Below are 56,224 nucleotides of genomic sequence, written 5' to 3'. Positions count from 1 at the left end.
AGCACATATATGATTCGCTCGCGTTGATCGCTTCGCTGATCGGCGCCTGACGCGGAGGCGAGCAGCGTGCCAGCCGATCGGGCCAGCTTGAGCTGGCGCAAGTCCAGCCGCAGCGGTAACAACGGTGCCTGCGTCGAGGTGGCGTTCGTGGGCGAAGATGTGGCGGCTCGGGACTCCAAGGACCCGGACGGTCCCGTTCTGATCTTCGACCGTCCGTGCTGGGCGACGTTCATCTACCGCCTGAGCTGCCGATCAAGATCGTTTCCGTCACGCTAACGTGTGACCTGTGTTCAGGGTGAGTGGCGAGGCTCCGGAGTCGTTCTTCTCCGGCGCGGGCAGGGCGGCGGCGCCCACCCGGCGGCTACGCGTCGCGAGCCGCCGTCCGGCGGGCGCTCCGCCGGTGGACATGGCCGAGGCCGAGGAGTTCCTGCGGCTGTTCCACGCGGAGAACCGCGACTCCGGCTCCCTCCAGTATCGCATCGACCGCATGCGCTACGAGGTCGAGACGGTCGGCACGTACCGCCACACCGAGGCCGAGCTGGCCTTCGGCGCGCGCGTCGCGTGGCGCAACAGCGCCCGCTGCATCGGCAGGCTGTACTGGAAGAGCCTGAAGGTGCGGGACCTGCGCGACGTGCACACCGTCGCCGACGTCGCCGGGCACTGCGTGCAGCACCTGCGCCAGGCCACCAACGGCGGCAAGATCCGTCCCGTGATCAGCATCTTCCCGCCGGACACGCCGAGCCGCCCGGCCCCGCGCATCTGGAACGAGCAGCTGATCCGCTACGCCGGCTACGAGCGCCGGGACGGCAGCGTCCTCGGCGATCCGCGCTACCGCGGCTTCACCGCGGCCGTGCGCAGCTTCGGCTGGCACCCGCCGCGCGAGCCCGGCGCCTTCGACGTCCTGCCGCTGGTCGTGGAGACGGCGGAGGAAGGCGCGCACATGTTCGCGCTGCCGCGCGACGCGATCAGCGAGGTGGCGCTGAGGCATCCGGACCTGCGGTGGTTCGGCGCGCTCGGGCTGCGCTGGCACGCGGTCCCGGTGATCAGCAACATGCGGCTGTCGATCGGCGGCGTCTCCTACCCCGCGGCGCCGTTCAACGGCTGGTACATGGGCACCGAGATCGGGGCCCGCAACCTCGCCGACCCCGGTCGCTACGACCTGCTGCCGGTGGTCGCCGAACGCCTCGGCCTGGACACCTCCCGGCCGGACACGCTGTGGAAGGACCGGGCGCTGGTGGAGCTGACCAGGGCCGTGCAGCACTCGTTCCACGAGGCCGGGGTGACGGTCACCGACCACCACACCGAGTCCGAGCGCTTCCTCACCCACGTGCGGCGGGAGGAGGCCGCCGGACGGAAGTGCCCGGCGGACTGGAGCTGGATCGTGCCGCCGATGTCGGGCGGGCAGACCCCGGTCTTCCACCGCTACTACGACACCGAGCCCCAGCTCCCGGACTTCTTCGCCGACGAGGAAGCCACCCGCCGCGCACTGCACGGCGGCCCACCGCACTTCTCCTGAACGGCGAGGAAAACGGCGCCGTTTCCCACGCTTGCGCGAATTCCCGCAAGCGTGGGAGAAACGGCACGACCGCGCCGGACACGTGCCGCCGTTGCGGCAGCACGGTGCCCGGCCTCGGCCGAAGGCACTCACCCCACGTCCGTCCACTCAGGACGCTTGATGCCGTGCAGGTTCCGGTAGGCCGCGCGCGGCGGTGACGACCACCCGCTCAGCAGCTCCCCGTCCGGCCGGTACACCTCCACACCCAGCGGCCTGCACACCTCCAGCGGGTCGCGCGCGTCCGGGCCCCACAGCGGCACCGACAGGTCGCCGCCGGGGCAGGTCGACAGCGCGCACAGCAGGTCGATCTCGGCGAAGAACTCGAAGAAGTCGCCCGCCCGCGCCGGGCACGCCTTCATGAAGTAGCGGTCCTCGTCGTTGAGCCCGGTGCACTGGAAGACGTTGAGCACGTCGTGCACGTCGAACTCGGTCAGCCCGTGCGGCAGGACCGCGCGCACCAGGTTCGAATGGCAGTGGAAGTCGAAGTCCTCGCCGGTTAGCATCCGGTTGACGTAGGGGTCGCAGCGGGTTCCGAGCAGGTCGTGCACCCGCCCGCCCTGATCGTCCTCCCCGTAGCCGGCCAGCGAGTCGTCGGTCACGGTCAGCAGCGGTCGCAGGAACGGCAGCGTGGACCAGATGCGGTCGTGGGTGCTGATGTGCGCGCGCTGGAGCTGCCGGGTGCGGGAGGCCCACATCCGCTCGCGCGGGTCGGCGGCGTTCCACACGTTGAGGTCGCCGACCTGCGGGCCGGTGACCGTCACGATCCGGCACAGGTGGCCGGCGGGCACGTGCCACGCGCGCCCGGACCTGATCGGGATCTCGAAGGACTCGACCAGTTCGTGCGCGCCCGCGCGCACCGCCACCCGGTCGTAGAACGCGGTGTCGACATCCAGCGGGCCACCGGCGGTGGCCTGGTACGCGGCTGCCCGATCGTTCAACTCGATCACTCCGTTCGCCGTGTCCTGGGCCGATCGGCTCGGCCCGGGGCGAACGTACCGCGATTTCCGCCGGAACCGCCCCGACCCCGGAGCGTGCTGGAATGATCACGTTTGGAATGCGATCGGCCGCGCGGGACTGGACGGCACCACCACGGTGCGGAGCACAATCCCTGCCGGTGACACGACCCGGGGAGCTGAAACGGCGCGCATGAGGTGGGAACTGACCTCCAGGCTCGGCTTGTTGTTCCTGATCGGTCTGCTGCTGGCCGGATGTTCCAGCGGCGGCGCGAGCGGCAGGCCCGAACTGGTCGCGCCCGACCGGCTGACCGTCGGCGTGGACCTCAGCTACCCGCCGTACAACTACTTCGACTCCGGTCGCCCGTCGGGTTTCGACGTCGACTTCGACCGCGCGCTGGCGCAGCGGATGGGGCTGCGCCCGGAGTTCGTCGACACCAGCTTCGAGCAGCTCATCGCCGGGCTGAAGGCGCAGCGCTACGACGTGGCGATCTCGGCGCTCTACATCACTCCGGAACGGGCGAAGGAAATCGACTTCGTCCCGTACTTCACCACCGGGAACTCCCTCGTGGTGCGCACGGATTCGCCCCTGCGCCCCGCGGGGCCCGCTGAGCTGTGCGGTCAGCGCGTCGGCGTGATCAAGGGCGGCCAGATCGTCACCCAGCTCCGCGAGCAGGCCAGCGCCGCGTGCGTCCGCGAGGGCAGGCCGGGCATCGACGTGCGGGAGTTCGCCAGCGATCCGGTCGCGACGCAGGCACTGATCGCCGGACAGCTCGACGTGCAGGCCACCGACGCGGCGGTCGCCAAGGCGGCGGTCGACCACTCCGGCCGCGGACTGGTGATCACCAGTTCCGGGCTGCTGTACCCGACTTCGGTGGGTATCGGGCTGGCGCGCAGCAACCCCGCGCTGAAGGAGCAGGTGACGAAGGCATTCGAGGAGCTGAAGGCGTCCGGCGAGTACGACCGCCTGCTCCAGCGCTACAACCTGCGCCCCGTCGATCCGGAACTGGTCCGCGCGAACCTGGGCACGCCCGGGGAAGACGACGGTTTCGGCTTCGACTGGGCCTACACCGTCGGCCTGTTCGGCAACATCGAACTGTGGAACGCCGCGTTGATGGTGGCCGTGCTCGCGGTGCTGGCGTGGAGCATCGCGACGGTGCTCGGCATGGGACTGGCGCTGCTCAAGCGGTCCGAGTTGCGGGTGCTGAGCGTTCCCGCCTCCGCCTACGTCTGGTTCTTCCGCAGTCTGCCGCTGCTGGTGCTGCTGATCTTCATCTACAACCTCCCGCAGGTCATCCCCGAACTGCGGCCGGTGCTGGGCAGCCCGTTCGTGGTCGGCCTGGTGGCACTGGTGCTCAGCGAGACCGCATACATCGCCGAGATCCACCGCGGCGGGCTGAAGTCGGTCGCGGTGGGGCAGGGCGAGGCGGCCCGCGCGCTGGGCATCCCCTACGGCGGGGTGCAGCGGCTGGTGGTGATCCCGCAGGCGTTCCGGGTCGCGCTTCCCTCGCTGGGCAACCAGTTCATCACCATCCTCAAGCTGACCTCGCTGGTCAGCTCGATCTCGCTGGCCGAGATCCTGCTGGTCGGCCAGCGGCTCTACACCCAGAACTTCAAGGTGCTGGAGACGCTGCTGGCGGTCTCGATCTTCTACGTGGTGCTGGTGACGCTGTTCGACCAGGTCCGCGCGTTCGTCGAGCGGCGGCTCGACGTGCGCCGCCGCGTCCGCGGCGACCGGTCGCCCGTCGTGCAGGGCGCCGACATGGACGTGATCGGCGCGCCGCGCATCGCCCGGCGGCGCGTGCCGCACTCGGGCCGGGAGGTCGTGAAGCTGCGCGGGGTGCGCAAGCACTTCGGCGACCGGCGCGGCATCGACGGCATCGACGTGACCGTGCACCAAGGAGAAGTCGTCGCGGTCATCGGCCCGTCGGGCGCGGGCAAGTCGACGCTGGCGCGGGTGGTCAACCACCTGGAGGTGCCCGACGAGGGCACCGTGGAGGTCAACGGGCGGGCCATCGGCAGGCGGGCCGACGGGCGCCCGGCGGGCAGCCGCGAGCTCGCCGAGCAGCGGCGCGACGTCGGCATGGTCTTCCAGCGCTTCAACCTCTTTCCACACAAGACGGTGCTGGAGAACGTGATGCTGGCGCCGGCGTACCTGCGCGTCGGCGCGCCGGACGAGATCCGGGCCAACGCGCTGGAACTGCTGCGCAAGGTCGGGCTTTCCGAGCACCTGCAACGGTATCCGCACGAGCTCTCCGGCGGGCAGCAGCAGCGCGTCGCCATCGCACGAGCGCTGGCGATGCGGCCCAGCGTGCTGCTGTTCGACGAGCCGACCTCCGCGCTGGACCCCGAACTCGTCGGCGAGGTGCTGTCGGTGATGTCGGACCTGGCGCAAGAAGGCCGGACCATGCTGGTGGTCACCCACGAACTCCGGTTCGTGCGCGACATCGCCGACTGGGTCGTGTTCGTCGACCACGGCCGGATCCTGCGGCAGGGCAGGCCGGAGGAGATCCTGCGCGGGGCGGGGGAGCAGCGCATCGAGCGCTTCTTCGCCAGCGTCAACCCGTGAGGGCATCGCAGGAGCGGGTGTGCGCGGCGGTGCCGGTTGCGGGGGCGGGCCAAGCGGCTTCGCCGCTTCAAGATCAAAGCCCATGCGGAGCGGGGTCCGCTTACCCGGTTGGCGCATTGACGGGGCGCGCGACACGGCCATAGCGTCAGCAATCGTTTTCTCCAGGCGTTGGGGGCGCGATGGTGACGGAGTCCGGTCCGGGGTTGAGCCGCCGCGGTTTCCTGCGCGGCGTCGGGGCGGCCGCCGTCACCGGGCCCGCGCTCGTCGGCTGCGCGCCGCGACGGAATCCCCGCGAGATCAGCCTGTGGAACTTCTACGGGCCGGGCGGGCAGACCAAGAGCCAGAGCGACTGGTTCGTCCAGCTCGCCGAGGACTGGAACGCCACCCACGACGTCAAGGTCCGGCTGCGCTACGTGCCGAACAAGGACTACAAGGCCGGTCCCACGTTGCAGACGTCGTTCAGCGCCGGTGCCGGTCCCGACGTCTTCCTGCTCAGCCCCGGCGACTTCCTGCGCTACTACAACGGGGGAGCGCTGGCCGACATCACCCCGCACCTGCCGCCCGGCGCACGCGAGGACTTCCTGCCGGAGGTGCTGGAAACGCGGCTGGTCGACGGGCGCGTCTACGGGTTGCCGATGGAGATCGAGCCGCTGGCGCTGTACTACGGCGAGCGCGCGTTCGAGCAAGCCGGGCTCTCCGAAGGAGATCTGCCGCGCACCTGGGACGACCTGCTGGGCCTCGCCGAACGGCTCACCACCCCGGAGCGCTTCGGCATGCTCTTCGAGACCAATCCCGGCTACTACCAGAACTTCACCTGGTACCAGTGCATGTGGATGTCCGGTGGAGAGGTGTTCACCCCGGATCAGCGCCGCGCGGCGTTCAACGGCGCGGGAGTGCACGACGCCCTGCGGTTCTGGCAGGACGCGGTGCGCGCGGGCTCGGCGCCGCGCCGCGTGCAGGGCGAAGGCGGCAACGACACCATCTCCAACATCGCCGACGGCTTCTGCGCGATGCAGCAGACCGGGATCTGGGGCATCGCCGAGATCGCCGAGCAGGCACCGGACTTCCGCTACGGCGTCGTCCCGATGCCCGCCCCGCCCGGCGGTGCCTACACCACGGTCCTGGGCAGCTGGGCGCTGGTGGCCAACGCCAAGGGCGCCAACCCCGAGGCCGCCGCTGAGTTCGTCGCCTGGGCGCTCGGCAGCTTCGAACCCTCGTGCATCGACCGGATGCGCCGCTGGAACACCGAGGCCAAGTCGAACCTGCCGCCCCGCTACTCGGTGCGCCGCGCGGCCGAGGAGCGCGGCGCCTTCGGCGACGGGCCGATGCGGGTTTTCGCCGACCAGGTGATGGCCGAGGCGCGGCCGGAACCCCGCTACCCGCCCGAGGTCTACCGCGCGATCTCCGACGCACTGCAGTCCTGCCAGCTCGACGGCGGCGACCCCGCCGAAGCCGCGGCCGGTGCGGCCGAGCAGATCGACACCTTCCTGTCGACCTACGACGGAGCGGCGATCCATTGACGTCCCCTACACGCCCGAAGGCCGTAGGTCCCGACCCTCGCGGGTTGGGTTTCCTGCTTCGCCGACAGTTGCCGTTCCGGCTTTCGCCGGGCGGGTCTTACACCGTCTCCACAGGCTGCAACCGCCAGTCCGGCGGCCAAGATGTTGCGCGCTGCGTTGACGTCGCGGTCATGGTCCGCGCCGCAGGTGCAGACCCACGACCGCACGCGAAGCGACATCGCGTCAGCGACCTGGCCGCACACCGAGCATGTCTTCGACGAAGGCAGCCACCGATCGACCGCGATCACCTCACGGCCGTACCACGCGGCTTCGTACTCCAGCATCGAGCGGAACTGCGACCACGAAGCATCGGAGATCGCACGCGCCGGCTTGCCGTTGCCGAGCATGCCCGACACGTTGAGATCCTCGATCACGACCGTTTGGTTCTCACGGACGAGTCGAGTGGTGAGCTTGTGCAGGTGGTCTCGCCGCCGGTCGGCGATCCGTGCGTGGATGCGGGCGACCTTGAGGCTTGCCTTCTCCCGGTTGTTGCTGCCCTTGGCTTTGCGGTGGAGGTCCCGTTGAGCCTTTGCCAGGCGCTTCCGGTCGCGGCGTTCGTGCCGAGGGTTGGCGATCTTCTCCCCGGTCGACAAGGTGGCCAGGGACTCGATCCCCGCATCGACGCCGAGAGCGTTGTCGGTGGCGGGCAGGTGCTCGACGCTGGTTTCGACCAGGATGGACACGAACCAACGGCCAGCGGCGTCTCGCGACACCGTGACCGTCGAAGGCTCCGCACCCTCTGGCAGGGGCCGCGACAACACGATGTTCAGCGGCTCGACCATCTTGGCCAGCGACAATCGACCATCACGCCACCGGAAGGCCGACCGGGAGTACTCGGCCGACGCCCTGGACTTCTTGCGGCACTTGAAACGCGGGTACCTCGCTCGTTTGGCGATGAACGACGCGAACGCGCTCTGCAGATGCCGCAGCGCCTGCTGCAACGGCACCGACGACACCTCGTTGAGAAACGTCAGGTCGTCGGTCTTCTTCCACGCGGTGAGCATCGCCGAGGCGGCGGCGTAGTTCACCCGCCGCTGCTCGCGATCCCATGCCTCGCTGCGCGCTTGGAAGGGCTTTCGGGAGAGGTTTCCTCCCCACGGCCGGAGCTGGGATCTCCGCTGATTGGAGCCCAATGAGCGCAACGCTGACCGAGCCGACCGCGACCAGATCCCCGGCCCGCCGCACCGGCCGCCGCCGGGACGACTCGGCCGCCGCCTTCGCCTTCCTGGCCCCGGACGGCGTGGGCCTGCTGCTGTTCGTCGCGGTGCCGACCGCGCTGGCGCTGGTGGTCGGGCTGTTCGACGTCGACGGGTTCGGCAACGTGAGCTGGGCCGGACTGGACAACTTCCGTCTGATGGCCGGAGACGGGCTGCTCTGGCGCAGCTTCGGCATCACGGCCACCTACGCGGTGCTGTTCGTGCCGCTGACCTTCTTCGCCGCGCTCGGGCTGGCGCTGTTGGTCAAGGACCGGTTCCCGGGCGTCGGCGCGGTGCGCGCCGCGCTGTTCCTGCCCAACGCGTGCAGCCTGGTCGTCATCGGCCTGATGTGGCAGTTCATGCTCACCGACAAGACCGGCGTGGTCAGCAGGATGTTCGCCGCGGTCGGCCTGGACGGGATCTCCTGGCTGGGCGACCCTGGCCTGGCGCTGTTCACGCTGGTGCTGATCAGCGTGTGGTTCCTGATGGGCTACCAGATGCTGATCTTCCTGGGCGGTCTGCAGGACATCCCGCGCGAGTACTACGACGCGGCCACTGTGGACGGTGCGGGCGCGTGGCAGCGGTTCCGCCACGTGACCTGGCCGATGCTGCGGCCGACGAGCTTCTTCGTGCTGGTCACCGCGACCATCAACGCCGTGACCGGGTTGCAGGCGTTCGACCTGGTCTTCGTGACCACCTCGGGCGGACCCGCCAACTCGACCTCGACCATCGTCTTCTACGCCTACCAACAGGCGTTCCAGTTCGGCCGCTTCGGCTACGCCGCGGCGATCTGCGCCCTGCTGGTGCTGGTGCTCGGCGCGGTGACCGCGGGCCTGTTCGCGCTGACGCGGGGAGGGCGATTCGATGCGTGAGAACCGGACAACGGGCCCCGAGTCCACCGATGCGGTCCGGCAGCGCCGGAATCCCGGCCCGGCGCGGGAGAACCGGGTCACCGGCCGCGCGGTGGCGGCCTACGTCATCGCGTTCGCCACCGTCGCGCCGCTGCTCTGGCTGCTGCTGGCCGCGTTCCGCCCGGAGTCCGAGCTGTACTCGGCGGGATGGCCGAGCGAGCTGACGCTCGACAACGTCGTCTACGTGCTGACCGAGGTGCCGTTCCTGCGCTACCTGGCCAACAGCGCGTTCATCTCGGTCACGGTCACCGCCATCGCGCTGTTCCTGCACTCGATGGCCGCCTACGCGCTGGCCCGGATGGCCTTCCGGGGCCGGGGGTTCGCCTTCGCCTCGGTCGTCGCGACCCTGCTGATCTCGCTGCCGGTGATCCTGGTGCCGCTGTTCATCGTGGTGCGCGGCCTGGGGATGGTCGACTCCTACGCCGGGCTGATCGTGCCAGGGCTGTTCAACGCCTTCGGGATCTTCCTGCTCCGGCAGTTCTACCTCGGCGTGCCGCGCGAGCTGGAGGAGGCTGCCCACCTCGACGGCTGCGGGCACTGGCGGATCTACTGGCACGTGATCCTGCCGCTGAGCCGCCCGATGCTGGCCGCGCTGGCGGTGCTGTTCTTCCTGGCCAACTGGAACTCGTTCCTGTGGCCGCTGGCGGTGGCCCAGGACGAGTCGCTGCGGGTCGTGCAGGTCGGCATCGCCTCCCTGCAGGGCCAGTACGCGTCCAAGCAGCACTACGTCATCGCCGCGGCGATGCTGGCCGCGCTGCCGACGGTGCTGGTGTTCCTGGTCGGCCAGCGCTGGCTGGTCGCGTCGCTGAAGACCACCGGCCTCAAGTGACCTGCGCGGAACCGGCACGTGGTGTCGGTGGGCGGTCGTAGTCTCCGCGGTGAGATGCGTGCGTCCAGACTGATTTCACTGGTGTTGCTGCTCCAGGCCCGGGGGACCATGACCGCGGCCGAGCTGGCGCGGGAGCTGGAGGTCTCCGAGCGCACCGTCACCCGCGACGTGCTGGCGCTGTCGGAGGCAGGGGTGCCGGTCTACAGCGAGCGCGGGCGCGGCGGCGGGTACCGGCTGGTCGGCGGGTACCGCTCACGGCTCACCGGGCTGCACCGCGCCGAGGCCGAGGCGCTGTTCCTGGCGGGCGTGCCCGGGCCTGCGGGCGAGATGGGTCTGTCCGAGGCGGTCGCGGCCGCGCGCCTGAAGGCCTCGGCCGCGCTCGCGCCGCCCTTCCGCGACGCGCCCGCCCGGGTGAGGCAGCGCTTCCACCTCGACGCGCCCCGCTGGTTCCGCGAGCCGGAAACCCCGCCGCGGCTGGCGGAAGTCGCCAGGGCGGTGTGGTCCGACCGCGTGATCGCGGCGTGGTACCGGCGCGGCGAGCAGGAGGTCCGGCGCGACCTCGAGCCGTACGGGCTGGTCCTCAAGGCGGGTGTCTGGTACCTGGCGGCGCGCAGCGGGCAGCGCTTCCTGGTGTACCGGGTCGACCGCTTCGACCGCGTCGAGGTCGGCGACGCCGCCTTCGACCGCGACACCGCCTTCGACCTGCCCGGGTTCTGGGCCGACCGGTCGGCGGAGTTCGCGCGCTCCCTGCTGCGGACGCGCATCACCGTCCGCGTCAGCCCCGACGGCCTGCGCAAGCTCAACGCCACCGGCGACCGCGTCGGGGTGGCCGAGGCGGTCGACGGCGCCGGCGAGCCCGACGGGCAGGGCTGGCTCACCCTCGCCCTGCCCGTCGAGTCCCTGGACATCGCCTACCACCAGGTGCTCGAGCTCGGCCCGGAGGCCGAGGTCGTCGAACCCGCCGCGCTGCGCGAGCGGATGACCGAGAGCGCCTCCCGGCTCACCGCCCTCTACCGGTAGCCGGCCGGATCGGCTACCGCGCCACGTCCGCTACCGGTAGCCGGTGACGTCGGCGGGTTTTCCCGCCCACTCGACTTCCAGGCAGTAGCGCCAGGCGTCCGGCTGCGTGCCGTCGAGGTCGGTGAAGCCGTAGACCTTCGCCAGTCCGCCGCTGGAGAGCGACTGCCCGTTCCAGCGCGCCACGTCGGGGTCGGCGGCCATCGCCGCGATGGCGCGGCCGACGTAGCGGGGTGTCTCGGAGATGGCGAAGTGCGGCGACCGGGCGGTGGCGTCGCGCCAGTTCTCCTCGGTGACGCCGTAGGCGTCGAGCATCATCTCCGACCGCAGCCAGCCCGGCGAGATCGAGACCGCCGTGCAGCCGTGGGGCGCCAGCTCCTCGGCCTGGGCGCGGGCCAGCCGGTGCGCGGAGAACTTGGCGAGGTCGAAGAACGCCCCGCCTTCGCTGCGGTAGTACTTCTCGTTGACCTCGGCGGTGCCGTCGGTCACCTCGAAGACGATGCCGCCGCGCGTGCGGATCATCAGCGGCAGCGCGAAGTGGCTGGTGATCATGTGCGCGTCGATGCCCAGCCGCAGCCTGCGCAGCCCCTTGTCCAGCGACTGCTCCCAGATCGGCTTGTGCCAGTCCATCAGGTGCTCGCCGCCGATGTCGTTGACCAGCACGTCCAGCCGCCCCCGCTCGGCGTCGACCCGCTCGGCGAGGCCGCGGACCTGTTCCGGCTCCAGGTGGTCGACCCGGGCCGCGATGCCCTCACCCCCGGCCCGCGACACCAGCTCGGCGGTCTCCTCGATGGTCTCCGGCCGGTCGTACTCCGAGCGGCCCTCCCGGGTGCTGCGACCGGTGCAGTACACCGTCGCGCCCGCCGCGCCGAGCTCCACGGCGATCCCGCGGCCCGCTCCGCGGGTCGCCCCCGCCACCAGCGCGACCTTGCCGCGCAGCGGGGCGTTCACCGGTATCCCGCGTCGTCGGCGGGCTTGCCCGCGTAGGTGACCTCTACGGCGTAGCGCCAGCTGTCCGGCTGCGTGCCGTCGAGGTCGGTGAAGCCGTAGACCTTCGCCAGCCCGCCGCTGGAGAGCGACTGCCCGTTCCAGCGCGCGACATCCGGATCCGACGCCAGCGCGGCGACCGCACGGCCGACGAAGCGCGGGGACTCCGAGATGCAGAAGTGCGGTTCGACGGCCGTCGCGTCGCGCCAGTTCTCCTCGGCGACCCCGAAGAGCTCCAGCATCAGCTCCGAACGCAGCCAGCCCGGTGTGAGCGACACCGCCGTGCAGCCGTGCGCCTTGAGCTCCTGGCCCTGCACCCACGCCATCCGGTGCGCGGTGAACTTGGCGACGTCGAAGAACGCGCCGGTCTCGGCGCGGTAGTGCTCGCCGTCGACCTCGGCGGTGCCGTCGGTGATCTCGACCGACAGCCCGCCCGGACGCCGGTGCAGCAGCCCCAGCGCGTGAAAGCTGGTGATCATGTGCGCCTCGATGCTCACCCGCAGCCGCCGGATCCCGTTGTCCAGCGAGCGTTCCCACAGCGGCCCGCCGAAGTCCGTGAGGTTCTCGCCGCCGAGGTTGTTGACCAGGACGTCCAGCTTGCCGCAGTCGGCGTCGATCCGCTCGACGAGCGCACGCACCTGGTCGGGCTCGCGGTGGTCGGCCTCCACCGCGACGCCCCGTCCGCCCGCGGCCGTCACCATCTCCGCGGTGTCCTCAATGGTCTCCGGGCGGTCGTAGTCCGAGCGCCGCTCCCGCGTGCTCCGTCCGGTGCAGTACACGGTGGCTCCCGCCGCGCCGAGCTCCACGGCGATCCCCCGTCCCGCGCCGCGGGTCGCTCCCGCCACCAGCGCGACCCTGCCGTGCAGTGGTGCGTTCATCGGTCGGTTCCCCTTCGTTCGTCGTGCTGTTCACCAGTGGAACCGATGCTCGCGGCCAAATCAGACACCTCCGGTCGTGTTTTCGCCGAATCTCGCGAACCCGACCTCGCGGTGCCTGGTCCCCAGCCGTCACCCGCGGGGTACGGTGTTCGGTGGTGATCACGCTCCGGCGTGCGAACCGGACAAGGGGAGGACCGAGCTCGGCTCTGTGCGCGCCGCGACACACCTGGTAGGGCACGCGGCGTGGCTGCTGGACTCAAAGGCATCGGGATGCCTACCGTCCGCACGGGGTTGACAACGCCCGGGCGTCGAGAGTCCGGCTGTCGAATCAGCACCAGAGCACAGAGCCACGATCAGGAAGGCGGATCCGATGACGCCCCCGCACAACTACCTCGCGGTGATCAAGGTCGTCGGCATCGGTGGTGGCGGCGTCAACGCCGTGAACCGCATGATCGAGGTCGGGCTCAAGGGTGTCGAGTTCATCGCGGTGAACACCGACGCGCAGGCCCTGCTGATGTCCGACGCCGACGTCAAGCTCGACATCGGCCGGGAGCTCACCCGCGGGCTGGGGGCGGGCGCGGCGCCGGAGGTCGGCCACAAGGCGGCGGAGGACCACAAGGAGGAGATCGAGGAGGTCCTCAAGGGCGCCGACATGGTCTTCGTGACCGCGGGCGAGGGCGGCGGCACGGGCACCGGTGGCGCACCGGTGATCGCCTCGGTCGCGCGCAAGCTCGGCGCGCTGACCATCGGCGTGGTCACCCGGCCGTTCTCCTTCGAGGGCAAGCGGCGCGCCAACCAGGCCGAGCAGGGCATCAAGGAGCTGCGCGACTGCTGCGACACCCTGATCGTCATCCCCAACGACCGGCTCCTGCAGCTCGGCGACATCGGCGTGAGCCTGATGGACGCCTTCCGCTCGGCGGACGAGGTCCTGCTCTCCGGTGTCCAGGGCATCACCGACCTGATCACCACCCCCGGTCTGATCAACCTCGACTTCGCCGACGTCAAGAGCGTCATGTCCGGGGCGGGCAGCGCCTTGATGGGCATCGGCTCGGCGCGCGGGGAGGGCAGAGCCGTGCAGGCCGCGCAAAAGGCGATCAACTCGCCGCTGCTGGAGGCGTCCATGGAGGGCGCGCACGGCGTGCTGCTGGCCATAGCGGGCGGTTCGGACCTGGGCCTGTTCGAGATCAACGAGTCCGCCTCGCTGGTGCAGGAGTCCGCGCACCCCGAGGCCAACATCATCTTCGGTACGGTGATCGACGACTCGCTGGGCGACGAGGTCCGGGTGACCGTGATCGCCGCGGGCTTCGACGCCGGCACCCCGACGCACAAGAAGCTCGAACCGACCAAGGTCGGCTCCCGCGACGCGGTCGCCTCCGGCGAGGCGGGCCGCGTCACCGAGGGCCAGGTCGTCGGCAGCAAGCCGGAGCCCGAGCCCGCGCCGCCGCAGCAGGCCCCGGCGCCCGAGCCCGTCGCGCAGCAGCCCGCGCCCCCGCAGCCTCCGGCCCAGCCGGAACCGCAGCCGCAGCCCGAGCCGCCGCAGCAGCAGGCGCCCGCACCGGCGCAGCACCAGGAGCCCGAGCGGCCCCAGCCGCAGCCGGAACAGCGCGAATCCACCGACCAGCGCGGCGGTTTCGCGCAGCGCTCCGCGGTCCTCGGCAGCGACGGAGCCGGGCCGAGCGTGTCGGTGCCCACCCGTACCGGCGGCAGCGGATACCCGTCCCACGGGGGCATGAGCGGCTCGCTGCCGAACCGGGCGGTGCCGGTCACCGACGACAACGACGACGACGTCGACATCCCGCCGTTCATGCGCCGCTGAACGGCCCGCGCGGTCCGCGTCGTGGGGATGCGGTCCCGCCGCCGCGATGAGCGAGAATCGACACCGGAGAGCTTCGGCCTCCGGTGTCGTTTTCGTTCGGGCGGGCGAGCCGGCCCGTGGGAGGGATGGAGAGCCAGTGCGGATTCGTCGCGTGATCACCACGCGGGAAGGCGGTGCGTCCCGGCCGCCGTTCGACTCGTTCAACCTCGGCGGCCGGGTCGGTGACGACCCTGCGGCGGTGGCGGCCAACCAGCGCAAGCTCGCCGAGGGAATCGGCCTGGCCGAGGACCGGCTGGTGTGGATGGAGCAGATCCACGGCCGCAACGCCGCCGTCGTCGACGGCCCGGTTCCGGAGCCGGTCGAGGCGACCGACGCGCTGGTGACCGCCGAGCCGGGGCTCGCGCTGGTCGCGCTGACCGCCGACTGCGTGCCGGTGCTGCTGGGCGACCCGGAGAGCGGCGTGGTGTCGGCCGTGCACGCCGGCCGGGTCGGTGCACGCGTCGGGGTCGTGGTGTCCGCGCTGAAGGCCATGCAGGAGGCCGGAGCCCGGCTCGACCGCATCGAGGCGCTGCTCGGTCCGGCGGCCTGCGGCGAGTGCTACGAGGTGCCGCCGGAGATGCAGGCCGACGTGGAGCTGCACCTGCCCGGCAGCGCCTGCAAGACCCGCAAGGGCACCACCGGACTCGACATCCGCGCCGGGCTGTGGGAGCAGCTCGCGGCCGCCGGGATCGCCGGCATCGGCGTCGACCCGCGCTGCACGATGGAGTCCCGCGAGCTCTACAGCCACCGCCGCGACGGCGGCCGGACCGGCCGCTTCGCCGCGGTCGTGTGGGCGGAGCCGGAGGACCAGCGGTGAGCGAGGAGAGCAGGCAGGAGCGCAAGGCCGAGATCGCCGAGTCGCTGCGGGAGGTGCGCGAGCGCGTCGACGCCGCCTGCCGCGCCGCGGGCAGGCAGCCGGAAGAGGTCGAGTTGCTGGCGGTCACCAAGACATTCCCGGCGACCGACGCGGCGCTGCTGGCCGACTTGGGGCTGACCGAACTGGCCGAGAACCGCGAGCAGGAGGCGCGCGGCAAGGTGGCCGAGTTCTCCGAGCTGCGCCCGGACACCGCGGTGCGCTGGCACATGATCGGGCAGTTGCAACGCAACAAGGCCCGCTCGGTGGTCCGCTGGGCCGACGTCGTGGAGTCGGTCGACAGCGTGCGGCTCGCGGAGGCGCTGCGGCGGGCGACGGCCAGCGCGCTCGACGCGGGGGAGCGCGGCGAACCGCTCGACGTGCTGATCCAGGTCGGCCTAGACGATGCCGCCGGGCGCGGCGGATGTCCGCCCGGCGACGTTTCCGCACTCGCCGCCGAGATCACCCGCCACAGTGATCTTCGGTTGCGGGGAGTGATGGCCGTGGCACCCCTTGGCGGAGACCCGGATGTGGCCTTCGCTACACTTTCAGGGATTGCCCGGCGCCTGCAGGAGGACTACCCCGAAGCTGTTGAAATGTCGGCTGGAATGAGCGGCGACCTCGAGAGTGCGGTGGCGCACGGCTCGACACGCGTGCGTGTCGGAACTGCGCTGCTGGGAGGTCGCCGGTTAATCTCGCCGTAGCCGTATCGGGGGGTCGAGGGTCGGCCGCTCGCGCTCGGCTGCTGTGGAGTCGCAGAGGAAGGGCATGCCGATGAGCGCTTTGCACAAGCTGAAGGCTTACTTCGGCATGGTCCCCGCCGACGAGATCGACGAGGTCTACGACGACGAGGTGGTCTACCGCGACCGCTACGCGGACCCCGACACCTCCTACGACGCACCACCCGACCGGGTGGGTGGCCGCCGGCGCGTTGCCGGCGGCGTCCGGGGCGGCTACCAGCAGGAGGCCGAGGAGGACGGCGGCGACTACGGCGAGGAGTTCCGCGAGCCGGCGCGTTCGCGCAGGCAGTGGTCCCCGTCGGAGCCGCCCGTCCGGGCGCCGCTGGGGTCCGACGCGCACCGGGAGCAGGTTTCCCGCCTGCGGGCCGTAACCGATACCGGCAGCCATTTCAACTTGAGCAAGATCACAACCCTGCATCCGCGCAGTTACAGCGAGGCCCGCACCATCGGCGAGCAGTATCGCGACGGCACACCGGTGATCATGAACCTGACGGAAATGGACGAAGCGGACGCCAAGCGGCTGGTGGACTTCGCCGCCGGGCTGGCGTTCGCCCTCCGCGGTTCGATCGAGAAGGTCACCAATCGAGTGTTCTTGCTCTCACCGCCCAACGTGGACGTGGCGGCCGAGGACAAGCGCCGCCTCGCCGAGGGCGCCTTTTTCAACTACGGGTGAGTGGTGGCACAGTTGAAGCGTGGAACCGGCGCTGATCGTCCTTTATTACGTTCTCTTCTTCTTCTGGCTGCTGCTCACGGCACGTATCGTGATCGAGCTCGTTCGGGTGTTCGCGCGCGACTGGCGCCCCGCAGGGGGGGTTGCAATCGCGTTGGAGAGCATCTACACAGTGACCGACCCGCCGATCCGACTTCTGCGTCGGGTGATCCCGACGGTCCGGATCGGCGGCGTCGGACTGGACCTATCGATTATGGTGCTGCTGCTGGTTGTGTTCATACTGATGCAACTGGTGAAGTCCGGGTGACGGGGAACCCGGACGACCCGCAGCCGAGGAGTGCGTGAGGTGATCTTGTGGGCTTGACCCCCGCCGACGTTCATAACGTCGCGTTCAGCAAACCTCCGATCGGCAAGCGGGGCTACAACGAGGACGAGGTTGACGCTTTCCTCGACCTGGTTGAAGCCGAGCTTGCCCGCCTGGTCGAGGAGAACAACGACCTGCGCAGCCAGGTCGAGCAGCTGGAGTCGCAGCTGCAGACCGCGCAGGTCGACCTGGACGACGCCCGCAGCCAGGCGGCGCAGGTCTCCGCGGCACCGGCCCCCGTGGTGGAGGAGCCCCGTCGGCTGGCGCCGGTCCCGGCACCGACCGCTGCTGAGCAGACGTCGCCGGGTGGCGATCATCACGTGCAGGCCGCCAAGGTGCTCGGCCTCGCGCAGGAGATGGCCGACCGCCTGACCGGGGAGGCCAAGGCCGAGGCCGACGGCATGCTGTCGGAGGCCCGGACCAAGTCCGAGCAGCTGCTCTCCGACGCGCGCGCCAAGAGCGACAGCATGGTCAACGAGTCGCGCACCCGCGCGGAGACCATGCTCAACGACGCGCGGACCAGGGCCGAGACCCTGGAGCGGCAGGCCAGGGAGAAGGCCGCCGGGCTGGAGCGCGACGCCCAGCGCAAGCACGCCGAGGTGATGGGCAACATCACGCAGGAGAAGAACGCGCTCGAGAAGAAGATCGACACGCTGCGCACCTTCGAGCGCGAGTACCGCACCAGACTGCAGACCTACCTGGAGTCGCAGCTCCGCGAGCTGCAGGACCGCGGTTCGGCGGCGCCGGCCGAGAGCGGCAGCCGCTCCTCCGGCCAGCAGAGCTACAGCTTCGGGGCGCGTGCCGCCGAGGCGGGCTGACGACGACGGCTGTCGGCGGCGGTGACCTGGGGAGGTATCGCCGCCGGAGGCCGTCCCGGCCGGGCCGTGCAAAGGGCGTGAAGTGACGTGCTGTTGATCGTGCTGCTGCTGGTCCTGGCGGCCGGCGGGGTGCTGGTCGGCGCGGTCGTCGTCGATCGCCCCGAGTGGGCCTGGGCGTCGGTTCTGCTGTGCGTGATGGGCGTGGTGCTGCTGGTCGTGGACCGGGCGCGGCGCCGACGGGAAGCGAGCTCGTCGGCGGTGCGGTGGTCCGGGACCGAGGGTGAGCAGCCCGCGCCTGCCGCGCAGGAGCCCCCCGACGCGGAGGTGGAGCCCGCGGAGGAGGACACCGACGCTGCGGACCTGCTCGTGGTGTCGGAGCTGGAAGCCGAGGTCGTCGTCATCGACGAGCGGCCCCGCTACCACCTCCGGTCCTGCGGGTGGCTCGGCGGCCGCGAGGTGCTCCCGCTGCCCGTGCGGGAGGCGCGCGAGCTCGGCTTCGGGCCCTGCGCGCAGTGCTCGCCGGACGCCACGCTGGCGGACCGGCGGCGTGCGACCGCCTCCGACTGACCGGGAGGTGGCCGAACCACGAGCCGGAGCGGTCGGTTCGGTTGTGCCTGGAGGTCGAGGTCGGCAGCGGGCGCGCAGGTCATCGGCCGAGCTGTGCGGCCCCGGAACAACGGGTGGCGCCCGCGCGCTATCCTGGGCACCTCACTTCCTGGGACGTCGTTCCCCGGAGGTTCAAGCTTCGAACACCACGGCGTTGATCCGGCCATCACCGGGGAGCCTCCGGAAGAACGGGCCCCCGCGGCCTCAGTAGAACCGGACGGGTCCGGCCCGTCACAGCCGGCCAACGAGAGGTCGTCGGCGTCTCCGCGCCGGCGGCAAGCGGGGTGGTACCGCGGCACCTGTGTCGTCCCCGGGTGGACCCGACACACCGCGAGGAGCACATCCGCGATGGCCTATCCCAAGGTTTCGTTCAACGGCACCGACGCCCAGGGCGTCGCCGCGCAGCCGTCGTTCCCCGGGATCGAGCGCCAGGTCCTGGACTACTGGGCCGACGACAAGACCTTCCAGGCCAGCGTGCAGGCCAGGGAGGCGGGCACCAACGGGGCCAACGAGTTCGTCTTCTACGACGGCCCGCCCTTCGCCAACGGCCTGCCGCACTACGGCCACCTGCTCACCGGCTACGTCAAGGACGCCGTGCCGCGCTACCAGACGATGCGCGGCCGCCGGGTGGAGCGCCGGTTCGGCTGGGACTGCCACGGCCTGCCCGCCGAGGTCGAGGCCGAGAAGCAGCTCGGCATCACCTCCAAGTCCGAGATCGAGAGCATGGGCGTGGCGGCGTTCAACGACGCCTGCCGCACGTCGGTCCTGCGCTACACCGCCGACTGGGAGGACTACGTCACCCGCCAGGCCCGGTGGGTCGACTTCGACAACGACTACAAGACGCTCGACCTGGACTACATGGAAAGCGTCATGTGGGCGTTCAAGACCCTGTGGGACAAGGGTCTGGTCTACGAGGGCTTCCGGGTGCTCTGGTACTGCTGGCGCTGCGAGACGCCGCTGTCCAACACCGAGACCCGCATGGACGACGTCTACCGCCAGCGCCAGGACCCGGCGGTCACCGTCGGGCTGCGCCTGAACGCGCCGGGCGAGGTCTACGACGGCGCGCTGGCCCTGGTCTGGACGACGACCCCGTGGACGCTGCCGTCGAACTTCGCCGCCGCCGTGCACCCCGAGGTCGACTACGTGGTGGTGGCGCCCGCCAACAGCGCCGAGCGCTACGTGCTGGCCGAGGCGCGGCTGGGGGCCTACGCGCGGGAGCTGGGCGAGGACGTCGCCGACCACGTGGTCGGGCGGATGAAGGGCGAGGACCTGCTCGGCGTCGGCTACACGCCGCCGTTCGACTTCTTCGCCGGCAACCGCAACGCCCACCAGGTGCTGCCCGGTGACTTCGTCACCACCGACGACGGCACCGGCATAGTGCACATCGCGCCGTTCGGCGAGGACGACAAGACCGTCACCGACGCCGCCGACGTCGAGCTGGCGGTCCCGGTGGACGCGCACGGCAAGTTCACCGCCGAGGCCCCGCCGTATGCGGGCCAGCACATCTTCGACGCCAACAAGCAGATCATCCGCGACCTCAAGGACGCGGGACTGCTGCTGCGCCACGAGACCTACGACCACCCGTACCCGCACTGCTGGCGCTGCGACAACCCGCTGATCCAGCGCCCGGTGTCGTCGTGGTTCGTGGCGGTCAGCCAGTTCAAGGACCGGATGGTCGAGCTGAACCAGCGCATCAACTGGTCGCCCGAGCACATCCGCGACGGCCAGTTCGGCAAGTGGCTGGAGAACGCCCGGGACTGGAACATCTCCCGCAACCGGTACTGGGGCTCGCCGATCCCGGTGTGGGTCTCCGACGACCCGGCCTACCCGCGCACCGACGTCTACGGCTCGCTGGACGAGCTGGAGCGCGACTTCGGCGTGCGGCCCACCGACCTGCACCGGCCGCAGATCGACGAGCTGACCCGGCCCAACCCCGACGACCCGACCGGGAAGTCGACGATGCGCCGGGTGCCCGAGGTGCTCGACTGCTGGTTCGAGTCGGGGTCGATGCCCTACGCCCAGGTGCACTACCCGTTCGAGAACGCCGAGTGGTTCGAGCACCACTACCCGGGCGACTTCATCGTCGAGTACAACGGCCAGACCCGCGGCTGGTTCTACACGCTGCACGTGCTGGCCACCGCGCTGTTCGACCGCCCGGCGTTCTCCAACGTCGTGGCGCACGGCATCGTGCTGGGCCACGACGGCCTGAAGATGTCGAAGTCCAAGCGCAACTACCCCGACGTCAACGAGGTCTTCGACCGCGACGGTTCCGACGCGATGCGCTGGTTCCTGATGTCGAGCCCGATCCTGCGCGGCGGCGACCTGGTCGTCACCGAGCGGGGCATCCGCGACGCGGTGCGCCAGGCCGTGCTGCCGCTGTGGAACTCGTGGTACTTCCTGGCGCTGTACGCCAACGCCGACGGCGTCGAGGGCCGGTCCAGAGTGGACAGCAGGCACGTGCTCGACCGCTACGTGCTGGCCAAGACCCACGAGCTGGTCGGCGACGTGCAGGACGCGATGGACGTCTTCGACCTGGCGGGGGCCTGCGCGACGGTGCGGGAGTTCCTGGAGGTGCTGACCAACTGGTACGTGCGGCGCTCGCGCGACCGGTTCTGGGCAGGCGACCGCGACGCGATCGACACCCTGCACACCGTGCTCGAGGTGACCTGCCGGGTCGTCGCGCCGCTGCTGCCGCTGACCGCGGAGTCGGTCTGGCGGGGGCTCACCGGCGGCCGCTCGGTGCACCTGGCGGACTGGCCGCTCGTCGATGAGCTGCCCGCCGACGCGGCGCTGGTCTCGGCGATGGACCGGGTGCGCCAGGTCTGCTCCTCGGCGCTGGCGCTGCGCAAGTCCAACAAGCTGCGGGTCCGGCTGCCGCTGGCCGAGCTGGTCGTCGCGACGCCGGAGGCGGAGTCGCTGCGGCAGTTCGCCGACCTCATCCGCGACGAGGTGAACGTCAAGTCCGTCGAGCTGACCACCGACGTCGCCGCGCACGGCCGGTTCGAGGTCGCGGTCAACGCGCGGGCGGCCGGTCCGCGGCTGGGCAAGGACGTGCAGACGGTGATCAAGGCGGTCAAGTCCGGTGACTGGACCCGCACGCCCGCAGGCAACGTGGTCGCGGCCGGGATCGAGCTGCGGGAGGGCGAGTTCAGCGAGCGCCTGGTGTCCACCGACACCGGTGCCGCGGCGGCGCTGCCCGGTGGCAGCGGCCTGGTCGTGCTCGACACCGAGGTGACGCCGGAGCTGGCGCTGGAGGGCCTGGCCCGCGACGTGGTCCGGGTCGTGCAGCAGGCGCGGCGCGAGGCGGACTTCGAGGTCTCCGACCGGGTCCGGGTCGTGGTGTCGGCGCCTGCCGAGGTGCTGGAGGCCGTCGAGGCGCACCGCGAGTTCATCGCGGGCGAGACCCTGGCCGAGGCCCTGGAGGCGGGCGGTGCCGAAGGCGGCTTCGCGGGCACCGTCGGCGAGGGCACCGAGATCGCGGTCGCGGTCGCGAAGGTCTGACCTGCGGTTTCCGGGTGGGCTCCGGCGGCGGAGCCCACCCGGACGAGTGTTGCCATGCACACAGGCTGAAGACATACTGGTTGCATGGGAGTGCTTGTCCAGGTCCGGGACGTATCCGAGGACACGCATCGCAAGTTGAAGGCACGAGCCGCGGAGGCCGGGCAGTCGTTGTCCGAGTTCATCCGGCATGAGCTGGACAAGGTCGCTGTGCGCCCGACGCAGGAGGAAGTGCTCAAACGAGTTCGCTCGCGCACACCGGTTCGTTTGACCAAGGCCCCTTCGGAGATACTCAGCGAGATGCGCGAGGACAGTTGAGCGTGAGCAGCTCGCCGATCATCCTCGACGCTTCCGCCCTGCTCGACTACTTGACGGGGCAGGAGACCGCCCCAGCGATCGAAGCCGTTCTCGCGGGGCCGGCCGTCAGCCTGCACGCGCCGATGCTGCTGGACGAAGAGGTGCTGTCAGTCGTGCGGCGGCTTGAGCGGGGCGGTTACCTCGACCGGCGGCGTGCCGAAGAGATCCTGCAGGACGCCACGGCTCTGAACATCGAACTTCACCCGCTGCGCGCCCATTTCGACCGTGTCTGGTCGTTGCGGCACGCCGTTCATGCGGCTGATGCGTACTACGTGTCCCTCGCGGAGACACTGGACGCTCCTCTGCTTGCAACGGATCAACGACTCGTGCGCGGTGCTTCAGCGGTGACGGGCATCAAGTTCGTGCCGCTGCCCGTGTGACGGCCCGCCCCCTGTGACCGAGACCGCTCCCATTTCCTGGGACGGCGGTTGTGGCGCGGTGCGGCCGCCTCCTAAGTTGTGCTCCGAAGGTCATGAGCGCCAGCGTCAAGCCCCGGCTTGCTGGCCGGCAACCCTCCTACCGCGGTGGGGTGCCCCGGGTGAGGACCTGGCCGGTCGCGCAGGGCGACCCGGCAAGCGCGGGCCCCACCGATCCACTCGGGTCCGACCAGACCCGAGGAGGGCATCGTGTCCGTGGCCACCAGACCGTTCCAGGTTCCCGAGCAGTCCGTTGTGGACACCGCCGCACGCGTTCCGGCCGTCGTGGGCGACGCGCTGCGGGTGCCGCTGGTGACCGGCGGGCAGATCGGCTACGCCAACCTGGACCACGCCGCCAGCGCTCCCTGCCTGCGCGGCGTGCGGGACGCCGTCGACGAGCTGCTGCCCTGGTACGCCAGCGTGCACCGCGGCGCCGGGTTCGCCTCCCAGGTGTGCACGCGGGTGTACGAGGGGGCGCGGGCGAAGCTGCGGGCCTTCACCGGCGCCCGCGACACCGACGCGGTGGTCTTCACCCGCAACACCACCGACGCGCTCAACCTGCTGGCCAGGGCCTTGCCGCGGGCGACGTCAGTGGTCCTCTTCGACACCGAGCACCACGCCGCGCTGCTGCCGTGGGGCAGCGGTCCCCGCGTCCGGCGCCTGCCCACTCCGGCGACGCCGGAGGACGCCGTCGAAGCGCTCGACGCCGCGCTGGCCGACTGCCCGGAAGGGCCGCGCCTGGCGGTGCTCACCGGCGCCTCGAACGTGACCGGCGAGGTGTGGCCGGTCGCCGAGCTCGCGCGCGTAGCCCGGCGGCGGGGCGCCCGCACCGTCCTCGACGCTGCCCAGCTCGCGCCGCACCGGCCGGTGCGGATCGGCGAGCTCGACATCGACTACGTCGCGGTCTCCGCCCACAAGCTCTACGCCCCCTTCGGCGCGGGCGCGCTGGTCGGCCGGGCCGACTGGCTCAACGCCGCCGACCCCTACCTCGCCGGTGGGGGAGCGACCCGCGCGGTGCGCGACTCCTCGGTCGGCTGGAACCTCGGCCCCGAGCGGCACGAGGCCGGGTCGCCGAACACCGTCGGCGTGCACGCCCTGGCGACCGCCTGCCAGACCCTGGCCGCCGACGGCTGGCGGCCGATCATCGAGCACGAGGCGCGGCTGCTGCGGCGGCTGCGCGCCGGGCTGGGCGAGGTCCCCGGTCTGCGGGAGCTGAGCCTGTTCGGCGCCGGCCACGACCGGGTCGGCGTGGTCAGCTTCACCGTCGACGGCCGGGATCCCGGCCTGCTCGCGGCGGCGCTGTCGGCCGAGCACGGCATCGGGGTGCGCGACGGCCTGTTCTGCGCCCACCTGGCGGTGCGGCGGCTGCTGGCCGAGGCGGGCGCGGACTCGCAGCGGGCGCTGCGCGTCAGCATCGGGCTGGGCACGACCACCGAGCACGTCGACCGCCTCGTCACCGCCTTGCACCGGCTGGTCACCGCGGGACCCCGGTGGAGCTACGAGCAGGTCGACGGTCGCTGGGGCCCGGTCGGCGACCCGCGCGAGGCTCCCGCCTTCCTCGACGGCTAAGCAGTGCCGCCGACACCGCACCGAGCGGTTCGGGGACAATGGCCGACGTGAGCAGCGACCAGTCCGAACCCGAGCGGCCCGCGGCGGCGCAGGGCCCGCGCGACGCCGACACCCGCACCGGTGCCGAGCGCGGCGTCGCGGCCGAGACCGAGGCCGCCCCGGCCTCGGCGGGCACCGAAGCCGACAGCAGTGCCGAGGCCGGTACGACCGAGGAGACGCCGGCCGGTCCGAAGCCGAGGCGCCTGCTGGCGCTGGTGTTCGGCATCGCGGCCGTCGCGCTGGGGCTCGACATCGCCACCAAGGTCGCGGTCGTGGCCAACCTGGAGGGCGGCCCGCCGGTGCCGATCCTGGGCGGCCTGGTCTACCTGGACGTCTTCCGCAACCCGGGCGCGGCGTTCTCGCTGGCCACCGGCATGACGTGGCTACTGGCGCTGCTGGCCATCGTGGTCGTGGGCGTGATCATCTGGCTGTCCCGCAAGCTGCGCTCGACCGGCTGGGCGATCGGCCTGGGCCTGGTGCTGGGCGGCGCCTGCGGCAACCTCGTCGACCGGTTCTTCCGGGCCCCCGGCCCGATGCAGGGCCACGTCGTGGACTTCATCTCGGTCTTCGCCCCGGGCGGGCAGTACTACCCGGTGTTCAACTTCGCCGACTCCGCGATCGTCTGCGGCGGCGCCCTGGTCGTGCTGCTGTCGCTGCTGGGCCGCGACTACGACGGCACCGTGCACAGGGGAAAGCGGAAGCAGGCGGGGTCGTGACCGGCCTGCGGACGCTGCCGGTTCCCGACGGGCTCGACGGCATGCGCGTGGACGCCGGGCTGTCCAAGCTGCTCGGGCTCTCGCGCACCGTCGTGGCGGGCCTGGCCGAGTCCGGTGACGTGGTGGTCGACGGCGCGCCCGCGGGCAAGTCCGACCGGCTGGTCGCGGGCGCGTGGCTGGAGGTGACCCTGCCCCCGGCGGAGCAGCCGCTGGAGGTCGTCGCGGTGCCGGTCGAGGGCCTGCGGATCCTGCACCAGGACGACGACATCGTCGTGGTCGACAAGCCCATCGGCGTGGCCGTGCACCCCAGCCCCGGCTGGGAGGGGCCCACGGTGGTCGGCGGGCTGGCCGCGGCGGGCGTGCGGATCGCGACCTCCGGCGCCTCCGAGCGCCAGGGAGTGGTGCACCGGCTCGACGCGGGCACCACCGGCGTGATGGTGGTGGCCAAGAGCGAGCACGCCTACTCGGCGCTCAAGCGCGCGTTCAAGGAGCGCACCGTCGACAAGCGCTACCACGCGCTGGTGCAGGGCCACCCCGACCCGAGCCGCGGCACGATCGACGCGCCGATCGACCGGCACCCTCGCCACGACTACAAGTTCGCGGTCGTCGCGGGCGGCAAGCCGAGCATCACCCACTACGAGACCGTCGAGGCGTTCCGGGCGGCCTCGCTGGTGGACGTCAAGCTCGAAACCGGCCGCACCCACCAGATCCGGGTGCACTTCGCCGCGGTCCGCCACCCCTGCGTCGGCGACCTGACCTACGGCGCGGACCCGGTGCTGGCCCGGCGGGTCGGGCTCAGCAGGCAGTGGCTGCACGCCAGGAGCCTGGGGTTCGAGCACCCGTCCGACGGGCGGTGGGTGAGCTTCGACAGCGACTACCCCGCGGACCTCGCGCACGCCGTCGACGTGCTGCGCGACGCCGACGGCTGACTCCCGCGCCGGAAATGCCGTAGCTTTGGGAGAAACTCTGCAACGCCCGATGACAGGAGATCGCGGTGGCCAGCTCAGGTGATCGCAGGTTCGACGCGGAGGCCGACGCGCCGACGCCGCCCGTGGGCCTGCCGTTGGGCGCGGGAGCGGGGCCCGTCGACGACGCCGCCAGCACCCCGCCCGCGGGCATCGACCTCTCCGGCGTGATCAGCGCCGAGGACTACGGCCGCGCAGGCCCGGCCGTGTTCGGTGCGCCGGAGCACGTTGAGCGCAACGACGACGCGGGCGACTGGCCGACGCTGGAGTACCGCAGCCGCAACCGCCCCCAGCGACCCGGTGGTGGCTGGTTCCGCCGCCGGGGCCAGGACTGACGCGGACGGCTACCGCCCGGCCGCGGATTCCGGTCCGAAGTGGCGCAGCAGCGCCCGTGCCGTGCTCCGCGGCGCGTCCTCGGGCAGGAAGTGCCCCGCGGCTTCGATCGTCTCCCGGCGTGCACCGGGGATCGCGGCGGCCAGCCGGTCGCCAACCGACGGAGCAAGCCACTCGTCCCGCTCGCCCCAGAGCACGAGCGTCGGCGCGGTGATCCGGTCCAGGCGAGCCACGACCTCGCGGGTGTCCTCGAAACTCACCCCGGCGACCTGGTCGATCCAGCGCCCCTGCCCGGCGGCCCCGGCCCACGGCGCGAGGTAGCCGTCCGCGACGTCCTCGGACATCGGCCGGTGGGTCGCCGTGCGCAGCCGCGCAGCGATGATGTCGCCGAAGACGTGCTCGGGCATCGTCCGGTAGACCTCGGCGTGGCGCTGCATGTGCTCGGTGAACGGCGTGTTCCACGGACCCAGCACGGCCGCGTCCACCAGCGCCAGCCCGCGGACCGGGACGGCTTCGAGCAGGTGGGCGCGCAGCACGACCCCTCCGCCGATGTCGTGGCCGACCAGGTTCGGCTCGTCGAGTCCCCAGTGCTCTACGAGTTCAGCGAGCGTGCGGGCCTGGCGGGCGATCGACGGCGTCACCCCCGGATCGGCGCTGGAGTCGCCGTAGCCGAGCATGTCCCACACGTGGACGGTGTGGTGGCCGGCGAGCTCCGCCACCACGTCGCGCCACAGGAAGGACCATGCCGGGGTGCCGTGGACCAGCACCACCGGCGGCCCTTCTCCCCAGACCCCGGTGGCGACCTCACCACCTGACACGCGGACCCGCTGCGGCAGTCGCCAGGTCCCTGTCTTCGTTCTCATGACATCCACTCCTGCTAAGGGTTCGAAGGCTCTTTATCCGGTTACCTTAGCAGGACGTAAGCAGGTAACGAGTGGTTTATCGGTTACGAAAGGCGGCTGTCGCCGCGTCAACGGGCTGGTGCGGGCCCCTACAGGGCCTTGAGCTCCTCGATGACCTCGCCGACCGAGGACTTCGCGTCGCCGAAGAGCATCGCGGTGCGCGGGTCGACGTAGAGCGGGTTGTCGATCCCGGCGAAGCCGGCCCGCATCGACCGCTTGAGGACGATGACCGTCCTGGCCTGGTCCACGTTGAGCACCGGCATGCCGTAGATCGGTGAACCCGGGTCGCTGCGCGCTGCGGGGTTGGTGACGTCGTTGGCGCCGATCACCAGGGCCACGTCGGTGCGCGCGAACTGCTCGTTGATCTCGTCCATGTCCTTGAGCCGGTCGTAGGGCACGTCGGCCTCGGCGAGCAGGACGTTCATGTGGCCCGGCATCCGCCCGGCGACCGGGTGGATGGCGTAGTCGACCTCCACCCCCTTGTCCTCCAGCAGCTTCGCCATGTCCTGCACGGCGTGCTGGGCCTGGGCGACGGCCATCCCGTAGCCGGGGACGACGATGACCTGGTCGGCGTAGGCGAGCTGGATCGCCACGTCGGCCGCGCTGGTCGCCCGCACGCTGCCGCCGCCCGCGCCGGTCTCGGCGGTGGCCAGGGCTCCGCCGCCGAAGCCGCCCGCCACGATCGACGGGATCGAGCGGTTCATCGCCTTGGCCATCTGGTCGGTGAGGATCGAACCGGAGGCGCCGACGATCATGCCCGCGACGATCATCGCGGTGTTGTTCAGCGCGAGCCCGGCCGCGGCGGCCGACAGGCCGGTGAACGCGTTCAGCAGCGACACCACGACCGGCATGTCCGCGCCGCCGATCGGGAGCACGACCGCGACCCCCGCCAGCGCGGCGAACAGCAGCACGCCCACCACCAGCAGCTCGGCGCGCACGCCCGTGCCGATCGCGACCGCGCAGCCCACGGCCGCCAGCACCAGCACGACGTTGACCGGAATCTGCGCCCGGCCCAGCGTGACCGGCCTGCCCGGCAGGATCTCCTGGAGCTTGCCGAAGGCGATCAGCGAGCCCCAGAACGACACCGAACCGATGATCGCGGCGAACAGCGACGCGACCGTCACGTAGGCGGGTTCGCCCGCGAAGCCGCCGGTCTCGCGGAACTCGACCCACGCCGTGAGCGCCACCGCACCGCCGCCGACGCCGTTGAACAGCGCCACCATCTGCGGCATCGCGGTCATCTTCACCCGGCGGGCCGCGGGCACCCCGAGCACCACGCCGGCGGCGATGCCGAGCCCGATCAGCCAGCCGTCCTGCAGTCCGGGGGTGATCAGCGTCGCCACGACCGCCACGACCATGCCCGCCGCGGCGATCCAGTTGCCGCGCACCGCGGTGCGCGGACCGGTGAGCCCCATCAGGCCGTAGATGAACATGCCGAAGGCCACGACGTAGAGGATCGCCTGCAGCTCGCTCACCGCTCGGTCTCCTTCCCGGCGTCGGACCGGCGCTGCTTGAACATGCCCAGCATCCGGTCGGTGACCAGGAAACCGCCGACCACGTTGATCGTGCCGAACACGATCGCGACCACCGCCAGGGCCCGGCTCAGCGCGTTGTCCACGCCGGAGCCCAGCACGACCACCCCGCCCAGCAGCACGATGCCGTGGATGGCGTTGGTGCCCGACATCAGCGGCGTGTGCAGCGTGTTGGGGACCTTCGAGATCACCGCGAAACCGACGAAGCCCGCCAGCACCAGGATCGCCAGATTGGCCAGGAACATCTACGCCTCCTCCTGACGTGTGACGCAGGAGGCCGCCAGCACCTCGTCGCCGAAGTCCGGCGCCAGGCGGCCGTCTGTCACCAGCAGCTCCAGCAGGGCGTGCACGTTCCTGGCGTAGAGCTCGCTGGCGTGCTCGGGCATCGAGGCGGGCAGGTTGAGCGGCGCGGCGATCGTGACGTCGTGGGCGACCACGGTCCGGCCGGGCTCGGACAGCTCGCAGTTGCCGCCGGTCGCACCGGCGAGGTCGACGACCACGCTGCCCGGCCGCATCGCCCGCACCGCGTCGGCCGAGACCAGCCGCGGCGCCGGTTTGCCGGGTACCAGGGCGGTGGTGATGACGATGTCGAAGCCACCGATCGCCTCGCCGAGCCTGCGTTCCTGCTCGGCGGCCTCGTCGGCACCCAGCGAGCGGGCGTATCCGCCCTCGCCGGTGGCGTCGATGCCCAGGTCGAGCCACTTGGCGCCGACGGAGCGCACCTGGTCGGCGACCTCCGGGCGCACGTCGTAGCCGGTCGTGCGGGCTCCCAGCCGCTTGGCCGTGGCCAGCGCCTGCAGCCCCGCGACGCCGACGCCGAGCACCAGCGCCGTCGCGGGCTTCACGGTGCCCGCGGCCGTGGTCAGCATCGGCAGGAACCGGGTCGACTCGCCGGCCGCGAGCAGCACCGCGCGGTACCCGGCGACGTTGGCCTGCGACGACAGCGCGTCCATCGACTGCGCCCGCGAGATGCGGGGGATGGACTCCATCGCGAACGCGGTCACCCCGGCCGCGCGCAGCCGCTCGGTGGTCTCCGGCTCGGTCAGCGGGGCCAGGAAGCCGATGAGGGTGGTCCCGGCGGCGAGCCTGCCGACCTCCTCCTCGGTCGGCGGGTTGACCTTGACCACGACGTCGGCCGACCAGGCGTCGCCGATGCTCGCGCCCGCCGCGGTGAACGCCTCGTCGGGGATCAGCGCCTGCTGCCCGGCGCCCGCTTCGACCACGACGTCCAGCCCCAACGCGCGCAGCCGCTCCACGACCCCGGGGACCATCGCCACCCGGCGCTCACCCGCCAGCGACTCAGCCGGCACGCCGACGCTCGGCCTGCTGCTCTGCTGTGCCGTCATCGCACCACATCCCGTGCTCGTCGCTGGGAGGAACGATCTCTGTCACCCACCAGATGCCCACAGCGGCGGTCGCCGCGCAAGGGCACACGCCCGTTCGGCCCCGTCCCCGCCCAGAAGTGTCCGACGAGATCCACTGCTCCGGCGAGAGCCGATCGTGGGTCATCGGCATGGTTGGCCTGCCGGGTGACGGGCACCTCCTGCGTTTGCTCGACTTCGGGAGCCGATCGAGCATGACTCGTTGTAGTCGATCGACTACGAATCGTTTCCGCTGGAGGTCGTCATGGACGAGCAGATGGAGAACGTCGAGTCTTACACGCCGCCGATGCTGGTCGAGGTCGGTGAGTTCAGCGAGGACACGCTGGGTAGCTCGATCCTCATTCCCGACGATGAGGAGGGTCTGCTCTGACCGGCGTCTTGCGCGACTGAGAGCAGGTTGCCCTGATGTCCTGGACCGGGTTCGTCGTGCTGCCGGATTCCGACGCCGCGGGCGAGGTGCGCGCGGTGGTTCCGTTCGCCTCGCCGCGGGTGTTCCCGCATGCCTCGGGACGGCCGTGGCTGATCGGTCACTGGCCACTGGAGGACCTCGTCATGGCCGAGGCCGGTCCGATGCGGGTGGCGGTGATCGGGTCCTGCCCGGTCACCGCCGACAACCTGGCCGCGCGGGTGAAGCGAGTCCGCTCGGTCGACGACGTGGACGCGATCGCCACGGAGTTGCCGGGTTCGTTCCACGTGGTCGCCTCGATTGACGGCCGGGTCCGCGTGCAGGGAAGCGTGACCGGCCTGCGCCGGGTTTTCCACGCGCGGCGGGGACGCGTGCCGCTGGCCGCGGACCGCGCCGACGTGCTCGCCGCGATGACCGGTGCCGGGATCGACGAGCGGATGCTGGCGGTGCGGGTGGCCTGTTCGGGCAAGATCCCGCCCCCGCTCGGGGATCAGCCGTTGTGGTCGGGTATCAGCGCGCTGCCGGCCGACCACTACCTGACCTGGCACCACGACCGGGAATACCAGGTGCGCTGGTGGCGTCCACCGCCTCCGCAGACGCCGCTGGGCGAGGGTGCACTGGCGGTGCGGGAGGCGCTGAGCACGGCAACGGATCACCGCGCCCCCTCGGGCGGGCGGCTGAGCTGCGATCTGTCCGGCGGCATGGACTCGACCTCGCTGGCGTTCCTGGCCGCGCGAACCGTCCCGGACCTGCTGACCTACCGCAACGGCGAGGCCGAGGCAGGGAACGACGACACCGTCTTCGCCGCTGTAGCCATCGAAGCCCTGGAAAACGCCGAGCACCTGGTGGTCGGTCAGCAGGACCTGCCCGCGTTGTTCACCGACGTGGCGGTGCCGGTCGGCGCGGAAACGCCTTACGCCCACCCGCGCACGGTCGCACGCAAGCGTCACATCGCGCGTCTGCTCGCCGAGCGCGGTTCCCGCAGACACCTGGCAGGACACGGCGGCGACGAGTTGTTCACGCCGCTGCCGGGGTATCTGCACCGGCTGTTGTGGCGGCATCCGCTAACCGCGTGGCGTCATGTCCGCGGATACGCCGCGCTGAGGCGTTGGCCGCTGGGAGCCACGCTGCGGAACCTGTTGCTGCCAGGCGACGTCGCGAAGTGGTGGCAGGCCCAGGCCGACAACCTCACCGGTGCCGCCTACTCCGGTAGGCAGGCGGTCCTGGGGTGGGGCCTGTGGCCGTTGCGCGCCTCCGCGTGGGTGACCGGCGCCGCTGTCGATCTCGCCCGCCAGGAGCTGAGCCGTGCCGCGCAGTACGCCACGCCGCTGGCCCTCGACCCGGGGCAGCACCAGGCCGTGCTGACGCTGCGGACGAACTCCGCCCACTACCGGCAACTGGCGCGCCTGTACGCCGAGGGCGGGGTCCGCCTGGAGCTGCCCTACTTCGACGACCGTGTCGCCGAAGCCGTGCTCGCGGTGCGGCCGCACGAGCACGCCGGGCCGTTCCGGTACAAGCCGCTGCTGGCCGAGGCGATGCGCGGCCTTGTGCCCGACGCCGTGCTGGGCCGAACCACCAAGGGCGAGTTCGGCGAGGACGTCCGGGTCGGGCTGCGCCGCAACCTGCCCGCGATCCTCAAGCTTTTCGCCGATTCCGCTCTCGCGGACCGGGGACTCATCGACGCCGACGCCCTGCGCGAGCACCTGACGGCCCCGCAGCCGGTCGCGGGCAGCCCGTTTCCCCTGGAGCACCTGATCGGCTGCGAAATCTGGCTGCGCGCCGCAACCCAACCCGTCCCGAGGAGTTCCGATGCCTCTGCGACTGCATCCTGACGTGGTCACCGCCGACAGCGACGACGGCACCGTGCTGCTGCACCAGCGCACCGGACGCTACTGGCAGCTCAACGGCACCGGCTCCCACGTCCTGCGTCAGCTGCTCGACGGCCGCTCGCCCGAGCAGGTCGCCGCCGACCTCGCCGGCCGGCACCGGGTCGACCTCCACCGAACCAGCCGCGACGTGACCGCCGTCGTCGACCACCTGCGCGCCTCGGGCCTGGTGGTGGTGTGAGCGTGCCCGTCGCGCTCGCCGAGCGCATCCGCCTCCCGCCGCACCGGCGCGTCCTGCCGCTGATCGCCGTTGCCCTCGCCCGTCCGCTCGCCAGGACCGCACCCGCCCGTCTGCGCAAGGTGCTGGAGTTCGCACGACGCGGCGCCGCGCCCGCCACCGCTGGACAAGCCTCGGCCGCCCGCGAGCAGGTGGTGTCGGTGAGCCTGCGCTGCGCGGGTCAGGGCTGCCTGCAACGCTCCATCGCCACCGCCCTGCTCTGCCGCGCCCGCGGAACCTGGCCCACCTGGTGCACCGGCGTGCGCACCCAGCCCTTCGCCGCCCACGCCTGGGTCGAGGCCGAAGGCAGGCTCATCGGCGAACCGCATCCGAAAGGCCACTACAAGCCCCTGCTGACCGTCCCGCCCGACGCCCCTCCGCCGACGCCCGGACCTACAGGTCGGTGATGTCCCAGGTGAGGGTGCGCTGATCGTCGCCGGGGCGCGGCGTCCAGCGCACCGCGGACAGCTCGGTGCTGTCGGGCAGCACGTAGACGGTGTGGCCGCCGGCGGTCTCGCCGGGCGGTACGCCGATGCGGTGCGGCGGCCGGGACGACAGCGACACCGGCGCTTTCGACACCGTCGAGCCGTCCTCGGCGACCAGCACCAGGTAGAGGTCGGGCAGCGAGGTGAACGGCATCGACCCGCGGTTTGTCAGCTCGGTGTGCACGACGACCGCGCGCTCGCCGTCCTGCAACTGGTAGCCGGCGGCGGTGAACAGGAAGTCGGCCGGGTCGACGACCTCGACGAGCTGGATGGTGACCCGCTCGCCCTCCAGACCCTCGACGTCGAGCTTGCTGCCGATCTTGCCGGTGCGCTGCGGTGGCTGCTTGTACTGGGCCGCGCTGCGCTGGTCGCCGCGCGCCCACGAGGACGAACCCGGAGGTCCCCACGTGTTCATCGGCTCCGGCGGCGCGGCCTGGGCGGGCGGCTGCGGACCGCCGGGGCCGCCGCCGGGCGCGAACGCCGGCGGTCCCGCGGGCGGCACGAACTGCTGCGGACCGCTCGGTCCGGTCTGCGTCGGGTGCTGGCCGCTGCCGCCGTAGGTCTGGTACGGCCCGCTGGGCTGGCCGTGCACGGGGTAGGACCCGCTCTGCGGGCCGACGGGGTAGGAGCCGCTGTGCGGCTGCGCCGGGTAGGGCCCACTTTGCGGCTGCTGCACCTGGTACGGGCCGCTGCTGGCCTGGGCGGCCTGCTGCGTCCACGCCTGCGCGGCGGCCACCGCCTTGCGGATCGCGTTCGGCTCGCACTCCACGCCGACGACCAGCGGCAGTCCCGTGGTGGACAGCGCCGCCAGGCGCGAGGCGACGTCGCGGACGTCCATACCGAGCCGGCCGGCGATCTCATGCACCGCTGCGCGGCCCGTCTCGGCGACGACGCTGAGCAGACGAACGTCCACGGGATCAGGGGCAGCCACGTCGGCCCACGCTACCCGCTCCGGCCGATCACCGTGCGAACGGCACTGACTTTCGGCGCCCGCGCGAGAGGCTGTCCTCGAACTCTTTCGGCGCCCGCGCGAGAGGCTGTCCTCGAACTCGTATTGCGTAGCGGTTCCGGTGGCGGAACCTCAGTGCCTCTCTTCGAACTCACCTTGTCAGCGGAGCCGGTGCGGAACCTCAGGAGCCCTCTGGCTATCGCCCGTGCGAGAGCCGCCGGAGCCCGCGCGCGACCCCGCGCCGGACCGGCGGTGTGACGCGCCGGAGCGGATCCGCGCAACGCCAGGGGACATCGCCGATCCCGTCGGCCGCTGGAGTTAGGCTGGCACCCTCTCCCGCCGGTACCGTTCGCGAAGGAGGCCCCTCCGTGCCCGTCGACCCCTTCGTCCACCTGCACGTGCACACCGAGTACTCGATGCTCGACGGTGCGGCGAAGGTCGGAGCGCTGTTCGCGGAGGCGCAGCGGCTGGAGATGCCCGCGGTCGGCATGACCGACCACGGCAACATGTTCGGCGCCGACGAGTTCTACCAGCAGGCGAGGAAGACCGGCATCAAGCCGATCATCGGCATCGAGGCCTACCTGGCGCCCGGCAGCCGCTTCCACAAGAAGCCGGTGTTCTGGGGCGAGGCCAAGCAGCGCGGCACCGACGAGTACGGCGAGGGCGGCGACGTCTCCGGTGCCGGTGCCTACACCCACATGACGATGCTGGCCCGCAACGCCACCGGGCTGCGCAACCTGTTCACGCTCTCCAGCCGGGCGAGCATGGAGGGCCAGTACCGCAAGCCGCGGATGGACCGCGAGCTGGTCGCCGAGTACGCCGAGGGCATCATCGCCACCACCGGCTGCCCGTCGGGCGAGGTCCAGACCAGGCTGCGCCTGCGCCAGTTCGACGAGGCGATGCAGGCGGCGTCGGACTACAAGGACATCTTCGGCGCCGAGAACTTCTTCCTGGAGCTGATGGACCACGGGCTGCCGATCGAGCGGTCGGTCCGGGAGGGCCTGCTCAAGATCTCCAAGGAGCTCGGCCTCAAGCCGGTGGCCACCAACGACAGCCACTACGTCACCGCCGACCAGGCCGAGTCGCACGGCGCGCTGCTGTGCGTGCAGTCGGGCAAGACGCTCAACGACGAGAGCCGGTTCAAGTTCGACGGCGACGGTTACTACCTGAAGTCCGCCGAGGAGATGCGGGAGTACTGGGACTCCGAAGTTCCCGGTGCCGCGGACAACACGCTGCTGATTGCCGAGCGCGTTGAGTCCTACGAGGACGTCTGGTCGTTCCAGGACCGGATGCCGCGCGTCACCGACGGCAGCGGCAAGACCGAGCGCCAGCTGCTGGAAGCCGAGGTCGAGCAGTACCTGCCCACCCGCTACCCGAACGGGCCGACCCAGGAGTGCCTGGACCGGATCAAGGTCGAGCTGGACGTGCTCGACACCAAGGGCTACTGCGCGTACTTCCTGGTCGTCGGCGACCTGACCCGGTGGGCGAAGTCGCAGGGCATCCACGTCGGTCCGGGCCGCGGTTCGGCCGCGGGGTCGCTGCTGGCCTACATCCTGCACATCACGAACCTGGACCCGCTGGAGCACGGCCTGATCTTCGAGCGGTTCCTGAACCCGGAGCGCGACTCCCCGCCCGACATCGACCTCGACTTCGACGACCGCCGCCGCGACGAGGTGCTGCAGTACGCGATCGACAAGTACGGGCGGGACAAGGTCGCCCAGGTCATCACCTTCGGCAAGATCAAGACCAAGGCCGCGATCAAGGACTCCGCGCGGGTCCACCACGGCCAGCCGGGCTTCGCCATCGCCGACAAGATCTCCAAGGCGCTGCCGCCGCCGATCGCGGCCAAGGACATCCCGCTGTCGGGCATCGTCGACCCGCAGCACGAGCGCTACGCCGAGGCCGCCGAGGTCCGCAACCTCATCGAGACCGACCCGTCGGTGTCGCAGATCTTCGACACCGCGCGCGGCCTGGAGGGGCTGATCCGCAACGCGGGCGTGCACGCCTGCGCGGTCATCCTCTCGTCGCAGCCGCTGATGGGCACCGTGCCGCTGTGGGCCCGCGACGACGGCTCGATCATCACCGGCTGGGACTACCCGTCGTGCGAGGCCATCGGCCTGCTGAAGATGGACTTCCTGGGGCTTTCCAACCTCACCATCCTCGGCGACGCGCTGAAGATGGTGAAGGCCAACCACGACCGCGAGATCGACCTGTCCAACCTGGGTCTGGACGACGCGAAGACCTACGAGCTGCTGGCACGCGGTGAGAGCCTGGGCGTGTTCCAGCTCGAAGGTGGCGGCATGCGCGAGCTGCTCAAGCGCATGCAGCCCACCGAGTTCGCCGACATCGTGGCCTGCAACGCGCTGTACCGGCCGGGCCCGATGGAGGTCAACGCCCACAACGACTACGCCGACCGCAAGAACGGCAAGAAGCCGGTCGAGCCGATCCACCCCGACCTGGACGAGCCCCTGAAGGAGATCCTGGCCGAGACCTACGGCCTGATCGTCTACCAGGAGCAGATCATGGCCATCGCGCAGAAGGTCGCCGGCTACAGCCTCGGGCGAGCCGACATCCTGCGCCGCGCGATGGGCAAGAAGAAGAAGGAGGTCCTGGACCAGGAGTTCGAGGGCTTCCAGGCGGGCATGCGGGAGCAGGGCTTCCGCGACGAGGCCATCGACAAGCTGTGGGCGACGGTCCTGCCGTTCGCCGGGTACGCGTTCAACAAGTCCCACGCGGCCGGTTACGCCCTCGTGGCGTACTGGACGGCGTACCTGAAGGCCAACTACCCGGCCGAGTACATGGCCGCGCTGCTGACCTCCAACGGCGACAACAAGGACAAGATGGCCGTCTACCTGGCGGAGTGCCGCCGGATGGGCGTGAAGGTGCTGTCGCCGGACGTCAACGACTCGCTCAACGACTTCAACGCCGTCGGCTCCGACATCCGGTTCGGCCTGGGCGCGATCCGCAACGTCGGCACCAACGTGGTCGCCTCGGTCGCCAAGGTGCGCGGGGAGAAGGGCCGCTACAGTTCGTTCACCGACTTCCTGGACAAGTCCGAGACGGTGGCCTGCAACAAGCGGGTGATCGAGTCGCTGATCAAGGCGGGCGCCTTCGACTCCCTCGGCCACACCCGGATGTCGCTGGCCCAGCACCACGAGGCGGCGGTGGACGCGGTCATCGGGCTCAAGCGCCAGCAGGCGCTCGGCCAGTTCGACCTGTTCGGCGGCGGGGACGACGCCGGGAGCGAGGACTCCTCGTCGCCGCTGGCGCACCTGCAGTTCACGCCGGACGAGTGGCCGCGCAAGCAGATGCTGTCCTACGAGCGGGAGATGCTGGGCCTCTACGTCTCGGCGCACCCGCTGGACGGAGCCGAGCGGCTGCTCGCGCCGTACCAGGACACCGGCATCGCCGAGCTGGTCGGCGGTGAGCGCGAGGCGGGCAAGGACCAGGTCAAGATCGCCGGGATGATCTCGGGGATCCAGCGCCGCATCAACAAGAACGGCCACCCCTGGGCGATCGTGACCCTGGAGGACCTCGACGCCAGCGTCGAGGTGCTGTTCTTCCCGAAGTCCTACGAGATGTTCGCCGACTGCCTGGTCGAGGACACCGCGATCGCGGTCAAGGGCCGCATCAACGAGCGCGAGGGCACCATCAGCATCTTCGCCTCCGACGCGGTGCCGGTGGACATCTCGGCGGCCGAGACCGACCCGGGCACCAGCCCCGCGTTCGTGATCAAGGTGCCTGCCAGCAGGGTGGACCGGTCGCTGGTCGCCGAGCTCAAGCGCACCTTGCAGGCGCACTCGGGCACGGTCCCGGTGCACGTGAAGCTGCAGGGGCCGCGCGGGGTCACCCGCCTCGCGCTGTCCAGCGACTACTTCGTGTCGACCGAGAACGGGCTGCAGGGCGAGCTGAAGGGGCTGCTCGGCGCGGGGTGCTTCGAGACGGTGCTGTGAGCCGGCGTGGGGCCGCGAGTCCGCTTCGCGCCCCGCGTCCGCTTCGCCCTCCGCGGAAGCTGAGAGTGCTTTCAGCGACCGCGTGACAACCGTCAGTGATATGGGTTAACTGGAGACCGGCCGCCAAAACGCCGAGCTCGGAAGGTTTGCCCATGACCACCGGTGAAGTGCCCGACTTACTGGCTTTCGACGACGCCTTCGCGCAGGACCGGCACAACCGGTACGCGCGGATGCGCGAGGAGCCGGTGCAGCGCATCCGGACGGTGAACGGCCTCGACGCGTGGCTGATCACCCGCTACGAGGACGTCAAGCAGGCGCTGCTGGACCCCAGGATCGCCAAGGACTTCGGGCGCACCCAGCAGATCATCGAGAAGAGGCTGGCCGACGCCGAGCGCAAGCCGGGGTTCTCGCCCGACCTCGGCCCGCACATGCTCAACACCGACCCGCCGGACCACACCCGGCTCCGCAAGCTGGTGGTCAAGGCGTTCACCGCGCGCCGGGTCGAGGGCCTGCGGCCGCGGATCGAGCAGATCACCGACGACCTGCTCGACCGCCTGGCGGGCCGGTCCGAGGTGGACCTGATCGACGAGTTCGCGTTCCCGCTTCCCATCACGGTGATCTCGGAGCTGATGGGCGTGGAGGACTCGCGGCGGGACGACTTCCGGTCCTGGACCAACGTCCTGGTCGACGGCTCGCAGCCGGAGGCGCAGGCGCAGGTGTCGGTGGCGATGGTCGAGTACCTGACCGAGCTGATCGCCAAGAAGCGCACCGAGCCCGGCGACGACCTGCTGACCGCGCTGCTGGAGGCGGTCGAGGACGGCGACCGCCTCAGCGAGGGCGAGCTGATCGCCATGGTGTTCCTGCTGCTGGTGGCCGGGCACGAGACGACGGTCAACCTGATCGGCAACTGCGTGCTGTCGCTGCTGACCAACCCCGGCCAGCTCGCCGCGCTGCGCGCCGACCGGTCGCTGCTGCCCGGCGCGATCGAGGAGACCCTGCGCTACGAGAGCCCGGTGGCGCACGGCACGTTCCGGCACACCGCCGAGGCGGTCCAGTTCGGTGACGTGGTGATCCCCGAGGGAGAGGTCATCTGGGTGGCGCTGGGGGCGGCGAACCGGGACGGCGAGCGGTTCGAGGAGCCCGACCGCTTCGACATCGCCCGGGAGACCACCGGGCACGTGGCCTTCGGCCACGGCATCCACTTCTGCGTCGGCGCCGCCCTGGCTCGGCTGGAGGCCCAGATCGCCGTCGGCAGGCTCGTGGAGCGCTTCCCCGACCTGCGGATGGCGGCGTCGCCGGACGACCTGCGGTGGCGGTTCAGCGTCCTGATGCGGGGTCTGGAGAAGCTGCCGGTCAGCCCCGGCGCCTGAGTCAGAGGCTGTTTCTGGACTCACCTTGCTTGGCGGTTGCGGTGGCGGAACCTCAGGCGCTCCCTGACTCCGGGGACCAGTACGCCGCGAAAAGGCTGTCCTCGTCAGAGAGCGCCTGAGAACCCGCGGCGGTGCCGGTTGCGGAGATGGGCCAAGCGGCTGCGCCGCTTCAAAGATCAAACTGAGTTCGGCCGAGCCGTCGCGCTGATCGCGGTCAGCGCGACGGCTTCCGCAGGCTGATCATGGCGACCGCCGCGCCGGCCAGCGCGCAGGTGAGTCCGGCCGCCATCGTCGCGCTCTGCGCCTGGGTGAAGGCGAGCCGCGCGGCGTCGGCCAGCGCGGCGCTGGTGCGTTCCTCGGCGAAGGACAGGGTCGCGGCGAGCGACGTGCTCGCGTCGTGCGGCACGCCGGTGGGCAGGAGCGCGCGGTAGGCGGTCGAGAGCAGGCCGCCGAGCACCGCCACGCCGAAGGCGATCCCGAGCTGCTGGTGGGTGTCGTTGAGCGCCGAGCCCATCCCGGCGCGGTCGGCGGGCACGGCGCCCAGCGCGGTGCTGGTGGCCGCCGGTCCGGCGAAGCCGGTCCCGAACCCGCAGAGCAGGAGTCCGAACGCGGTGTGCAGCGGGCTGCTGTCCGGTTCGAGCGCGGCCAGGGCGCCGAACCCGGCGGCGGTCACGACGAACCCGGTGACGATGGAGGCCCGGTAGCCGATCCGGGTAGGAGCCCGCCCTCCCAGCACCGAGCCCAGCACGCTCCCGGCGGCCAGCGGCAGGGCCGCCATCCCGGCCACCACCGCGCTGTGGCCGCGGACCAGTTGCAGGTACTGGCTGAGGACGAACAGCGTGCTGCCGGTGGCCACCGCGATCAGCGCGATGGCCGAGCTCGCCCCGGCGAACCGGCGGTCCCGGTACAGGCCGAAGTCGACCATCGGGGCGTTCGCGCGTCGCTGGCGCAGGCCGAACCAGGCCAGCGACACCAGGGCCAGTGCCGTGGCGCCGAGCACCGGGGTCGCGAGCGCGCCGCGCTCCGGCACCGCGATCACCGCCCAGACCAGGGCGACCATCCCGGTGGTGACCAGCGCGGTGCTCGGCAGGTCCGGTGCGCCCGCGGCCGGATCGCGCGACTCGGGCACCAGCCGGAGGACTCCTGCCAGCGCCACCGCCACGAAAGGCAGGTTGACCAGGAAGATCCCCGTCCAGCTCCACAGGTCCACCAGCGCACCGCCCAGCAGCGGACCCAGTCCCAGAGCCACCGACCCGACCGCGGTCCACGCCGCGAAGGCCTTCGGGCGTTCGTGCGGCGGGAAGACGCGCACCATGATCGCCAGCGTCGCGGGCATCACCAGCGCCGCGCCGACCCCCATGGCCGCGCGCATGCCGATCAGCCACCAGACCGACGGGGCCAGCGCGGCGCCCGCCGAGGTCAGGCCGAAGACGACGAGCCCGGCCACCATGACGCGGCGCCGTCCGAACCGGTCGGAGAGCGCGCCCGCGGCGACCAGCAGGCCGCCGCACACCACGACGTAGGAGTCGAGCACGGCCTGCAGCTCACTGGTCGAGGCGTCGAAGGTCCGCCCGATCTCCGGGATCGCCACGTTGAGGACGGTGTTGTCGATGACGATCACCAGCAGCGCCGCGCACAGCGCCACCAGGATCAGCCATCGCCGCGGATGCCCCTGGTCGCCGGGCGGCGACTGCGGCCGCTGCGCCCGGCCATCGCGCTCTCGCTGCTTTCCGGTCACGGCGGGCCTCCCAGTTACCAAACACTGTTTGATCGTGAACATACACTGTATGAGAACTCGATGCCTGTGCGCTCGCGGGTACGCTCCCGCCATGACCGCGAAGCCGAAGACCTCGACGTCCGAGAGCACTCCGGGCGCGGTGTGGTTCCGCCCGGAGAAGCAGTCCAGGGCGAAGCCGCTGCTGACGCAGGACAAGATCGTCTCCGCGGCCGTGGAGCTGCTCGACCGCGACGGCGTGCGGCAGCTCAGCATGCGCAAGCTGGCCGACCGGCTGCAGGCGCACGCGACGAGCCTGTACTGGCACGTGTCGACCAAGGACGACGTCCTGGACCTCGCTCTCGACGCGGTGTTCGGGGAGGTCCGGCTGCCCGCGGAGCCCGGCACGTCGTGGCGTGACGACGTCATCGCCTTCATGGCCGAACTTCGGCGCGTGCTGCTGGGCCACCCGTGGGCGGCGGCCCTGGCGAGCACGCGCCCGCTGGCCGGGCCCAACGCCCTGGCGCGCTCGGAGTTCGTCTACGCCGCGCTGGCGGGGGCCGGCTTCGGCCGCCCCGACGTCCTGGCGGCCGGGGCGGCGGTCTCCAACTACGTCATCGGCTCGGTGTCGGCGGAGTCGGTCTGGCGCCACCAGGACGAGGCGGGCACCCGCTCCGCACTCGCCGAGCACCTGCGCGCCCGCGAGGCCGACTACCCGGCGCTCGCGGGCAACTTCCCGGTTGACGGCGGCGACTGGCAGGCCCACTTCGAGCGAGGCGCGCAGTACCTCGTCGCGGGCATGGCCGCGACAGCCGGGCGGAACGAGGGAGCGACGGAAGGCTGAGTGCGGCGGGGGCGGAGTCCACTCAGGACGCCGGCGCGGCCTCGGCGTCCGATCGCCTCTCCCGCACGGCGTCGAGGTATTCGGCGATGGCGTCGCGGTTGCGGGTCATGCAGTCGATGCGCCGGCTCATGCGGTCGAGCTCGCGTTGGAGGGTGGCGAGCATCTCCGGGGTCGCGTCGGAGAAGTGGATGACGCGGGGCTTGTCGAGGCAGGGCAGGATCTGCTTGATGATCCGGGTCGGGAGGCCGGAGTCGAGCAAGCCCCTGATCTGCGCGACGCGGTCCACGTTGTACTCCTCGTAGTCGCGGTAGCCGTTCGGCGAACGCGCGGCGACGATCAGGCCCTGCTCCTCGTAGTAGCGCAGCAGCCTGCGAGACGTGCCGGTGCGTTCCGACAACTCCCCGATGCGCATGTGACCGACCTCGCACGACCCGGGTTTGGACCCTCACATCCGTGTGAGGGTTCGAGCGTACTCGGCATGGAAACCGAAGCCGCGGTCGCAGCAGCCCGGTCGCCGTATCGCGCGCCGGGCGGGGAAACCGCGCCGGCGCGCGAGGCGAAGCGCCGGGCGGCTCAGCGCCGCGCGATCACGGTGTAGGGGCCGACCACGCGCTTGGTGAACTCCGGCGAGTCGAACACGGCCGCGTCGAAGTAGACCTGGTAGTCGCGAACGTTGGGCTGCTGCGGGAAGGAGTCGCCCTTCAGCTCCACCGACAGCTTCCCGGCGTGCTCGGTGTCCTCTCCGGACGGGTTGCGCAGCACGAAGACGTTCGGGGGCGCGAACCGGCTCTCGCGCAGCATCGCCAGCAGCTCCCCGGAGTCCCGTGCCTGCGACCACCGCTTCACTTCCGCCGCCCGCTCGTCGTAGTCGGCGAGCGGGTTGGCGTAGTGCGGGGTCTCCTGCTGGAAGCCCCAGTACGGCCGGAAGGACATCATCTTGTAGTCGGTGCTCAGCAGGATGTTCCGCTGCGGCGGGCGACCGGTGAGCTGGTCGACGGTCCGAAACACCGCACCGGCCCAGTACCCGGGCTTCTCCGGGTCGCGGTGGCCCATCGCGTTGTCGCCGGTGGGGTAGTAGTCCTCGTAGGCCAGGTCGGTGCCGCCCTTCAGGGAGAGCCCGATGGCGCCCTGCGTCAGCGTGACCGCGCCGAGCAGCCCGAGCGCGAAGGCGACCGTGGAGATCCGCAGGGCGTACCGGGCGTCGAGCCTGGCGCGCAGGTAGCCGACCAGCTCCAGCAACCCCAGCACGCCCGCGGTGGCCAGCACGACGCCGAGGATCACGTTCAGCCGGAACGCCAGCAGCGTGGTCTTGGCCAGCAGCGCCAGCGTCGAGAGCCCGAACCAGCAGTACACCGCGATGACCATGGTCAGCATCGCCGCCGCGACCTCGTTGCGGCGGCAGCGCAGCAGCAGCCACACCAGTCCCGCCATGCACAGCACGCCCAGCGTGCTCGCCTCGGTCATCGGCATCGGGAGGAACGCGCTGTCGCGCGGCAGGTAGTGCTGCGCGGCGCTGCGCGGGTTGTCGAGCAGGAAGTGCGTCGACAGCAGGTACGGCAGCCACACCAGCAGCGCGATGAGCGCGCTGACCACGCCGATCGGCAGCAGTCGCAGGAACAACCGGCGAACCGTCGGCCACAGGGGTTGCCCCTGGTGCACCCGGAACGCGCCGATGACCACCGCCATCGTGACGATCAGCAGCACCGCGAAACCGAAGTGCAGGGTGTAGGTGATCGCGGCGAACCCGACGTAGACGCCGACGCACACCAGCGTCCAGCGGGGTGCCCGGTCCTCGCGGCGCAGCGCGTACCAGGCCAGCACCGCCACCGGGGCCATCCACGCCGCCGACGGCCAGGCGTAGGGCTCCTCGATGCCGTGCAGCATGCCCGCGATCGTGGTTGCCAGCGCGGCCGGCAGCGCCAGCCGCCTGCGCAGCACGATGCTCCACAGCGTGAACGCCACCACGCTGGTCACCGCGACCCACGCCAGCGCGTAGGGCTTGTAGGCCGCCCAGCCCTCCCAGCCGAGGAGGTTGGCGAACCGGCCGCCCAGCCAGAACCACCCGCCCGGGTAGTACGGGGCGGTCTCGGCGTAGTTCATGTCGGCCAGGCCCGGCGTGCTCGCCATCCGCGTCATGAACTGCATCCGGAACGCGTTGTCCGTTGAGGACCCGCCGAAGTAGAAGCGGGTGGACTGCAACGGGATCGCCAGCGCCAGCGTGGTGAACGACGCCAGCGCGACCCAGGTGCCGCCCAGCCGCAGCCAGCGCGGCGAACGGCGGTGTCCGAAGGCGAGCAGGCCGAACAGGACGGTCAGCACCAGCGCGGCGCCCAGCGCGGCGAGCGCTTCGGGCGCGAAGCTCGGCTCGCTGATGCCCAGCCGCACCACCGCGAACTGCAACACCATCGAGACCAGCACCGCCACCACCGACCCCAGCAGGAGTTCGACGACGGTGCTGCGCAAGGGCAGTCGCACCGCCGAGTCCTGCCTCGGCTCATCGATGGGACTGGGGCCGGTCAGCATCGGACTCGGCAGAATTCCCGCCACTTCGCTGGTCCTTCGGTGGAGGGGACAAGGGGGGCCCGCGCAGGATAGTTGATGTGCGGCGGGGCGCTTGCCGCCACCTTCGGGGGATGGCGGGCGCGGTCCGCGCCGAGGTCTAGGGTGGCTGTTCGAGTACAGCCGCCAGGGAGGTGTCCGGGTGCCCGCTGAAGGACCGGTCGAGTCGCCGGGCACGCGCGCGGAGCCGATGCGGATCGCGCCGGAGGAGCTCGCGGGGTTCGGCTACCCGCAGCCGGTGCCGCGCGTGGAGGTCCGGGCCGACCTCCTGCCCGCGGTGAGCGTGCTCTCACTGGTCGCGCTGGTCGGGCTTCCGCTGGGATGGCTGTGGTCGCGGCTGGCGCCGCCGCAGGCGAGCATGATCGAGGCGAACGGCGAGCTGGCCCCCTTGCTGGTGGTCGAGAGCTACCACCGCTTCGACGCCCTGGCGCTGTTCCTGCTGCTCAACTTCGGTGCCGGGCTGCTGGTGGGTGCCGCGTTGTGGATGCTGCGCGGCCGCCGTGGTCCGGTGGTGCTCGTCGGCGCCGTGCTGGGCTCGCTGGTGGCGGGCTGGCTGGCGATGAAGATGGGCGCGTCGTTCGCGGCGGGCCTGCACCCGCTGCCCCCGCAGCCGAGGCCCGGCGACGTGGTCGACGCCGCGCCCGACGTCGCCACCGCGTGGGCGGTCGTGGCCCAGCCGATGGCACTCTCGCTGGCCTACGGCCTGGCGGCGTCCTGGAACGGGCTGGACGACCTCGGCCGCAGGCTCCGCTAGCACCGGCCGACGCGCGGCGTTGGGTTCCTCGATTCGCTAGTTCTATGGCCTCGCTCGCCTGCTGCTCGAACTCCCACAGCCTTTCGATCACGGTCGTGTACTCGTGGTCGCCTTGGACGTAGTGCCAGTCAAGCTGGAAGTCGCCGGGTGCCGCGTCGATCATTCCAGCGATGTAGTCGCGTACTTCCAGGTCAAGATCCGCGAAGTCCTCGACATCGGTGGCGCCGACGCCGTCGATCACGCGACCCAGAGGTCGTCGTCGCGGGTAACGGTGACTCGGTAGGTGGGGTAGCTCATTTCTCCGCCATCCAGGAGTCGCCGAACAGGTGCTTGAGACTGTCTTCGATGCTCCGCATGACGGTCCAGGACGCCTCCCGGTTGTGGCCGGTCATGCCGAAACGGCCGACCTCGTCGCCTTCGCTGTCGCGAATGACGTAGATCTGGCGCGACCCCGACACCGCCTTCTCGGCGTTCAGGCGTGCACGCTCAGCTGTCGGGTCGCAGGGTGCCCGCCATCTGCTGCAGGGTCTGCACCGGCAGTGCTCCTGGGACCTGCTGGTCGGCGATGGAGATGAACACCACCGAGGTCTGGCCGTCGCTGTTGGTCGCCATGATGTTGACCTGGACGCTCGGGGAGTCGCACGGGCCGGGCACCGGGTGGGTCACGGTGGCCACGACCTGCGAGGCGGCCCGGCCGCCGTGGATCTGGATCGGCGTCGGCGGGCTGAACTGCACCTGCGGCTGCTTGCCGTTGACGGTGTAGGCGAGCTGCACCAGCCGCTGCGCGGTCTCGTTGGCCACGGTCGCGTCGTCGGGGCCCTTGCGCGCGGTGACCCCGGCGATGGCGCGGAAGCTGCCCGCGTCCGACGGGCAGAAGCCCGGCTGGTAGATCGAGACGCCGCTCATGGTGACCGGCTCGTCGGCCGGGCCGAAGCCGTGGGTGTTGTCGGGGTTGTCGACCCACCACTCCAGCGGCGCGTCGTAGTACGCGGTGCGCCGGGGCACGTGCACTGCCTGCCAGCCCGGGACCACCGGTGGGACGCCGGCCTTCGGTTCGGAGGTCGGCGCCGCGCTGGTGCTGGCCGGCGGCTTGGGGCTGGTGGTCGACGGCGGCAGCGGTCCCGCCTCGTCGCTGGAATTGGCGTTGTTGACCAGCACGACGACGGTGGTGGCGATGGCGATCACCGCGACGGCCGCGATGGCGATCGCCGCGATCACCGGGCCGCGGCCCCGTCCCGACTGCTGCACCTGCGATGGGCCGGGCGGCTGCGGGTAGCCCCCGAACTGCTGCTGGGGCGGCGGCTGCTGGTTGAAGGCACCGAAGCCCTGGTAGGACGAGCCCTGCTGCTGGCCGCCCTGGTGTTGTCCGCCCTGGTACTGCCCGCCCTGCGGCTGTCCGCCCTGGTACTGGCCACCCTGCGGCTGCCCGCCCTGGGGCTGCGCGCCGCCGGGGAACTGCGGGTTGCCCTGGTACTGGGGGCCGCCCTGGGGCTGCGGAGCTCCCGTGATCGGGTCGTAGTACTGCGGTTGCCCGTACGGGTTCGGGCCCCAGTTCCCGGAGCCGCCAGGTGTCGACATGGGCGTGATCCTATCGAGTGACCTCGTCAGTTCACGCTCGTGTGCGCGGCGAACTCGGCCAGCGGGGCGGGCACCGCCCGCAGCTCGCGCAGGAACTCGGCCTCGCGCAGCATCAGCCTGCGCACCAGCCGCAGCCGCGTGAGCGGATCGGTCTCGGCCAGCAGCGCTTGCCGGTCCTCGGTGCTGAGCACGCAGTCCTCGGCCAGCGCGTACGAGAGCTCGTCGATGCCGGTGCCGTCGTCGGGCGCCTCGTAGCTGTCACCGCGCAGCCCGGTGCCGTGGTAGCGCTCGTGAGCCGAGCGCGCCGAGGCGGCCAGCCGGTCGCGCAGGTCGTCGGAGTCCTCCTCGGGCTCGACGTCGGGCAGCCACTGGACCCGGGCCATCAGGTACGGCGCGGCCTCGCGGTCGATCTGCAGCAGCCGGAACCGCTGCTCACCGCTGCCGGTGATGTCGTAGCGCCCCTCCGGGAGCTGGCGGATGTCGCGCAGCACCGCCGAGCAGCCGACGTCGTACATCGAGTCGACGTTGTCCTCGCCGACCTCCCAGCCCTGCCGGATCGCGACCACCCCGAAGCGCCGGTCCGGCACCACCTCGTTGAGCAGGTCCATCGTGAGCTGCCGGTATCGCGGTTCGAAGACGTGCAGGGGCAGGGACGCGCCGGGCAGCAGGACGGTGCTGAGCGGGAAGAGCGGGAGCGTGTCCATCACGGTCCAAACTTACGACGGACCGATCAGTCGTGGCCACCGATGAAGGTGCCGACGGGCGCAGCCGAGCCCACGACTCCCGGGGTCGTAGCCGCGAGTGCACGGGGCGCGGCCGCTAGTGCGCGGGACGCAGTCGCGAGTCCCCGGGGCGCGGCCGCTAGTCGTGCGAGGGCGGGCGGAAGACCGCGAACGGGTCGGTCACCTGCAGGTCGCGGCTGGTGAACCGGAACAGCGCGGGCGGCCGACCGCCGGTGGGGCCCGCCGAGACGGTGCGGCCGGTGGGTTCGAGCACTCCGCGCCGGGACAGCACGCGCTGCAGGTTGGTCGCCGAGACCTGGTAGCCGAGCGCGGCGGAGTAGATGCGCCGCAGCTCCGAGATCGTGAACTCGCCGGGCGCCAGCGCGAAGCCGATGTTGGTGTAGGAGAGCTTGGCGTGCAGCCGGTCGCGCGCGGCGAGCACGATCCGCTCGTGGTCGAAGGCCGTGCCGGGCAGCGCCGATACGGAGTGCCAGCGGGTGTCCTCGGGGACCTCGGGGTCGACGTCGGCGGGCACCAGGCCGAGGAACGCGGTGGCCACCACCCGCTGCCCGGGGAAGCGGTCCGGGGCGCTGAACACGGCCAGCTGCTCGACGTGTGTGAGCTTGTGCACGTCGACCTTCTCGGCGAGCTGGCGGCGGATGGAGGTCTCGACGTCCTCGGTGGCGGCCAGCCGCCCGCCGGGCAGCGACCAGTGGCCGAGGTGCGGCTCCTGGGCGCGCTGCCACAGCAGGACCTGCAGGTCGCCGTCGTGCGCCCGGAGCACCCCGGCCAGCACTTCGTGACCTGCGTCCTGGTCGGGGTGACCCGTTCGGGTGTTACGATGTGGCACGTTTTCGATTCTAAGGCGAAAACCCCGGGCAGGTGATTCCGGGGTTGATCGGGGCTACTCGGGAGCAGTGTTCGCCGGGGCACCGGTGAGGAGGACGACATGGTGGCGACCGGAGACGTGCTTGCCGGACGCGGCAGCCCGCGGCGGACCGACGACGGCTACGTCGGCGTGACCGGGGACGCAGACTGGGCGCGGGAGGTCCGCAGGCTGGCCGACGAGCGCGGTGCGGTGCTGCTCGCGCACAACTACCAGCTGCCCGAGATCCAGGACGTCGCCGACCACACCGGCGACTCGCTGGCCCTGAGCCGGATCGCCGCCGAGAGCGACGCAGGCACCATCGTCTTCTGCGGTGTGCACTTCATGGCCGAGAGCGCCAAGATCCTCAGCCCGGACAAGACGGTGCTCATCCCCGACGAGCGGGCGGGCTGCTCGCTGGCCGACTCCATCACCGCCGCGCAGTTACGGGAGTGGAAGGCCCAGCACCCGGACGCGGTCGTGGTGTCCTACGTCAACACCACCGCCGAGGTGAAGGCGGAGACCGACATCTGCTGCACCTCCTCCAACGCCGTCGACGTGGTGAACTCGATCCCCGCCGACCGCGAGGTCCTGTTCTGCCCGGACCAGTTCCTGGGCGCGCACGTCAAGCGCGAGACCGGCCGGGAGAACCTGCACATCTGGGCTGGTGAGTGCCACGTGCACGCCGGGATCAACGGTCCCGAGCTCGCCGAGCGCGCGGCGGCCTCCCCGGACGCGGACCTTTTCATCCACCCCGAGTGCGGCTGCGCGACCTCCGCGCTGTACCTGGCGGGGGAGGGCACGCTGCCCAAGGACAAGGTGAAGATCCTGTCCACCGGCGGGATGCTCGACGCCGCTCGTGAGACCGGTGCGACATCGGTGCTGGTGGCGACCGAGGTCGGGATGCTGCACCAGCTGCGCCGGGCAGCCCCCGAGATCGACTTCCGCGCCGTCAACGACCGCGCGTCCTGCCGCTACATGAAGATGATCACCCCGGCGGCCCTGCTGCGCTGCTTGCGCGAGGGCGCCGACGAGGTGCACGTGCCCGCGGACATCGCCGAGCGCGCCCGCGGCTCGGTCGAGCGGATGATCGCCATCGGCAAGCCCGGGGGCGGCGAATGACGTGGGAGTCCGGTGCCGACCTGGTGGTGGCCGGCACCGGCGTCGCGGGGCTGACCGCCGCGCTGCGCGCCCGCGAGCTGGGGCTGCGCGTGCTGGTGGTGACCAAGGACGCCGCGGGCGCGGGCAACACGTCGTGGGCGCAGGGCGGGGTCGCCGTGGTCCGTCCCGGCGAGCACGATCCGGCCGACAGCGTTCACAGCCACGTCGAGGACACCATGACCGCGGGTGCGGGACTGTGCTCGCGGACGGCGGTGCGCTCGATCCTGGCGGCGGGCGCCGGGGCGATCGAGCGGCTGCGCGAGATCGGCGCGCTGTTCGACGCCGCTCCCGGCGGCGCCCTGGCGCGCACGCGGGAGGGCGGTCACAGCGCTTTCCGGGTGATCCACGCCGGTGGTGACGCGACCGGTGCCGAGGTGCAGCGCGCGTTGTCGAGCGCGGCGCGCGACGGCGGCATCCCGGTGCTGGAGCGGCATTGCGTGGTGGACGTGCCGCGCGACGAGCGCGGTGCGGTCGCCGGCGTGCTGGCGCTGGACGCCGAGGGCCGTCCCGGGTTCGTGCACGCGCCCGCCGTCCTGCTGGCCACCGGCGGTCTCGGCCAGATCTACGCCGCGACCACCAATCCCGAGGTCGCCACGGCCGACGGGGTCGCGCTGGCGCTGCGGGCAGGTGCCGTCGTCGCGGACCTGGAGTTCGTGCAGTTCCACCCGACCGTGCTCTACACGCCTGGCGCCGCGCGCGGGCGGCGTCCGCTGGTCACCGAGGCGGTTCGCGGCGAGGGCGCGGTGCTGGTCGACGTCGAGGGTTGCCGCGTGATGGCGGGAGAGCACCCGCTGGAGGACCTCGCCCCGCGGGACGTGGTGTCGGCGGCGATCAACCGCCGGGCCGCCGAGACCGGCGCCGAGCACGTGTACCTCGACGCCACCGGCATCGGTGGCTTCGCAGGCCGCTTCCCGACGGTGTTCGCGGCCTGCCGTGCGGCCGGCGTGGACCCGCTGCGCGAGCCGATCCCGGTGACCAGCGCGGCGCACTACGCGTGCGGCGGTGTGGTGACCAGTGTGGACGGACGGACCACGGTGCCCGGCCTGTACGCGGCGGGCGAGGTCGCCTGCACGGGCCTGCACGGGGCGAACCGGCTGGCGTCCAACAGCCTGCTGGAAGGGCTGGTCGTCGGCGCACGCGCCGCCGAGGCGGCGGCCAAGGACGCGCGCTGCGGGCTGCGAAGCCGCAAACCGGTGTCCGAGCTGGTGTTGCCGTCCGCCGCGGTCGTCGACCGCGACCTGCTTCAGCGGACCATGAGCCGCAGCGCCGGGATCGGTCGGGAGGCCCACGAGCTGTCGGAGGCGGCGACGATGCTCGACCGCTCGGGCGCGGTGCGCGCGCTCGACAGCAGGCAGGCCGTGGAGGACTCGTCGCTGGCGCTGACCGCGCAGGCGCTGCTGCTGGCGGCGCAGACGCGCAACGAGTCGCGCGGCTGCCACCGGCGCACCGACTACCCCGAGGTGGACGACACCCGCTGGCGGCGCAGCATCGCGCTGCGCCTGGACGCGTCGGGCTGGCTGATCCGCACCGAGCCCGAACTCGTGGGAGGAGTGGCATGACGACCGTCGCCGGTCTGGAACCCGACGAGGCGAAGGCGCTGGTACGCACCGCCCTGACCGAGGATCTGCGCTACGGGCCGGACGCGACCACGGAGGCGACGGTGCCCGCCGACGCCGTCGCCGAGGCCGCGTTCAACACCCGCCGCGCGGGTGTCGTGGCGGGTCTGCCGCTGGTCGGGGTGGTGCTCGACGAGGTCCTCGGCGACTACGAGGTGCTGTCGTCGCGCAGCGACGGCGACCGGCTCGCGGCGGGCGACTGCGCGCTGCGGGTGCGCGCGCGGGTGGGCGGGCTGCTCACCGCGGAGCGCACGGCGCTGAACCTGCTGTGCCACCTGTCCGGCATCGCCTCCGCCACGGCCGAGTGGGTCTCGGCGGTGGAGGGCACCGGCTGCCGCATCCGGGACAGCCGCAAGACGCTGCCCGGCCTGCGGCTGCCGCAGAAGTACGCGGTGCGCTGCGGCGGCGGCACCAACCACCGGCTGGGGCTCGGCGACGCGGTCCTCATCAAGGACAACCACGTGGTGGCGGCGGGATCGGTCGTCGCGGCGGTCCGCGCGTGCCGCGACCACGCCCCCGGGCTGCCGATGGAGGTCGAGGTGTCCACGTTGGACGAGCTCGACGCGGTGCTGGCCGAGGACGTGGAACTGGTGCTGCTGGACAACTTCACGCCGCAGCAGTGCGCCGAGGCGGTCCGCCGCACGGCCGCGGTGTCGCCGGCCACGGAGCTGGAGGCTTCCGGCGGACTCACCCTGGACGTGGCCCGCGCCTACGCCGAGACCGGCGTGCACTACCTCGCCGTCGGCGGCCTGACCCACTCGTCCCCGGCCCTGGACCTCGGCCTCGACATGTGAGGGCGAGCCCGCCTCAGCGCAGGTCGGTGAAGTCGACGGTGAGCGGCAGCGGGTCGGTGACCCTTGCCGGTGTCGGCACCCGCCGAGACGTATCCGCGCGTGGTCGGGTCGAGCCGGTAGCGGAACACCGTCAGCCGCTCGTCGTCGGCGTCGCTCTCGAACCGCCAGAAGTGCCGGATTCCGGCAGCCGAGTATTCGGCGGGCTTGTCGGTCTGGTCGGCGGTGACCGAACCGGGTGACATGACCTCGACCACCAGCAGGCAGTGCTGCGGTCGCAACACGTGGTCGTCCGGTAGGGCGGCGTCGTAGACCACGACGTCCGGCCGGCGGTTCAGCAGCGGCACATCCCGCAGGCGGAGATCGATGCTCGTCGCGGCCTCCCACCCGGCCGCGCAGGCGGACTCCAGGAGGGTGCCCAGGCGGCGCACCACGGTCTGATGCGCTCGGTGCGGCGTCGGCGTCACGAGGACGGCCCCGCCGACGATCTCCATGCGGCGGCACACGTCCTCAGGCAGCGCCTCGTAGTCCGCAGCGCTCAACCCGCTGGGTGGCAGGACCATCCATTCCGGAAGTGAGGTCATCGAGACCCTTCCAAGCACGTGTGCCGAGCGCAGCGGCAGACATCCGTGCTCGGCGTCCGCTGCCTCGGCTACTCAGCGTGGGCCTACCTTACCCCCGGTCACCCATGGCCACCGGCGTCGTCCCGGCAGGGCATGATGCGGGCATGCGAACCGCCGCAACCACCGAACCGCCGTCGGAACTGCTCAGCGGGATCTTCCTCGCCAGGAGGCCGACCGGGCCGATCGTCGCGCTGCTGGTCGTGCTCGCCGCGCTGGTCGCCGGCCAGGCCGTGGTCCTGTTCCCGTTCGTGATCCTCGGGGGCGACGCGGGCGGGCTGCTCGGCGGCCGGATGGGCCTGGACGACCAGCTCGTGATGACCTTCAGCTTCGCGGGCGCCGCGCTGCTGCTCCTGCTCTGGGTCCGGTTCAAGGAGCGCAGGCCCGTCGGCAGCGTCGGGTTCCGCCCCGCGACCCGCGTTCCCGCGCGCCTGTTGCTCGGTGCCGGGGTGGCTCTCGCCGCGTTGGTGTTGCCGGTGCTGGTGAATCTCGCATCCGGCCAGTTCACATTGGACGAACCGGTGTTCCGCGCCGCGCACCTCGGCGGGGTGCTACTGGCACTCGTCGGGTTCACGGTGCAGGGGAGCACGGAGGAGATCATCAGCCGCGGCTACCTGATGCAGACCGCCTACCGCAAGTGGGGGCTGACCGCCGCCGTCGTGTTCCAGCTCGTCGTGTTCACCGCGCTGCACGGGGCCAACGTCGGGGTCGGTCCGGTGCCGCTGCTCAACCTCGTGCTGATCTCGCTGCTGCTTGCGTTCTGGGCGCTGGCCGAGGGCGGGCTCTGGGGTGTCTGCGCGTTCCACGTGGTGTGGAACTGGGCGCAGGGCAACGTCTTCGGCGTCGAGGTCTCGGGCATGAACCTGGAGACGACGCTGTTCGACACCGAGGGTGCCGCGGGCAGCAGCACGCTGCTCACCGGAGGGGCGTTCGGCGTCGAGGGCAGCCTGGTCACCAGTGCGGTGCTCGCCATCGGCGTCGTGATCGCGGCACAGGTGTTCCGCCGCCGGCGGCGCGACTCCGCCACGCCGTGACCGCTCAGGACAGCGGGAACAACACCGCGCCAACGGCGACTCCGGCCGCGACGACGAGCACGAGCGCGGCAAAGCCACGCCGGACGGCGCGCGCGGGCAGCCGCGCGGTGAGCTTTCCGGCTGCCAGCGCGACGACGACGGCGGCGCAGCCGAAGGCGAGCACCACCGGGTGGTCGACCTCGACGGCGGTGCGGGCGTGGGCCAGCAGGCCGCCTGCCGAGTTCAGGAACACCACGACCAGTGAGGTCGCCACCGCCTGCCCCGTCGGCAGGCCCATCAGCAGGCTCATCGCGGGCACGACGACGAACCCGCCGCCGACGCCGAACAACCCGGTCAGCACGCCGACCGCCAGCCCCACGGCGGCCGACTTCGGCAGGCAGATCCGCCAGATCACCTCGCCCCGCGGCGTCATGCAGGTGCCCGAGTACTCGTCGCCGTGCCGCAGCATCCGCACGGCGACCACCGCCATCAGCGCGGCGAAGCCGAGCATCAGCCAGCGCTGCGGGAACAGCTCGCCCAGAGCCGTCCCCGCGAACGCTCCCGGAACGCCCACGACGCCGAAGACCGCGGCGATGTGCCACCGCGCCTGCGTCCACCGCTCCCGCGGCAGGAGCCCGGCCAGCGACGACAGCGCGACCACGGCCAGCGAGACCGGGATGGCCGACTCCAGCGGCTGTCCCGCGCCGTAGACCAGCGCGGGCACCGCCAGGATCGACCCGCCCGCGCCGAGCAGTCCCACGCACAGCCCGATCACCGCGCCGAGCAGCGCGGCCGGGACCAGCGCGATCAGCGGGCCGCGGCGGTGTCGGCCGTCAGCGCGGCCAGCAGTCGCGGCGCGTCCTGCGCGGGAGTGCGGTTGTAGGGCAGCAGCGACAGCAGCCGGGCCATGCCGCAGGTGTTGGTGAGCGCGGAGAAGGTCAGCCCGCCCCCGATGAAACCGGCGAGCAGCTTCAGCTTCGGGTACCGCAGGCTGCCCAGCACCCCGGCGAGCACGATCGAACCGGCGACCAGGCGGACCTGCCGCTCCATCGCCCACTTGCCGGTTCCGCGTTCCACCGGCGCGCCCTGCTCCTGCCAGCCGCCGACCCCACCGGAGAGCACCGTCAGCCGTTGGAAACCGTTGTCCTCCAGGAGATCCCGGGCCTGTTGGGCGCGGGCGCCGGAGCCGCACACCAGCACGACGGGGTCGGTGTGCGCGGGGCTGATCGAGGAACCCCGCTCGCGGAGCAGGTCCAGCGGCACGTTGTGCGATCCGGGGATGCGCTCGGCCTCGAACTCACCGGGGGTGCGCACGTCGATCAGCCGGGCGCGCGGGTCGCTGTCGAGCAGCTCGCGGACGCGACCGGTGTCCATTGTGGAGGGAAGTGCCACGGTGGTTCCTTTCGTCGGGGTGATTCGCACGTCGGGAAGGTCATGCGGCGAGCGGCACGCCCGCCTCGCCCGCGGAGCCGAAGGCGTCGTCGACGATGACGACGTGGCGCCCGGCGGCTTCCAGCAGCGACGCCGCGGTGGTCGCGCGGTAGCCGCTGCCGCAGTGCACCCACACCGTGCCCGCGGGAACGTCCTCCATGCGGTCGCGGAGCTCGTGCAACGGCACGTGCACCGCGTCCTCGACGTGGGACTCGCGCCACTCGGTGCCGGTGCGGACGTCCAGGACGACGTCCGGCGCGGGCAGCTCGCCGTCCGCCCCGGACAACGCCCGCGCGAGGTCGGCGAAGCTAGCGGTCCGGGTGCTGCGCAACTGCGCGCCGTCGGTGGCCAGCTCCTCCGGACGTCCGGCGGCTGCCCCGGAAAACCGGTCGATGCCGATGCGGGCGAGTTCGCGCTGAGCCTGCGCCACCTGCCCGGCGCTCTCGCCGAGCAGCGTGACCGGTGCGCCCCAGTCGATCAGCCAGCCCAGCCACGTCGCGAGCTGCCCGTCGAGGCCGAGTGCGACCGTGCCGAGCAGGTGCGAGGCCACGAAAGCCCTGCGGGAACGCAGGTCCACGACCCACTCGCCGCGTTCGAGTGCCGCCGCGATGTCGCGCGGAGTCGCCTCGTCCGGCGGCCGCAGGTCCAGCGGCTCCGGCCCGGCCAGGTTCAGCACGCCCATGTGCGCGTAGTAGGCGGGGTAGGCGTCCAACCCGGAGAGCGTGGTCTCGACGAAATCCTGCTCGGCGAGGGTCAGGGCGGGGTTGGCCCGCTTCTCGTCACCGATCGTCGAGGAGTCGCCACCGGACTGGGTCGCCGAGCAGAAGCTGCCGAAGCCGTGCGTCGGCCAGACGGCCGCGCCGTCCGGCAGCGCGGCGGCGAGCTTGCGCGCCGAGGCGTGCTGGTGGCGCGCGAGCTCGGCGCTGTGGTCCTGGCCGAGCAGGTCGGTGCGCCCGGTCGTGCCGTAGAGAAGCGATCCGCCGGTGAAGACGCCCGCGGGCTCCCCGCCCAGCTCCAGCACGTAGGAGAGGTGGTGGAAGGTGTGCCCGGGCGTGGCGAGCGCCCGGACCCGCAGCCGGTCGGAGACCGCCAGCACGTCGCCGTCGCGGACCGGCACGTGCCGGAACGGCACCTCGTCCGCGGCCGCGAGACCGTAGTCGGCGCCGGTCAGCCGCGACAGCTCCAGGCCGCCGGAGACGTAGTCGTTGTGGACGTGGGTCT

At 71.6% G+C, this 56,224-nt stretch carries 53 protein-coding genes, 1 pseudogene and 1 riboswitch (1 of these 55 cut by a window edge); of the genes and pseudogenes, 34 read left to right on the top strand and 20 right to left on the bottom strand.

The window, feature by feature from the left end; genetic code table 11:
• Positions 1-66: 66 nt before the first annotated feature.
• Together HUO13_RS08695 and HUO13_RS08690 are read left to right on the top strand one after the other, a co-directional pair.
• Complete coding sequence (locus HUO13_RS08695; protein WP_211900912.1) at positions 67-276, top strand: DUF397 domain-containing protein; 210 nt, start codon at positions 67-69, stop codon at positions 274-276.
• Between the two features lie 10 nt (positions 277-286).
• Positions 287-1,516 (top strand): nitric oxide synthase oxygenase, encoded by a 1,230-nt coding sequence (locus HUO13_RS08690; RefSeq protein ID WP_211900911.1) that lies wholly within the window; start codon positions 287-289, stop codon positions 1,514-1,516.
• Between the two features lie 128 nt (positions 1,517-1,644).
• On the opposite strand, the gene HUO13_RS08685 is transcribed toward HUO13_RS08690, so the two are convergent.
• The gene (locus HUO13_RS08685; protein WP_211900910.1) at positions 1,645-2,493 is read right to left on the bottom strand and encodes an urea carboxylase-associated family protein; all 849 of its coding nucleotides are present in this window, start codon (positions 2,491-2,493) and stop codon (positions 1,645-1,647) included.
• 208 nt (positions 2,494-2,701) lie between these two features.
• Here HUO13_RS08685 and HUO13_RS38320 point away from each other — a divergent pair.
• The 3 genes and pseudogenes from HUO13_RS38320 to HUO13_RS08675 form a co-directional block, all read left to right on the top strand.
• A pseudogene (locus tag HUO13_RS38320) lies at positions 2,702-4,207 on the top strand (ABC transporter permease subunit); the annotation flags it as partial.
• Between the two features lie 63 nt (positions 4,208-4,270).
• Positions 4,271-5,077, top strand: coding sequence for an amino acid ABC transporter ATP-binding protein (locus HUO13_RS38315; protein WP_249125060.1), 807 nt, complete (start codon positions 4,271-4,273; stop codon positions 5,075-5,077).
• A gap of 179 nt (positions 5,078-5,256) precedes the next feature.
• On the top strand, positions 5,257-6,597 hold the full coding sequence (locus HUO13_RS08675) for an ABC transporter substrate-binding protein (RefSeq protein WP_249124548.1): 1,341 nt from the start codon (positions 5,257-5,259) through the stop codon (positions 6,595-6,597).
• Here the strand turns inward: HUO13_RS08675 and HUO13_RS08670 are convergent.
• Positions 6,573-7,769, bottom strand: a complete 1,197-nt coding sequence (locus HUO13_RS08670) for an RNA-guided endonuclease InsQ/TnpB family protein (protein WP_282976246.1) — start codon at positions 7,767-7,769, stop codon at positions 6,573-6,575. The two genes, HUO13_RS08675 and HUO13_RS08670, sit on opposite strands and share 25 nt — an antisense overlap.
• Between HUO13_RS08670 and HUO13_RS08665 the strand changes: the two genes are divergently transcribed.
• Genes HUO13_RS08665 through HUO13_RS08655 form a run of 3 tightly spaced genes read left to right on the top strand, consistent with a single transcriptional unit; the run spans position 7,769 to position 10,592 of the window.
• Positions 7,769-8,704 (top strand): carbohydrate ABC transporter permease, encoded by a 936-nt coding sequence (locus tag HUO13_RS08665; protein WP_211900908.1) that lies wholly within the window; start codon positions 7,769-7,771, stop codon positions 8,702-8,704. The genes HUO13_RS08670 and HUO13_RS08665 overlap by 1 nt on opposite strands.
• Positions 8,697-9,572 (top strand): carbohydrate ABC transporter permease, encoded by an 876-nt coding sequence (locus HUO13_RS08660; protein WP_249124546.1) that lies wholly within the window; start codon positions 8,697-8,699, stop codon positions 9,570-9,572. Before HUO13_RS08665 ends, HUO13_RS08660 begins: the two co-directional genes overlap by 8 nt.
• A gap of 54 nt (positions 9,573-9,626) precedes the next feature.
• Positions 9,627-10,592, top strand: coding sequence for a helix-turn-helix transcriptional regulator (locus HUO13_RS08655; RefSeq protein ID WP_211900907.1), 966 nt, complete (start codon positions 9,627-9,629; stop codon positions 10,590-10,592).
• Between the two features lie 30 nt (positions 10,593-10,622).
• Here HUO13_RS08655 and HUO13_RS08650 read toward each other — a convergent pair whose 3' ends face one another.
• Both HUO13_RS08650 and HUO13_RS08645 read right to left on the bottom strand, forming a co-directional pair.
• Complete coding sequence (locus HUO13_RS08650) at positions 10,623-11,540, bottom strand: SDR family oxidoreductase (RefSeq protein WP_432757826.1); 918 nt, start codon at positions 11,538-11,540, stop codon at positions 10,623-10,625.
• On the bottom strand, positions 11,537-12,454 hold the full coding sequence (locus HUO13_RS08645; RefSeq protein ID WP_211900906.1) for an SDR family oxidoreductase: 918 nt from the start codon (positions 12,452-12,454) through the stop codon (positions 11,537-11,539). The genes HUO13_RS08650 and HUO13_RS08645 overlap by 4 nt, the downstream gene beginning before the upstream one ends.
• A gap of 370 nt (positions 12,455-12,824) precedes the next feature.
• Between HUO13_RS08645 and ftsZ the strand changes: the two genes are divergently transcribed.
• The 14 genes from ftsZ (at position 12,825) to HUO13_RS08575 (ending at position 26,255) form a co-directional block, all read left to right on the top strand.
• The gene (gene ftsZ, locus HUO13_RS08640) at positions 12,825-14,270 is read left to right on the top strand and encodes a cell division protein FtsZ (protein WP_211900905.1); all 1,446 of its coding nucleotides are present in this window, start codon (positions 12,825-12,827) and stop codon (positions 14,268-14,270) included.
• 136 nt (positions 14,271-14,406) lie between these two features.
• The gene (pgeF, locus tag HUO13_RS08635) at positions 14,407-15,126 is read left to right on the top strand and encodes a peptidoglycan editing factor PgeF (RefSeq protein ID WP_211900904.1); all 720 of its coding nucleotides are present in this window, start codon (positions 14,407-14,409) and stop codon (positions 15,124-15,126) included.
• Positions 15,123-15,866: a YggS family pyridoxal phosphate-dependent enzyme gene (locus HUO13_RS08630; protein ID WP_211900903.1), complete on the top strand. Its 744-nt coding sequence runs from the start codon at positions 15,123-15,125 to the stop codon at positions 15,864-15,866. The genes pgeF and HUO13_RS08630 overlap by 4 nt, the downstream gene beginning before the upstream one ends.
• Positions 15,867-15,936: 70 nt before the next feature.
• Entirely contained in the window at positions 15,937-16,575 is a 639-nt protein-coding gene (locus HUO13_RS08625) for a cell division protein SepF (protein WP_211902749.1), read from the top strand.
• 19 nt (positions 16,576-16,594) lie between these two features.
• Positions 16,595-16,879 (top strand): YggT family protein, encoded by a 285-nt coding sequence (locus HUO13_RS08620; RefSeq protein ID WP_009943164.1) that lies wholly within the window; start codon positions 16,595-16,597, stop codon positions 16,877-16,879.
• A 47-nt stretch (positions 16,880-16,926) separates the two neighbouring features.
• A complete protein-coding gene (gene wag31 / locus HUO13_RS08615) occupies positions 16,927-17,754 on the top strand; it encodes a DivIVA-like cell division protein Wag31 (protein ID WP_211900902.1) in 828 nt (275 codons plus the stop codon).
• Positions 17,755-17,841: 87 nt separating this feature from the next.
• Complete coding sequence (locus tag HUO13_RS08610) at positions 17,842-18,321, top strand: hypothetical protein (RefSeq protein WP_211900901.1); 480 nt, start codon at positions 17,842-17,844, stop codon at positions 18,319-18,321.
• A 387-nt stretch (positions 18,322-18,708) separates the two neighbouring features.
• The gene (gene ileS, locus HUO13_RS08605) at positions 18,709-21,861 is read left to right on the top strand and encodes an isoleucine--tRNA ligase (protein WP_211900900.1); all 3,153 of its coding nucleotides are present in this window, start codon (positions 18,709-18,711) and stop codon (positions 21,859-21,861) included.
• Between the two features lie 84 nt (positions 21,862-21,945).
• The gene (locus HUO13_RS08600) at positions 21,946-22,176 is read left to right on the top strand and encodes a FitA-like ribbon-helix-helix domain-containing protein (RefSeq protein WP_211900899.1); all 231 of its coding nucleotides are present in this window, start codon (positions 21,946-21,948) and stop codon (positions 22,174-22,176) included.
• Positions 22,177-22,178: 2 nt separating this feature from the next.
• Positions 22,179-22,595, top strand: coding sequence for a type II toxin-antitoxin system VapC family toxin (locus tag HUO13_RS08595; RefSeq protein ID WP_211900898.1), 417 nt, complete (start codon positions 22,179-22,181; stop codon positions 22,593-22,595).
• Between the two features lie 88 nt (positions 22,596-22,683).
• Positions 22,684-22,799: riboswitch (SAM riboswitch) on the top strand.
• A 48-nt stretch (positions 22,800-22,847) separates the two neighbouring features.
• A complete protein-coding gene (locus HUO13_RS08590; RefSeq protein WP_211902748.1) occupies positions 22,848-24,200 on the top strand; it encodes an aminotransferase class V-fold PLP-dependent enzyme in 1,353 nt (450 codons plus the stop codon).
• A gap of 38 nt (positions 24,201-24,238) precedes the next feature.
• Positions 24,239-24,955, top strand: a complete 717-nt coding sequence (gene lspA, locus HUO13_RS08585) for a signal peptidase II (RefSeq protein WP_211900897.1) — start codon at positions 24,239-24,241, stop codon at positions 24,953-24,955.
• 41 nt (positions 24,956-24,996) lie between these two features.
• Positions 24,997-25,884 carry an RluA family pseudouridine synthase gene (locus HUO13_RS08580; RefSeq protein WP_211902747.1) on the top strand — a complete coding sequence of 296 codons (888 nt, stop codon included), beginning with the start codon at positions 24,997-24,999 and terminating at the stop codon, positions 25,882-25,884.
• 65 nt (positions 25,885-25,949) lie between these two features.
• On the top strand, positions 25,950-26,255 hold the full coding sequence (locus HUO13_RS08575) for a hypothetical protein (RefSeq protein ID WP_211900896.1): 306 nt from the start codon (positions 25,950-25,952) through the stop codon (positions 26,253-26,255).
• Positions 26,256-26,264: 9 nt separating this feature from the next.
• On the opposite strand, the gene HUO13_RS08570 is transcribed toward HUO13_RS08575, so the two are convergent.
• The 4 genes from HUO13_RS08570 to HUO13_RS08555 all read right to left on the bottom strand — a co-directional run bounded on the left by HUO13_RS08570 (position 26,265) and on the right by HUO13_RS08555 (position 30,033).
• Positions 26,265-27,116: an alpha/beta fold hydrolase gene (locus HUO13_RS08570; protein WP_211900895.1), complete on the bottom strand. Its 852-nt coding sequence runs from the start codon at positions 27,114-27,116 to the stop codon at positions 26,265-26,267.
• A 128-nt stretch (positions 27,117-27,244) separates the two neighbouring features.
• Complete coding sequence (locus tag HUO13_RS08565) at positions 27,245-28,630, bottom strand: NAD(P)(+) transhydrogenase (Re/Si-specific) subunit beta (protein WP_211900894.1); 1,386 nt, start codon at positions 28,628-28,630, stop codon at positions 27,245-27,247.
• Positions 28,627-28,932 (bottom strand): NAD(P) transhydrogenase subunit alpha, encoded by a 306-nt coding sequence (locus HUO13_RS08560; RefSeq protein ID WP_211900893.1) that lies wholly within the window; start codon positions 28,930-28,932, stop codon positions 28,627-28,629. Before HUO13_RS08560 ends, HUO13_RS08565 begins: the two co-directional genes overlap by 4 nt.
• Positions 28,933-30,033, bottom strand: coding sequence for a Re/Si-specific NAD(P)(+) transhydrogenase subunit alpha (locus HUO13_RS08555; RefSeq protein ID WP_211900892.1), 1,101 nt, complete (start codon positions 30,031-30,033; stop codon positions 28,933-28,935). It abuts the gene before it with no gap.
• Positions 30,034-30,313: 280 nt separating this feature from the next.
• Here HUO13_RS08555 and HUO13_RS08550 point away from each other — a divergent pair, with 280 nt between their 5' ends.
• From HUO13_RS08550 to HUO13_RS08535, 4 genes are read left to right on the top strand one after another with little or no spacing between them, the layout of a single operon-like run.
• Complete coding sequence (locus HUO13_RS08550) at positions 30,314-30,439, top strand: lasso RiPP family leader peptide-containing protein (RefSeq protein WP_211900891.1); 126 nt, start codon at positions 30,314-30,316, stop codon at positions 30,437-30,439.
• A gap of 35 nt (positions 30,440-30,474) precedes the next feature.
• Positions 30,475-32,307 carry a lasso peptide isopeptide bond-forming cyclase gene (locus tag HUO13_RS08545; RefSeq protein WP_211900890.1) on the top strand — a complete coding sequence of 611 codons (1,833 nt, stop codon included), beginning with the start codon at positions 30,475-30,477 and terminating at the stop codon, positions 32,305-32,307.
• Positions 32,285-32,542: a lasso peptide biosynthesis PqqD family chaperone gene (locus HUO13_RS08540; protein ID WP_211900889.1), complete on the top strand. Its 258-nt coding sequence runs from the start codon at positions 32,285-32,287 to the stop codon at positions 32,540-32,542. Before HUO13_RS08545 ends, HUO13_RS08540 begins: the two co-directional genes overlap by 23 nt.
• Positions 32,539-32,985: a lasso peptide biosynthesis B2 protein gene (locus HUO13_RS08535; RefSeq protein WP_211900888.1), complete on the top strand. Its 447-nt coding sequence runs from the start codon at positions 32,539-32,541 to the stop codon at positions 32,983-32,985. Before HUO13_RS08540 ends, HUO13_RS08535 begins: the two co-directional genes overlap by 4 nt.
• On the opposite strand, the gene HUO13_RS08530 is transcribed toward HUO13_RS08535, so the two are convergent.
• Positions 32,972-33,994, bottom strand: a complete 1,023-nt coding sequence (locus HUO13_RS08530; RefSeq protein ID WP_211900887.1) for an AsnC family protein — start codon at positions 33,992-33,994, stop codon at positions 32,972-32,974. The genes HUO13_RS08535 and HUO13_RS08530 overlap by 14 nt on opposite strands.
• A 386-nt stretch (positions 33,995-34,380) precedes the next feature.
• Here HUO13_RS08530 and dnaE point away from each other — a divergent pair, with 386 nt between their 5' ends.
• Positions 34,381-37,965, top strand: coding sequence for a DNA polymerase III subunit alpha (gene dnaE / locus HUO13_RS08525; protein ID WP_211900886.1), 3,585 nt, complete (start codon positions 34,381-34,383; stop codon positions 37,963-37,965).
• 152 nt (positions 37,966-38,117) lie between these two features.
• On the top strand, positions 38,118-39,335 hold the full coding sequence (locus tag HUO13_RS08520) for a cytochrome P450 family protein (RefSeq protein WP_211900885.1): 1,218 nt from the start codon (positions 38,118-38,120) through the stop codon (positions 39,333-39,335).
• 214 nt (positions 39,336-39,549) lie between these two features.
• Here HUO13_RS08520 and HUO13_RS08515 read toward each other — a convergent pair whose 3' ends face one another.
• A complete protein-coding gene (locus HUO13_RS08515; RefSeq protein WP_211900884.1) occupies positions 39,550-41,073 on the bottom strand; it encodes an MFS transporter in 1,524 nt (507 codons plus the stop codon).
• Between the two features lie 91 nt (positions 41,074-41,164).
• Here HUO13_RS08515 and HUO13_RS08510 point away from each other — a divergent pair, with 91 nt between their 5' ends.
• On the top strand, positions 41,165-41,893 hold the full coding sequence (locus HUO13_RS08510; protein ID WP_211900883.1) for a TetR/AcrR family transcriptional regulator: 729 nt from the start codon (positions 41,165-41,167) through the stop codon (positions 41,891-41,893).
• A 22-nt stretch (positions 41,894-41,915) separates the two neighbouring features.
• Here the strand turns inward: HUO13_RS08510 and HUO13_RS08505 are convergent, their stop codons facing one another.
• A complete protein-coding gene (locus HUO13_RS08505) occupies positions 41,916-42,305 on the bottom strand; it encodes a MerR family transcriptional regulator (protein WP_211900882.1) in 390 nt (129 codons plus the stop codon).
• A 161-nt stretch (positions 42,306-42,466) separates the two neighbouring features.
• Complete coding sequence (locus HUO13_RS08500) at positions 42,467-44,440, bottom strand: arabinofuranosyltransferase (protein WP_249124545.1); 1,974 nt, start codon at positions 44,438-44,440, stop codon at positions 42,467-42,469.
• Between the two features lie 154 nt (positions 44,441-44,594).
• Between HUO13_RS08500 and HUO13_RS08495 the strand changes: the two genes are divergently transcribed.
• Positions 44,595-45,206, top strand: a complete 612-nt coding sequence (locus tag HUO13_RS08495) for a DUF2567 domain-containing protein (protein WP_211900881.1) — start codon at positions 44,595-44,597, stop codon at positions 45,204-45,206.
• A 293-nt stretch (positions 45,207-45,499) separates the two neighbouring features.
• Here the strand turns inward: HUO13_RS08495 and HUO13_RS08490 are convergent, their stop codons facing one another.
• The 4 genes from HUO13_RS08490 to HUO13_RS08475 form a co-directional block, all read right to left on the bottom strand.
• The gene (locus HUO13_RS08490) at positions 45,500-45,664 is read right to left on the bottom strand and encodes a hypothetical protein (protein ID WP_211900880.1); all 165 of its coding nucleotides are present in this window, start codon (positions 45,662-45,664) and stop codon (positions 45,500-45,502) included.
• A 28-nt stretch (positions 45,665-45,692) separates the two neighbouring features.
• Positions 45,693-46,784, bottom strand: a complete 1,092-nt coding sequence (locus tag HUO13_RS08485) for a hypothetical protein (RefSeq protein ID WP_211900879.1) — start codon at positions 46,782-46,784, stop codon at positions 45,693-45,695.
• A gap of 26 nt (positions 46,785-46,810) precedes the next feature.
• Positions 46,811-47,488 carry an LON peptidase substrate-binding domain-containing protein gene (locus HUO13_RS08480; protein WP_211902745.1) on the bottom strand — a complete coding sequence of 226 codons (678 nt, stop codon included), beginning with the start codon at positions 47,486-47,488 and terminating at the stop codon, positions 46,811-46,813.
• Positions 47,489-47,645: 157 nt separating this feature from the next.
• On the bottom strand, positions 47,646-48,302 hold the full coding sequence (locus HUO13_RS08475; RefSeq protein ID WP_211902744.1) for an NUDIX hydrolase: 657 nt from the start codon (positions 48,300-48,302) through the stop codon (positions 47,646-47,648).
• A 153-nt stretch (positions 48,303-48,455) separates the two neighbouring features.
• On the opposite strand from HUO13_RS08475, the gene nadA reads away from it, so the two are divergent.
• The 3 genes from nadA to nadC are packed head-to-tail and all read left to right on the top strand — an operon-like array spanning position 48,456 to position 51,942.
• A complete protein-coding gene (gene nadA, locus HUO13_RS08470) occupies positions 48,456-49,493 on the top strand; it encodes a quinolinate synthase NadA (RefSeq protein WP_211900878.1) in 1,038 nt (345 codons plus the stop codon).
• Entirely contained in the window at positions 49,490-51,091 is a 1,602-nt protein-coding gene (locus HUO13_RS08465; protein WP_211900877.1) for an L-aspartate oxidase, read from the top strand. The genes nadA and HUO13_RS08465 overlap by 4 nt, the downstream gene beginning before the upstream one ends.
• Entirely contained in the window at positions 51,088-51,942 is an 855-nt protein-coding gene (gene nadC, locus HUO13_RS08460; protein ID WP_211900876.1) for a carboxylating nicotinate-nucleotide diphosphorylase, read from the top strand. The genes HUO13_RS08465 and nadC overlap by 4 nt, the downstream gene beginning before the upstream one ends.
• Here nadC and HUO13_RS08455 read toward each other — a convergent pair.
• On the bottom strand, positions 51,879-52,523 hold the full coding sequence (locus HUO13_RS08455) for a Uma2 family endonuclease (protein ID WP_249124544.1): 645 nt from the start codon (positions 52,521-52,523) through the stop codon (positions 51,879-51,881). The two genes, nadC and HUO13_RS08455, sit on opposite strands and share 64 nt — an antisense overlap.
• Before the next feature lie 143 nt (positions 52,524-52,666).
• On the opposite strand from HUO13_RS08455, the gene HUO13_RS08450 reads away from it, so the two are divergent.
• Positions 52,667-53,593, top strand: coding sequence for a CPBP family intramembrane glutamic endopeptidase (locus HUO13_RS08450; protein WP_211900875.1), 927 nt, complete (start codon positions 52,667-52,669; stop codon positions 53,591-53,593).
• A 4-nt stretch (positions 53,594-53,597) separates the two neighbouring features.
• Here HUO13_RS08450 and HUO13_RS08445 read toward each other — a convergent pair whose 3' ends face one another.
• The 3 genes in view from HUO13_RS08445 to HUO13_RS08435 are tightly spaced (at most 58 nt apart) and all read right to left on the bottom strand, a layout consistent with a single transcriptional unit that may run on beyond the window.
• A complete protein-coding gene (locus HUO13_RS08445) occupies positions 53,598-54,359 on the bottom strand; it encodes a sulfite exporter TauE/SafE family protein (protein WP_349253378.1) in 762 nt (253 codons plus the stop codon).
• 20 nt (positions 54,360-54,379) lie between these two features.
• Positions 54,380-54,946, bottom strand: a complete 567-nt coding sequence (locus tag HUO13_RS08440; protein WP_211902742.1) for a rhodanese-like domain-containing protein — start codon at positions 54,944-54,946, stop codon at positions 54,380-54,382.
• A 58-nt stretch (positions 54,947-55,004) separates the two neighbouring features.
• A protein-coding gene (locus HUO13_RS08435) for an MBL fold metallo-hydrolase (protein ID WP_211900874.1) crosses the window boundary here: on the bottom strand, positions 55,005-56,224 show its 3' portion. 193 nt of this gene lie beyond the right edge of the window; the window shows 1,220 of its 1,413 coding nt (coding positions 194-1,413); the start codon falls outside the window, past its right edge — the gene reads right to left on this strand; its stop codon occupies positions 55,005-55,007.

It is taken from the genome of Saccharopolyspora erythraea, assembly GCF_018141105.1.
GTDB classification, from domain to species: domain Bacteria; phylum Actinomycetota; class Actinomycetes; order Mycobacteriales; family Pseudonocardiaceae; genus Saccharopolyspora_D; species Saccharopolyspora_D erythraea_A.
Note: the sequence above shows the minus strand (reverse complement) of the source record. Positions and strands in the feature narration are given on the sequence as shown.

Excerpts from the sequence above, each read along its gene's own strand:
- HUO13_RS08655 (WP_211900907.1), top strand. The coding sequence starts at position 9,627 with ATGCGTGCGTCCAGACTGATTTCACTGGTGTTGCTGCTCCAGGCCCGG.
- HUO13_RS08455 (WP_249124544.1), bottom strand. The coding sequence starts at position 52,523 with ATGACCTCACTTCCGGAATGGATGGTCCTGCCACCCAGCGGGTTGAGC.
- HUO13_RS08540 (WP_211900889.1), top strand. The coding sequence starts at position 32,285 with ATGCCTCTGCGACTGCATCCTGACGTGGTCACCGCCGACAGCGACGAC.
- HUO13_RS08505 (WP_211900882.1), bottom strand. The coding sequence starts at position 42,305 with ATGCGCATCGGGGAGTTGTCGGAACGCACCGGCACGTCTCGCAGGCTG.
- HUO13_RS08440 (WP_211902742.1), bottom strand. The coding sequence starts at position 54,946 with ATGGACACCGGTCGCGTCCGCGAGCTGCTCGACAGCGACCCGCGCGCC.
- nadA (WP_211900878.1), top strand. The coding sequence starts at position 48,456 with ATGGTGGCGACCGGAGACGTGCTTGCCGGACGCGGCAGCCCGCGGCGG.
- HUO13_RS38315 (WP_249125060.1), top strand. The coding sequence starts at position 4,271 with ATGGACGTGATCGGCGCGCCGCGCATCGCCCGGCGGCGCGTGCCGCAC.
- ftsZ (WP_211900905.1), top strand. The coding sequence starts at position 12,825 with ATGACGCCCCCGCACAACTACCTCGCGGTGATCAAGGTCGTCGGCATC.
- HUO13_RS08545 (WP_211900890.1), top strand. The coding sequence starts at position 30,475 with ATGTCCTGGACCGGGTTCGTCGTGCTGCCGGATTCCGACGCCGCGGGC.
- HUO13_RS08600 (WP_211900899.1), top strand. The coding sequence starts at position 21,946 with ATGGGAGTGCTTGTCCAGGTCCGGGACGTATCCGAGGACACGCATCGC.
- HUO13_RS08660 (WP_249124546.1), top strand. The coding sequence starts at position 8,697 with ATGCGTGAGAACCGGACAACGGGCCCCGAGTCCACCGATGCGGTCCGG.
- HUO13_RS08465 (WP_211900877.1), top strand. The coding sequence starts at position 49,490 with ATGACGTGGGAGTCCGGTGCCGACCTGGTGGTGGCCGGCACCGGCGTC.
- HUO13_RS08580 (WP_211902747.1), top strand. The coding sequence starts at position 24,997 with ATGCGCGTGGACGCCGGGCTGTCCAAGCTGCTCGGGCTCTCGCGCACC.
- HUO13_RS08645 (WP_211900906.1), bottom strand. The coding sequence starts at position 12,454 with ATGAACGCACCACTGCACGGCAGGGTCGCGCTGGTGGCGGGAGCGACC.
- HUO13_RS08560 (WP_211900893.1), bottom strand. The coding sequence starts at position 28,932 with ATGTTCCTGGCCAATCTGGCGATCCTGGTGCTGGCGGGCTTCGTCGGT.
- HUO13_RS08520 (WP_211900885.1), top strand. The coding sequence starts at position 38,118 with ATGACCACCGGTGAAGTGCCCGACTTACTGGCTTTCGACGACGCCTTC.
- HUO13_RS08625 (WP_211902749.1), top strand. The coding sequence starts at position 15,937 with ATGAGCGCTTTGCACAAGCTGAAGGCTTACTTCGGCATGGTCCCCGCC.
- ileS (WP_211900900.1), top strand. The coding sequence starts at position 18,709 with ATGGCCTATCCCAAGGTTTCGTTCAACGGCACCGACGCCCAGGGCGTC.
- HUO13_RS08485 (WP_211900879.1), bottom strand. The coding sequence starts at position 46,784 with ATGTCGACACCTGGCGGCTCCGGGAACTGGGGCCCGAACCCGTACGGG.
- HUO13_RS08510 (WP_211900883.1), top strand. The coding sequence starts at position 41,165 with ATGACCGCGAAGCCGAAGACCTCGACGTCCGAGAGCACTCCGGGCGCG.
- lspA (WP_211900897.1), top strand. The coding sequence starts at position 24,239 with ATGGCCGACGTGAGCAGCGACCAGTCCGAACCCGAGCGGCCCGCGGCG.
- HUO13_RS08675 (WP_249124548.1), top strand. The coding sequence starts at position 5,257 with ATGGTGACGGAGTCCGGTCCGGGGTTGAGCCGCCGCGGTTTCCTGCGC.
- HUO13_RS08480 (WP_211902745.1), bottom strand. The coding sequence starts at position 47,488 with ATGGACACGCTCCCGCTCTTCCCGCTCAGCACCGTCCTGCTGCCCGGC.
- HUO13_RS08665 (WP_211900908.1), top strand. The coding sequence starts at position 7,769 with ATGAGCGCAACGCTGACCGAGCCGACCGCGACCAGATCCCCGGCCCGC.
- nadC (WP_211900876.1), top strand. The coding sequence starts at position 51,088 with ATGACGACCGTCGCCGGTCTGGAACCCGACGAGGCGAAGGCGCTGGTA.
- HUO13_RS08450 (WP_211900875.1), top strand. The coding sequence starts at position 52,667 with ATGCGAACCGCCGCAACCACCGAACCGCCGTCGGAACTGCTCAGCGGG.
- HUO13_RS08570 (WP_211900895.1), bottom strand. The coding sequence starts at position 27,116 with ATGAGAACGAAGACAGGGACCTGGCGACTGCCGCAGCGGGTCCGCGTG.
- HUO13_RS08555 (WP_211900892.1), bottom strand. The coding sequence starts at position 30,033 with ATGACGGCACAGCAGAGCAGCAGGCCGAGCGTCGGCGTGCCGGCTGAG.
- HUO13_RS08550 (WP_211900891.1), top strand. The coding sequence starts at position 30,314 with ATGGACGAGCAGATGGAGAACGTCGAGTCTTACACGCCGCCGATGCTG.